Here is a 57,671-nt window from a genome sequence, read left to right as displayed (position 1 = left end):
TAGCCGCCGTGGCCCGGCTCGGCGTAACCGGCGATTTCCAGACCGAATCCCGCCAGCGCCACCTGCCGGCGCGGGGTGCCGAGCACGCGCAGCCGGCGCGCGCCCAGATCGGCCAGGATCTGCGCGCCGACGCCGTTGCGCCGCCACTGCGCCGGGCCTTCCACGGCCGCCTGCGCTTCACCGCGCAGGCGCGCCAGCAGCCCGTCCGGTTCGGCGACGGCGCTGAGCACCACCACGATGCCGCTGGCCGAGGCCGCGATCGCCGCCAGCGCCTGCGACAGCGAGATGCCCAGATCCTCGCGCTCGACGCGCAAAAGGTCGGTCAGCCCGTTCTCGACGTGCACCCGCACCAGCGTCTCGCCGCTGGCGGCCGGATCGCCGTGCACGAAGGCAAAGTGCAGCGCGCCGTCGATCAGGTCGCGGTAGCTGGCCAGGGTGAAGCGGCCGGCGTCGGTCTGCACCTCGCGCAGGTCCACCCGCTCGATGCCGCGCTCGGTGCGCAGCCGATACTGGATGAGGTCGGCGATGGTGCCGATCTTCAGGCCGTGCTCGCGCGCGAACACTTCCAGCTGCGGGCGGCGCGCCATGGTGCCGTCGGCGTTGAGGATTTCCACGATCACGCCGGCCGGCTCCAGCCCCGCCAGGCGCGCCAGATCGACCGCGGCCTCGGTATGGCCGGCGCGGCGCAGCACGCCGCCGGGCTGGGCGATCAGCGGGAACACGTGGCCGGGCTGGTGGAGGTCGTCCGCGTCCGCCTCGGCGCGCACCGCGGTCTGGATGGTGTGGGCGCGATCGGCCGCGGAAATGCCGGTGGTGACGCCCTGCGCGGCCTCGATCGACACCGTGAACGCGGTGCGGAACTGCGAGCGGTTCTCGCGCGCCATCAGCGGCAGCCCGAGCCGCTCGCAGCGCCCGCGCGTCATCGGCAGGCACACCAGTCCGCGTCCGTGGGTCACCATGAAGTTGATGTCCTCCGGCCGCACCAGACTCGCCGCCATCACCAGGTCGCCCTCGTTCTCGCGGTCCTCGTCATCGACGACGACCACCATGCGCCCGGCGCGGATGTCTTCGACCAGTTCGGGAATCGTCGCAAAGCTCATGCCGGCGTCTCCTGCGCGAACAGGCGCTCGGCATAGCGCGCCATCAGGTCCACCTCGATGTTCACCGCGTCGCCCGTCATGCGCCGCGAGAAGGTGGTGGCCGCCTGCGTGTGCGGAATCAGGTTGACCTCGAATTCGTCGCCATCCACCGCGTTCACCGTGAGGCTGACGCCGTCCAGGCAGACCGAACCCTTGCGCGCGATGTAGCGCGCCAGCCCCGAAGGCACGCGGAAGCACCAGCGCTGCGAACGCGCATCCGATTCGGTGCCGATCACCTCGGCCATCCCGTCCACGTGCCCGGTCACCAGATGCCCGCCCAGGCGATCAGCCAGGCGCAGCGCCTTCTCCAGGTTCACCGCATCGCCCTCGCCCGCATCGCCCAGGGTGGTCAGGCCCAGGGTTTCATTGGAGACATCGGCGGAAAAACCATGCGCCGAAGGCTCCAGCGCGGTCAGGCAGACGCCCGCAACCGCGATGCTGTCGCCGGGGGAAACATCGGAAAGATCGAGCGAACCTGCGTCGATGTGCAAGCGCACGTCGCCGCCGCGCGGCTCGATGCGCGCGATGTGGCCGATGGCCTGGATGATGCCGGTAAACATGGTCGTTCTCCGCAATGCGAAAAACGCCGTCAAGGCCTGCGCCGCGCCGGAATCGGACGCGGGCTGTCTTCTTTCATCCGGACTGTGACCGTCGGCTCCGGCATCGGACCGGATCTGCTGACCTTGCGCCTGGCGCAAGCGCTCGCGGGCTCGTCGCTGCGCGACCTACCGCCGGTGGGGACTTCCACCCCGCCCTGAAGACGTTCCCCGCACGCGGTGCGGGGCCGTGAATGATAGCGGATGCGGCGGATCGGGGCTGAACGGGGCTGCACGCCGTGGCAGTGCCTCAAGGCCCGCACCGCACCGCACCGCACCCGCACCGCATCCTGCTGCGAGGCGGCCGACCTCCGGTTATCATGCGCGGTCGTCCGCAGGCCAGGGGTTCTCCGGACACGGCCGCCCGTGCGCGGGCAACACCGGATCGCGACCGCGATCCTTGATCGGATATCGGGGAAGAGGAATGAAAGCAAGGTATTTGCGCGGCCTGCTGGCCGTGATGGCGATGGCATTGCCGCTGGCGGCGATGGCGCAGCAGGCGGGGAGCGGCGCGGTATCGCTGGCCGGCCCGGGCGCGGGGGCGTCGGAGGACTTCGATACGCTGGCCTCGGCACACAACACGACATCGTCGCTGCTGCCCGCGGGCTGGTATTTCCTGGAAACGGGCAACAGCAGCGCCAACAACACCTATTTGGTCGACGATGGCAGTTCGCCTTCCGGCAACACCTTCAGCTACGGCAGCGAGGGCTCCAGCGAACGCGCCCTCGGCGCGCTGGGTTCGGGCAGCGTCGTCACCACGCTGGGCGCGCAGCTGCGCAACGACAGCGGTGCGACGGTCACCGAGCTGGCCGTTGGTTTCCACGTCGAACAGTGGCGGCTGGGCGACCTCAACAGTGCCGATCGGCTGAGCTTTGCCTACAGCACCGACGCCACCGCGCTCAATACCGGCAACTGGACCGCTCTGGCGGCGCTGGACGCGATCTCGCCAGTCACCACGGGCACGTCCGGCCAGAAGCTCGACGGAAACCTCGCGGCCAACCGCGCGCCGGTATCGGGCACGATTTCCGGCCTGAGCCTCGCGCCGAACGCGGTGCTGTGGGTGCGCTGGGCCGACGCCAACGACCTGGGCGTGGACGACGCGCTCGCCATCGACGATCTCGTCTTCGGCACCCCGATCGACGTGCCACCGACCCTGGTGTCGAGCACCCCGGCGCACAACGCCACCGACTTCCCGGTCAACGCCGCGCTCTCGCTGAGCTTCTCCGAGCCGGTGGACGTCAGCGGCACCTGGTTCGAAATCCAGTGCACCAGCACCGGCTACCGCACCCCCTCCAACGTCCTGGTCAGCGGCGGTCCGACGCAGTATTTCCTGACCCCGGCGACGATCTTCGCCGTGGGCGAGAGCTGCGACCTGAGCTTCGACACCGACTTCATCGTCGATCGAGGTGCCAATGGCTACACCCTGACCGATCCGGGCACGATCCACTTCACGACGGTCGCGCCGCCGCCCAACGTCCTGCCGACCGTGGCCGGCACGGTGCCGACGCACGGTGCCAGCAACTTCCCCTCGGCCGGCGACCTCAAGGTGACCTTCAGCGAGCCGGTCGTCGCGGACGCTGGGGCGTTCAGCCTCGCCTGCGCCGCCTCCACCGGCATCGTGCTGACCCCGACCACCAGCGACGGCGGGGTGAACTTCAGCATCGACACCGGCACCGCGCTGGTGGCCGGCGACGCGTGCAGCTTCACCATCCACGCCGCCGCCATCATGGATCTGGACGGCGGCGCGATGGCGGCCGACGTCATCATCGACTTCACCGTGCTGGATATCGGCAACGTCGGTGCCTACTACGAGAACGTCAACCTGGCCTCGCCGCAGATGCTGCGCTGCTCGCTGCACGAAACCATCAAGGGCCACACGAAGTACCCCTACAGCGGCGGCACCACCAACACCTGGACGATCCTGGAAGTCGCGCAGGAAGACCCGGCCAACTCCAATCGCATCATCGACGTGTACCGCAACCGCTCCTACGCCAAGGGCAGCGACCGCGCCGGCACCGGTTCCGGCCTCACCTACAACCGCGAGCACTCCTGGCCCAACTCGCTGGGCTTTGGCAACAGCGACCTTGCCGCCTACACCGACACCCACATGCTGTGGCTGTCCGATACCGACCAGAACTCGGCGCGCGGCAACATGCCTTACGCCAACTGCCCCGCGTCGAGCGGCTGCCTGGAACTCGGCACCGAGATCAACGGAGGCGTCGGCGGACCCGGCCAGTCGAACTGGTACAAGGGGCCGAACGGCAACACCGGCTCGTTCCAGACCTGGAACCACCGCAAGGGCGAAATGGCACGCGCCATGTTCTACATGGCGATCCGCTACGAGGGCATCGCGTCCGAAGATGGCCACGACGGCGACACGCCGGACCTGGAGCTGACCGACAACCGCAGCCAGATCGTGATCACCTCCAACACCGCGGCCAAGGCCTACATGGGCCTGCTCAGCGACCTTCTGGCCTGGCACGCGGACGACCTGCCCGACGTCGAAGAAGTCATCCGCAACGGCGTGATCCAGAGCTTCCAGAACAACCGCAACCCGTTCGTGGACCACCCCGAGTGGGTGACGCCGGCGCTGTTCGCCTCCACCCAGCCGGCGACCTGCGCGCTCAACCTCAACGCCCCGGCCGCCAATGACGACAGCTATGCGGTGGCGCAGGGCGGCACGCTCAGCGTCGCAGCCGCCAGCGGCGTGCTGGTCAACGACAGCGACGCCGAGGGCGCACCGCTTTCGGCGCAGGTTGCGACCGCGCCCAGCCACGGCAGCCTCGCCCTGGTCGCCAACGGCGGCTTCACCTACACCCCGCAGGCGAGCTTCTGCGGCAGCGACAGCTTCAGCTACCGCGCCTCCGACGGCACCCGCGTATCGACGCCGGCCACGGTGACGGTCGCTGTCGGCAGCAGCTGCGCCGGCGGGTTCACCGTCACGGCGACCTCCGGCGGCAACGGCACGATCACGCCTGCCTCCCAGACGGTGACCTCCGGCGGCACCGCCAGCTTCACGGTCACGCCGGCGACCGGCTACCTGGTCGCCAGCGTGGCGGGCGACACCTGCACCGTCACCGGATCGGGCACCAGCTACAGCGCGGCCAACATCCAGGCCAACTGCGCGGTAACTGCGACCTTTGCGATCATTCCACCTGACGCGATCTTCGCCGACGGCTTCGAGAACTGATCCCGAATGCCTGACACGCAGCGGCCCGGAGCAATCCGGGCCGTTGTCGTTTCCGCCGTGGGATCCAGCCGTCGCGCCCGCTCCCGGACGCCGCTGCGCGATGTGCCCGATGCGTTCGATTCGGCCGGAATCCCGTCGTGCAAACCAACGCCGCCAGCGAAACCAGAGCCCGTTTCGGCAGGTTCGATGCTCGCATCGCAGTGGTGGTGCCGCATCCGCTCATCCGGCAGCGCCGGGAATCCTCTCCACGCCGTGGATGCGGCCATCCCGGATCAGCCAGGTACGTCCGTTCGGGGTGGTGGTGACGTACATCGCCTTGCCCGCCATGCGGCTGATGTAGACGTGCAGTTCGTTCGGCAACAGGCCGCGGTCCTCGGCAAACAGCATCGCGTCCGAGCCCTTTTTGTTCTGCACGATGACGCACTCGGAGGCCAGCGCTTGCACCTGCGTCACGGCGTCGCCGGACGCTGAAAGCTCGATGCGATAGCTGCCGCCCAGAACGTACACGTCCGCGAACGCGGCACGCGGCAATACATAGGCGTGCCAGCCATCATCCGCCGGCAGCACCAGCGTTTCCACTTCGTTGGAACACGTGGTGCGCTGCACCTCCCGCGCCGTGCGACCAATGGCGTGCTGCATCGCCAGATCCGCGCTCAGGGGCTCGGCGTCGATCGCCTCCAGCGCCTCGCGAATCCTGCCGGAACGATCCACCGCCGCCCGATACAACCCCACCGGCGCACCGTCCCGGGTGCCGACATAGGTGATCCGGACAACATCCGGCTGCACGTCTGCCACCCAGCCCTGCACGCGCCCGTCGCGCCGGAAGGCGCGAGACCGCTCGCCCTCCTTTGCCGCCGCCTGCACCGCGCGGTCGATCTGATACAGCGATGTGCCCAACTCCTCCGCCGTGCGCAGCCAGGCCTCGTCCTGCGCCTGCGCGGGCACGAACATCGGCGGGAGCGCCAGAGCTGCAACCGCCACGATTCGGATACGCCAGGCCATGTCGTCCTTCCTTCCACGTCGGTGATGCCGGCCAATATTGCATCGCAGCATTACGGCCGTATCTCAATTCGCGTCATGAAAAGGTCACGGAAGCCGGGCCGCTTCGTGTGGCCGTCCGCGACGGCGGCGAGGTAACCTACCCGTCACGAAGCCATCCTGCCTGCGTCCATGTGGGCATCGTCCGCCGCGACCGCGCGGCCCGCCCCCGGACAAGACGCCATGGCACCATCGCAGATCGGAACGCTGAGCCGCTGGATCGAGGAGCGCGGCTTCGGCTTCATCACGCCCAAGGCGGGCGGTGAAGACGTGTTCGTACACATCTCGGCGCTGCCGCGCGGCTCGCGACCGGAAATTGGCACGACGGTTTCCTTCGAGATGGAAACGGCCCCCGACGGCCGCCGGCGCGCCGTCCGGGTACGTCTGCCCCAGACGCTGGCCCTCGAACCTGTCGAACGGCACCGTCCGTCGTCACGGCCTCACACCGAGCACCATTCACCGCGCCCCGCACACGCACCGCGCTCGCATGACGCACGGCCGCGCCGCCAAAAGAGCTCTCTGCCGCGCCGCGCGCTGGTGCTGGCGATCGCGGCGACGGCTGCCTACGCCGGTGCGGCGTGGTTCCAGGAGCGCAACGCATTCGCGCCGCCTGCGGCGGAGCGCGCGGCGACGCGGCCGCAATCCAGCCGCGAGCCGGCACAGGCCGCAGCCTCGCCGTTCCAGTGCGACGGCCGTATCCACTGCAGCCAGATGCGCTCGTGCGACGAGGCGAAGTTCTTCATTCGCAACTGTCCGGGCACGCAGATGGACGGGGACCGTGACGGCGTGCCCTGCGAAAGCCAATGGTGCTCGGGGTGGTAAGCCGCGTGACGGACAAACATCGCGATCCGCCCGGGCCGGATGCCTCAGCCCTCGCGACCAGGCCGCCAGCCTTCACCGCGACGGTGATGCCACGCGGATCGTCCTGAGGCCCGACCGCCGGCACCGAAACCCAGTTCGACCAGCCGCAGCGCGCCGTCGCCGCCCTGCTCCACCAGGGTGCTGGCGCGGGTGCCGTAGTCGGTGCCGGCGATGAAGATCGGCGACAGCTGGCGCTCGCGCTCCAGACCGAAGCCGGTGTCGGGAAGCTGCGCGTCGGGAGCCGGTTCCGGATCGCGCAGCAGGGCCAGCAGGTCGTCGTCGCCCGCGCCGTGCGCGAGCGCGTCGGCCACCGCCGCGCGGATGCGGCGCATCTTCGGCCAGTCGCGGTCGATCGGGCCGTTGCTGATCGCGTGCAGGCCCGGCTCCAGACCACGCACGGTGCGGGTGGTGCCATCGAAGGCGAAAGCCCCTGCGGCGTCGCCGAGTACGAGGTTGAAGGGCGCGTAATCGTCGATGTGCCCACGCAGTGCGTCCAGCCACGATGCGGCGTCCTCGCCACCGCGCACGAAGCGGCTCACCAGCTCCCCGCGCGAGCGCGGTGCCGGCTGCGGCAGTCCGTTGCGCAGGTTGGTGACGGCGGCGAAGCGCCCGTCGCCACGAACCGCCAGCCAGCTCCCGCCGGCCACGAGGTCGCGTCCGCCGACCACACCCGGATCATCCTCCCAGGGCGCGGCCGGAGCGGCCGCGCGCGCGTGGAATTCGTCGCGGTTGGCCAGGAGCAGCATGCGGCTGCCCGGCCGCGCCGCGATGCCGACCAGGATCAGGCACACGGCGCGATTCGCTGGTTGGCGGACGGGCGCGGGTTCATCCCAGCAGCAGCGCGTTCATGCGACGCACGAAGGCGGCCGGATCGTCCAGCGCCGCGCCTTCGGCAAGCTGCGCCTGTTCAAAAAGCAGCAGCCCCAGGTCGTCGCGCCTGGCCGGGTCGGTTTCGGTGTCGTAGCGCTGCAGCAGCGGGTGCGCGGGATTGATTTCCAGCGCGGGCTTGCCTGCAGGCACGTCGTGGCCGGCGGCCTTGAGCAGGCGCTGCATGTGCAGGCCCATGTCGTGTTCGCCCATCACCAGGCAGGCGGGCGAATCGGTCAGGCGCTGCGACACCCGCACTTCGCTCACCCGCTCACCCAGCGAGGCGGCGAGCTTGCCGACCACGCCCTCGGCGGCCTTGGCGATCGCTTCCTGCTGTTCCGTGCCCGCACCGCCCTCGCCCAATTCGGCACGGCCCAGCGCGCCTTTGGCGACGTTGCGCAGCTTCCTGCCCTCGTACTCGGCAAGGTAGCCGATGGCCCATTCGTCGATGCGCTCGTGCAGCAGCAGCACTTCCACGCCATGCGCAGCCAGCCCTTCCAGCTGCGGGCTGTGGCGCACGGCGTTCCAGCCGTCGGCGCTGAGGTAGTTGATCGTCTCCTGCCCCGGCTTCATGCGGGTGAGGTAGTCATCGAGCGACACCAGGGTGTCGCGCTCGCCGCTGTGGGTGGAAGCGAAGCGCAGCAGTTTGGCGATGCGCGCGCTGTTGGACGGGTCTTCGGCAAGGCCCTCCTTGAGGACCGCACCGAACGCGCGCCAGAAGTCGGCGTACTTTTCCGGCTCATCGCGCGCGGTCTTTTCCAGAAGGTCCAATACGCGACGGGTCAGCGCGCTCCTGAGCTTCTCGACCTGGCGGCTGCCCTGCAGGATCTCGCGGCTGACGTTGAGCGGAAGATCGTCCGAATCGACCACGCCGCGCACGAAGCGCAGGTAGTTGGGCAGCATGTCCTCGGCGGCGTCCATGATGAAGACGCGCTTGATGTAGAGCTTCAGGCCCTTGCGCGCATCGCGCTCGAAGCCGAAATCGAACGGCGCGCGCGCCGGGATGAACAGGAGCGAGGTGAAGTTCTGGTTGCCTTCGACCCGATTGTGGCTCCACGCCAGCGCGTCGCCGAAGTCATGGCTGACGTGCTTGTAGAAAGCCTGGTATTCCTCGTCGGAAATTTCAGCCTTGGGCCGGGTCCACAGCGCCGCCGCCTGGTTGACGGGCTCGAACTCGGCGGTGGGCTGTCCGTCCTTTTCCACCGGCATGCGGATCGGAAAACCGATGTGGTCCGAATAGGTGCGCACCAGCGAGCGCAGGGTCCAGCCGTCGAGGAACTCGTCCTCGCCCTCCTTGAGGTGGAGCACGATGGTGGTGCCGCGCTCGGCCTGGCTCGCCGGGGCGAGCGTGAAGCGCCCGTCGCCCGAGGATTCCCAGGTGAAGGACTCGTCGCTGCCGGCGCGGCGGCTGGTGACCGTGACCCTGTCGGCCACGATGAAGGCGGCGTAGAAACCCACGCCGAACTGGCCGATGAGCTGGGCGTCGGCCTTCTGCGCCTCACCCAGCGCCTCCAGGAACTGGCGCGTGCCCGAGCGTGCGATGGTGCCTAGGTTGTCGATCAGCTCCTGCCGCGACATGCCGATGCCGCTGTCGGCAACGGTCAGGGTGCGCGCGTCCTTGTCGAAGGACAGGTCGATGCGCAGTTCCGGCTGGTCGCCGTAGAGCTCGGGCGCCTTGAGCGCCTCGAAGCGCAGCTTGTCGCAGGCGTCCGATGCGTTGGACACCAGCTCGCGCAGGAAAATGTTCTTGTTGGAGTACAGCGAATGGACGACCAGTCGCAGCACCTGCTGCACGTCGGACTGGAACTCGAAACTTTGGGCGTCGGTGGTCATGGGGCTCATTCCGGAAGATCAGGCGGATTGCCTGCAGATGGGCCTGGCGACGCGGATTTTCAAGGTGTCGGAAACGCCGACGGCCGCTTGCGCGGCCGTCGCGTGAGCCCTGTGCGGCCCGGTGCTGCGGTTGAAGCGGATCAGTTGGCCTTGGCGTTCGCGCTCAGGTCTTCCTTGATGCGCGCGGCCTTGCCCTGCAGGTCGCGCAGGTAGTAGAGCTTGGCAGCGCGAACCGCGCCACGGCGCTTGACCTCGACCGAGTCGATCGCCGGCGAATGGGTCTGGAACACGCGCTCCACGCCGGTGCCGTGCGAAATCTTGCGCACCGTGAAGGCCGAGTTCAGGCCGCGGTTGCGCTTGGCGATCACCACGCCTTCATAGGCCTGGATGCGCTCGCGGTTGCCTTCCTTCACCTTGACGTTGACGATGACGGTATCGCCCGGGCCGAACGTCGGCAGTTGGCGCTGGGCCTGCTCGGCCTCGAATTCCTGGATGAGCTTGCTGGTCATGATGGCACCGACCCGACGTGCGGGACTGATTGAGTGGGTTGAATCGGAAACGCGCCCGGGAAACCGGGACGTGCCGGCACAGGAACGCCGGCTGCCGCATGGGCAGTCGCGCATTGTAGCGACGAACCGGGGCGCATGACAAGTTGCGCGCTGCGGCCGCCTTCGCGGTCTGCGCCGGCGCCCCCCAACGCCCGCAAATGACGCGAAAAATCACCATGAAATCAATATTTTGGACAATACAATCCGCGCGGGAACATGCTGGGACAGTCACGCGACGCAGGACCTGCCGCCATCCGTCCGCGCCGTGCCCAACACGCATCGACCAAGGTCTAAGCCCGTGAATGGCAAGAGATTGCCGGGAACGCGCTACCCTTGACCGTGACCCTTCAGCCCGTTCGCAAGTCAAGGAAAGGTGCACCCATGAACCAGGAACGCGTCCATACCGCTTCGCCCGACTTCATCGCCCAGGCCAACATCAAGCCGGACGATTACCGACGAATGTACCGCGAGTCGATCGAGAACCCGGATGCGTTCTGGACGAACGTTGCCAAGCGGCTCGACTGGTATCGCTTTCCGACCGATATCCGCGATGTCTCCTACCGGCCCGACGATCTGCACGTGCGCTGGTATCAGGACGGCCGGATCAACGCCTCGGTGAACTGCCTGGATCGCCACCTGGCCGCGCGCGGTGACAAGACCGCGATCATCTGGGAAGGCGACGACCCGTCCAAGTCCGAACGCATCAGCTACCGCGACCTGCACGCCCGGGTCTGCCGCCTCGCCAACGCGCTGCGCAACCTCGGCGTGAAAAAGGGCGACTTCGTGGTGATCTACCTGCCAATGATTCCGGAAGCGGCGGTCGCGATGCTGGCCTGTGCGCGCATCGGCGCGCCGCACTGCGTGGTTTTCGGCGGTTTCTCGCCCGATTCGCTCGGCACCCGCATCGCCGACTGCAGCCCCAAGGTGATCATCACCGCCGACGAGGGCCTGCGCGGCGGCCGTCCGGTGGCGCTCAAGGCCAACGTGGACAAGGCGCTGCAGCGCCCGGATACCCACACGGTCGAAACCGTGGTGGTGGTGCGCCACACTGGCAACCCGGTGAACATGCAGTCGCCGCGCGACCGCTGGTACGACACCCTGGTCGAAGGCCAGCCGGCCGTCTGCGAGCCGGAAGTGATGGACGCCGAGGATCCGCTCTTCATCCTGCACACCTCCGGCTCCACCGGAAAGCCCAAGGGCGTGCTGCACACCACCGGCGGCTATCTGGTACACACCTCCTTCACCCACGAGGTGATTTTCGACCTCAAGGAAGACGACGTGTACTGGTGCACCGCGGACGTGGGCTGGGTCACCGGCCACAGCTACATCGTCTACGGGCCGCTCGCCAACGGCGCTACCACGGTGATCTTCGAGGGCGTGCCGAACTATCCGGACTTCAGCCGCTTCTGGCAGGTCGTCGACAAACACCAGGTCACCATCTTCTACACCGCGCCCACCGCGATCCGCGCGCTGATGCGCGAAGGCGAGGCACCGGTGGCGAAGACCTCGCGTGCCAGCCTGCGGCTCCTGGGCAGCGTCGGCGAACCGATCAATCCGGAGGCCTGGGAGTGGTACCACCGCGTGGTGGGCGAGGGCCGCTGTCCGATCGTGGACACCTGGTGGCAGACCGAGAACGGCGGCATCCTCATTTCCGCCATCCCCGGCGCGATTCCGCAGAAGCCCGGCTCGGCGACCCTGCCGTTCTTCGGCGTCGAGCCGGCCATCGTGGACAACGAGGGCAAGGTGCTGGAAGGCGTCGCCGAGGGCAACCTCGTGATCCTCAGCTCCTGGCCCGGCCAGTTCCGCACGGTCTACGGTGACCCCAAGCGCTACAAGGACTACTTCACCACCTACCCCGGCACCTATTTCAGCGGCGACGGCTGCCGGCGCGATGCCGACGGCTACTACTGGATCACCGGCCGGGTGGACGATGTGATCAACGTGTCGGGCCACCGCATGGGCACGGCGGAAGTGGAAAGCGCGCTGGTGGCGCACCCGAGGGTGGCCGAGGCCGCCGTGGTCGGCTTCCCGCACGATATCAAGGGCCAGGGCATCTACGCCTACGTCACCCTCAACGCCGGCGAGCAGCCGAGCGAGGAACTGCGCCGCGAACTCGTGGCCTGGGTGCGCAAGGAAATCGGCCCGATCGCCACGCCCGACCACCTGCAGTGGGCCGCGGCGATGCCCAAGACGCGCTCGGGCAAGATCATGCGCCGCATCCTGCGCAAGATCGCGGAAAACGCGCCCGAGCAGCTCGGCGACACCACCACCCTGGCCGACCCCAGTGTGGTCCAAACGCTGGTCAACGAACGCCTGGTCAGGTGAGGCCGCGGGACGCGGGAAAGGGAATGCAGGAATCACGGCGCGGCGCGCGGTGCCGCCGGCTCCCGCGATTCCCGCATTCCCGATCCCCCACGCCGCTCCGGTGAACTTCCTTGCCCACTTCCTGTTGGCCGATCAGGGCGATCTCGCCCTGGTCGGAGCCTTCCTGGGTGACTTCGTGAAAGGTCCGATCAGGGGATTCACGCCGGAAGTGGCGATCGAGATCCGCGTGCACCGGCGCATCGATGCCTGCTGCGATACGCACCCGGTCATGCAGGCCGCGCTTGCCTGCTTTGCTCCCGAACGCCGGCGCTTCGCCGGCATCGCCATGGACGTGTTCCACGACCACGTGCTTGCGCGCGACTGGCACCGGCACGCCAGCGAGCCGCTGGCGGACTTCACCGCCCGGGTCTACCGGGCGCTGGACGAGCACGCCGACCTCCTGCCCGAACCCGCACGCCGCATAGCCTCGCGCATGGCGCAGCAGGACTGGCTTGGCGCGTATGCGCACGTCGACGGCATGCCTCGCGCGCTCGCGGGCATCGGGCGGCGCCTGTCGCGCGGCGGCGAGCGGCTGGAGGCCTGCGCGATCGACCTGGCGCGCCATTACGACCGCCTGTCGGAAGGTTTCGCGCCGCTGTTCGCGGATCTGGACCAGCTTGCCAGGGACACGCGGCGGCACATTCTTGCGCCTCCCGGATAGGTAATCGGGGCGATTCGCCAGTACGATGCGCCCCGTCCGCTGCCTGTGCGCAGGGAACTTCGGGGACCACGTTGAAGAAGGCCGGCAGATGAACGGAACCCTCGTCCGCTTGCGAACCAACAGGCGTCGATCCTGCGCCACCACGCATCCGGCGGCACGCGCATGACGCTGGACATCGTGCTGGTGCTCGCAGTCACCATCGGTGCAATCACACTGTTCGCCACCGAGAAGCTGCGCATGGACGTGGTGGCGATCTTCCTGGTCGCCACGCTCACCTTGCTGGGCCTGATCACGCCGTCGCAGGCACTCAGCGGCTTCAGCAACCAGGCCACGATCACCGTGGCGGCGATGTTCGTGCTGGCGGCCGGGCTGCGCAGCAGCGGCGCACTCTCGGGCGTGGGCCGCATGCTCACCCGGGTGAAATCACCCACGGCCTTCCTGCTGCTGCTGTTCGCGGCGCTTGCCATCGTCTCTCCGTTCGTGAACAACACCGCCGTGGTCGCAGTGTTCATGCCGATCGTGCTCACCGCCAGCGCGCGCGTCGGACTGCCCGCCTCCAAGGCGCTGATTCCGCTTTCCTACATGTCGCAGATCGCGGGCGTGTGTACCCTGGTGGGCACCTCGTCGAACCTGCTGGTCGACGCCATCGCGCGCGACCTCGGGCACCCGGGATTCACCATGTTCGAGTTCACCGCGCTGGGCGCGGTGTGCTTCGCGGCCGGCGGCATCTACCTGCTCACTTTCGGGCGCTGGCTGCTGCCCGATACCCGCCAACCCGAGCTGGACGAGGAGTTCGAGCCGGGGAAATACATTACCGAACTGCGCGTCATGCCGGGTTCGGCGCTGCTCGGCACCTCGGTGGAAGAGGCGCGGCTGGCGGCGCGCTTCGATGTCTTCGTGCTCGAACTTCTGCGCGACGGCAAGAAGCTGTGGTCGCCGCGCTCGCAGACCCTTCAGACCGGCGACATCCTGCTCGCACGCGGCGACTGGGCGCGCCTGGACGCGCTCCGAAAGGAGGCCGGGCTCGCGATCGAGGCCGAGCACAAGTTCAAGGACCGGCAGCTGCGCAAGGACGCCAATCTGGTCATCTCCGAGGTCATGATCGCGCCCAATTCGCGCCTGGAAGGCCTCGACATGGAGGCGGTGGACCGGATCTGGCAGCACAACGTGACGGTGCTTGCGATCCAGCGGCGCGGACAGGTGCTGCGCGAGAAGATCAAGGACGTGGCCTTCAGCGTGGGCGACATCCTCTTGATGATCGTGCCGGAAAACGAGATGCACATGCTGCGCCGGGACAAGAACGTGATCGTCCTGTCCAAGCGCGGTGCCGCGCGCCCCAGCGGCTGGCGCGCGCCTTTCGCGCTGGCCACGATGGCGCTGGTGATCATCGTTTCCGCGCTCGGCTGGATGCCGATCGCGCTGACCTCCCTGGTCGGCGCCGCCGTCATGGTGACGGCCGGCTGCCTGGGCGGCGACGATGCCTACGAGGCCGTGGACTGGCGCATCATCATCGTGCTGGCGTGCCTGCTGCCGCTGGGCGTCGCGATGAGCCAGAGCGGCGCCGCCGAGTTCCTGGTGCGCCATCTCATCGGTCTGGTCGAACCCTATGGGCCCTGGGTCGTGCTGGCGATGCTGTATCTGGCCGTCCTGATGCTGTCCGAAGTGATGAGCCACGCCGCCGCCGCGGTGCTCCTGACACCGATCGCCATGTCGACCGCGCACCTCATGGGCGTGGACGCCACGCCGTTCCTCATCGCCGTGACCTTTGCCGCCGGCACCAGCTTCGCCACCCCGGTGGGCTACCAGACCAACACCATGGTCTACAACGCCGGCGGCTACCGCTTCGTGGACTTCATGAAGGTCGGCCTGCCGCTGAACCTGATCTTCTGGGTCATCGGGATCATCATGATCCCGAAGCTGTGGCCGTTCTGATCGAGCTTCGCCAATCCGGCACGCATCCGGCGGGTCAGGCCGGCAGCCCGTAGCTGCGCAGCAGGGCAGCGGGATCCGGTTCGCGGCCGCGGAAGGCGATGAAGCTCTCCAGCGCCGGGCGCGAGCCGCCCACGGCAAGGATCTCCCGGCGGTAGCGCGCGCCGGTATCCGCGTCGAACAGATCGCTGTCCTCGAACGCCGAGAACGCATCGGCCGCCAGCACCTCGGCCCACAGATAGCTGTAGTAGCCGGCGGCATAGCCCCCGGCGAAGATGTGGCTGAACGCGTGCGGGAAACGCGCCCAGGCCGGCGGGCGGATCACTGCGACCTCGTCGCGGACCTCCTCCAGCAACTCCATCACGCGGGCACCGCGCGCCGGGTCGTATTCCAGATGCAGACGGAAGTCGAACAGCGCGAACTCGAGCTGGCGAACCAGGAACATCCCGGCCTGGAAGTGGCGCGCGGCCAGCATCTTGTCGAGCAGCGCCTGGGGTAGCGGCTCACCGGTCTGCCAGTGGCGCGCAAACAGATCGAGCGACTCGCGGTGCCAGGCGTAGTTCTCCAGGAACTGGCTGGGCAACTCCACCGCGTCCCATTCCACACCTTCGATGCCGGCCACCGAGGGCAAGTCGACCTCGGTCAGCATGTGGTGCAGGCCATGGCCAAACTCGTGGAACAAGGTGACCACATCGTCGTGGGTGAGCAGCGAGGGCATGCCGCCCGCGGGCGGTGCGAAGTTGCACACCAGATAGGCTACCGGCAGCTGGACGCCGTCCCCGCGGCGCATGCGGCTGCGGCATACGTCCATCCAGGCACCGCCGCGCTTTCCGGCGCGTGCGTACAGGTCCAGATAGAAGCCGGCGAGCGGGCGGTCGTCGGCATCCAGGATGTCGAAGAAGCGCACCTCCGGATGCCAGACGTCCACGCCTTCGCGCCGCACGAGCCTCAGGCCGAACAGGCGCGAGGCCACCTCGAACAAGCCGGCAATCGCCGCCTCGGCGGGGAACCAGGGTTTGAGATCCTCTTCGGTGAAGGCAAAGCGGCTCTGGCGCAGCTTCTCGCTGGCATAGGCAATGTCCCAGGGTTCAAGCGCCTCGATGCCCAGCGTCTCGCGCGCGAACCGCGCCAGCGTCTCGCGCTCGCTTTCGGCCACGGGCCGCGCGCGGCGTGCAAGATCGTGCAGGAAACCCAGCACCCGCTCGGGGGTGCCGGCCATCTTGTCGGCCAGCGACACCTCGGCCGCATTGGCGAAACCCAGCAGCCGTGCGGCCTCGTGGCGCAGGGCGAGAATCTGCCCGATGCGCGCGCTGTTGTCGTGGGCTCCAGCTTGCGGACCCTGGTCGGAGGCCCGGGTCTGGTAGGCCGTCCAGACGACCTCGCGCAGCGCGCGATCATCGGCAAAGGTCAGGAGCGCGGTCACCACCGGCCCCTTGAGTGTGGCGAGGTGGCCGCTCGTCCCGGCATCGGCCGCCGCCTGCGCCAGGAGCGCGCGCGCCGACTCCGGCAGGCCCGCCAGTTCCGCATCGGAAACCGGCCGCGTCCAAGCGTCGGTGGCATCGAGCACCGCGCTGCCGAACTGGGTGGTCAGCCGCGAAAGTTCCGTCTGGATCTGCGCGAATCGCTTGCGACCCTCGCTCTCCAACGCCACGCCCGAGAGTCGGAAGCCGCGCAGACTGTCTTCCACCACGGTGCGGCTGGCCCGATCGAGCGCGTTGAAAGCCGGCGCCTCGCGCACCGCCTTCACCGCCTCGTAAAGGTCACGGTTCTGGCCCAGCCAGGTGGCGTGCTCGGTGAGCTTTTCCAGCGCCTCCTCGTAGGCTTCGCGCAGCTCGGGCGAATCCTTCACGCCGTGCAAGTGGGAGACGGGCGAGAACGCGCGGCCCAGGCGCTCTTCCTGCGCCTCCAGCGGCTGCATGAGGGCCTCGAAGTTGCGTGCACCGGCGTCCGCGACGAGCCGCTCGACCACCTGGCGATACCCGTCCAGCAGCGTGTCGACGGCCGGTGCCACGTCGGCGGCGGAAATACGGGAAAAAGGCGGCAGGTCGCCGGCGGAGAGAAGGGGATTGGCGGTGTTTTCCATCGCCACGACATGGAGCGCACGCCGCGGGTTTTCAAGCGCGGGCCGGTGTCCTCCCCCGACCCGACGCCTTCAGCGCCAGATCACCGGCGTCGGAGCCGGGAAGTAGACGGTGCCCGAGACGCCCAGCTGGCCACGTGTGTTCGCGCCCCAGCAATACGCCCGTCCCTGCGCGTCCAGCGCACAGGCATGCTGGCCGCCCGCGGCAATGGCGCGCGCGCCGGAGCCCATGCCCGATACCGGCGCCGGCTGCGCATGATTCGTCCAGGCGTCGTCACCCAGCCCGAGCCGGCCGTCCCAGCCATTTCCCCAGCACCAGGCCGACCCTCCGCTCGTCAGCGCGCAGGTGAAATCGGTCCCGGCCGAGATCTGTTCCACGGCGTCGGGAAGGCCCCGCACGGCGACCGGTTCGTCCCGCGACTGCCCCGGGATGGTGTCCCCATCGCCCAGCTGACCGTAGAAGCCGTCGCCCCAGCACCAGGCCATACCGCTCACCAGGGCGCAGGTGTGCGTCTGGCCCGCGGTGATCTGCTCCGCACCACCCGGCAGGCCCTGCACGACGGCGGGAGTCGGGCGCTGCATCCTGTCGCCGATTCCCAGCTGGCCGAACCCGTTGCCGCCCCAGCAGCGCACCTCGCCGCCCGTGATGAGGGCGCAGGCGTGGCTGCCGCCGGCTCCGATGGCACGCGCGCCCTGGGTGATCCCGGCGACGGTCACCGGGCGATTGCTTCCGGCGGATGATCCGCCGCTGCCGAGCTGCCCGGAGTCGTTGGCGCCCCAGCAGCGGATCGCGCCCACGCCGGTGATGGCGCAGCTGTGCGCCGGGCCGGCCGCCACCGCACGCACGTTCGACCCCAGACCCGAAACCTCGACCGGCGTTTCGCGGCTGACGAAGCTTCCGTCCCCGAGCTGGCCCCGATCGTTCCCTCCCCAACACCAGACGCGGCCGGACTCGCTGGCCGCGCAGGCGTGGGAATCGCCCGCCGCGACCGCACGCATCGGGCCGGGCAGTCCTTCCACGCGCTCCGGCCAGGACACCCTGGCCGATCCGGTAATCCCGGACTCGACCCAGCGGTTTCTGCCCCAGCACCACACCTCGCCCGCGGCATCCAGACCGCAGCTGTACCCGCTTCCGGCGCTGATCTGGCGAATTCCGTCGCGCAACCGGACGAAGTTCGCAGTGACCTGGCGTGCGCCCGCCATCACCAGATCGCAGCTGTCCTTCCAACCGTCGCACGCACCCGACCAGCTGACGAAGGCCGAGTCCGGCGCGTCGCTCACCGCCGCCAGGGTCAGCGGGGAACCGACGGTGCGCGAGACAACGCAGGTCGAACCGCAGTCGATTCCCTCGGGCTCGCTGATCACCAGGCCCGCACCGTCGCCGGCGATCGTGACCTCCAATGGATATTCGGCCTCGTCGATGCTCAGGGTGACCGGAAGCGAACGGGGACCACCCGAACAGGCGACGTAGAACCCGCGGTCACCCGCCGCCCATGCGTGCAGCGTGGTGCTGGTCCACTCTCCCTGCGCCAGCTCGCCGCGGGGAATGCGGAAGATGCCCACGTCGTCCGGACTGCGGCGGATATGGCAGGTGGCGTTCGCCGGCACCTCGCGCAGGACCCAGCCAAAGCGCACCGGGATGCCCGATCCGCGCACGATGTGTTTCTGCACGACGCCCGTCGCGCTGTCCAAGCGGAGCATCGCGCGCGGCCCCGGATCGGGCACCGTGCTCCAGTCCACGGCCACCGGTTCGCGCCGGCTGTTGCGGTCGCCGGCGCCGAGCTGCCCGGTTTCGCCATCGCCCCAGCAGTAGGCCGCACCCTCGGCGGACACCGCGCAGCTGTGGCGGCTGCCGTTCGCCACGCTGCGCATCGCCGGCAGGCCGGGCACCGCGAGCGGCTGCGGGCTGAATGCACCGGAGGGTCTGGCCAGCTGGCCCTGGCGGTTGCTCCCCCAGCACCAGACCTTGCCGTCGCTGAACACCGCGCAGGAATGATTGCCGCCGGCGGCAAGATCCAGGGCATCGAGCGGCAGGTCGCCGACCGGCCACCGCGGCATTTCGAGCGAGGGGGCGCCCGACTGCCCGAGCTGGCCGTCCAGGTTGTTGCCCCAGCACCGCACCGCGCCGGCGCCGTCCAGGGCGCAGCTGTGCTGTTCGCCGGTCGAGATCGCACGCACGCCGCTGGCCAGGCCGGTCACCGCGACCGGGGTGTGGCGATCGCCGGCCACCGCCAGCTGCCACTCCCCGTCGCCAAGCTGGCCGTTGCCCCCTCGACCCCAGCATTTCACCGCACCGGTTTCGGTCAGCGCGCAGACGTGGCCACCGCCCGCCGCCAGCGCGCGTACGGGCTCGGAAATACCCTGCACGGCGCCAGGCGCACGATGATCCTCGAGCGTGCCGTCACCGAGCTGGCCCCAGGGATTGCGCCCCCAGCAGACCACGCCGGATTCACCCGCCGCGCAGGTGAAGTTGCCGCCCGCGGCCACGGCGGTCACGCCCTGCTGAAGGCCGCTGACCGGCACCGCGACATCGCGGTTCACCGTGGTGCCATCGCCCAGGCGGCCGCCGGCGTTGGCGCCCCAGCAGTACACCCCGCCATCGCGAATCAGGACACAGGCATGGTCGTCACCGACGCTCAGTGCGGTGGCTGCGCCGGGCAGGCCGCGCACTGCGACCGGCGTTACGCGCAGGGTGCGGCTGCCGTCGCCGAGCTGGCCGGACGCGTTCCAGCCCCAGCACCAGACGCCGCCGCCCTCGTCCAGCGCACAGGTGTGGCGCGTGCCGGCATCGACCGTGCGCAAGAGCGGCCCGGTGTTGATGGTTGCACCCGTGGCTGGCAACGTCATCAAGAAGCACGCCAAGACAAGAATCAATCCGAATCCGATGCACGACACCTGCAGCCCATCGGCCGGTCGCGCGTCCCTGACAAGAAACTCGTCCATGGGGAAACTCCTCAAAAGCCCACCGGCGCCCGCCCCCTCGGTCACCCCTGTCTGTTTGCCGCTGCGCAAATGCGCTAGCGTTCACGGCATGCTACACCGCACTCCGCCACCGCCGCCAACCGACAGCCCGCAGGCGCGCCTGCGCTGCTTTCTTGCGGGCCTGTCGCTGTTTTCCGATCTGCCCGAGGCCACGCTCGATGAGCTGGCCGCGCGGGCCGAGAGCATCGCGCTGGCAGGCGGCATGACCCTGCTCGAACAGGGCACGGCGTCCGACGCCTTCCTGGTGCTGCGCTGGGGGCGACTGGCGGCATGGCGCACCGGCGACGACGGACAGGCCCGGCGCCTCGGACAGATCAGCCCGGGCGAGTGCGTCGGAGAGGTCGGGCTAATCCTCGACCAGCCGCGCACCGCCACCGTATTCGCGCTGCGCGACAGCGAGCTGGTGCGCTGGCCGCGCAGCGAATTCGAACAGCTCATCGCGCACCATCCCGCGGCCATGCTGCGGCTCACGCGCGAGGCGTTGAAGCGCTATGCCGCGACCGCGCATCGCCCGGCCGAGGTGCGCTGCATCGCCGTGCTTCCGGGAACGCCGGGCGTGGATGCCGTCGCGTTCGCCCGCCGCCTGGCGCGCGCCCTGCCCTGGCTGGGCAAGGTGCGAGTGGTGGAGGCCGACGAGGCGCGCAGCCGCAGCGGCGGATGGTTTTCGCGGATGGAGCAGGAGGCGCACGGACTGGTCTACGTGGGCGACGACGACCCGGCCTGGCGCGAGCGCTGCGTGCGCCAGAGCGACGCGGTGCTGATGCTGGCCGACACCGACGACAAGCCCGACCACGCGCTGCCCACCCCGCGCGCGCTGTCACCGCACCTGCCGCTGCACCTGGTGCTGCTGCGCCGCGATGTCCCTGCCGCAGGCAGCACGCATGCCTGGCTGGAGGCGTTTCCCGGTCGCGCCATGCACCACCATGTCATCGACGACAATGACCTCGCGCGCTGCGCCCGGCTGCTGGGCGGGCGCGCGACCGGGCTGGTGCTCTCCGGCGGCGGCGCGCGCGGCTTCGCCCACATCGGCGCGATCCGCGCGCTGCGCGAGCACCGCATCCAGGCCGATTACATCGGCGGATGCAGCGCCGGTGCCGTGGTCGGTGCCGGAATCGCGGCGGGCTGGGACGAGGCCCACCTGGTGCGCGCGATGCGCACCGCCTTCGTCGACCATGATCCGCTCTCGGACCGCACCCTGCCGCTGGTGGCGATGTCGAGCGGTCGCCGCGTTTCCCGCGCGCTGCGCGCCATGTACGGCGAGCACCGCATCGAGGACCTGCGCATTCCTTTCTTCTGCGTATCGACCGACCTCACCGGCGGCAAGCTGCACGTGCACGATCGCGGCTCGCTGTGGATCGCGCTGCGCGCCGGCAGCGCGCTGCCCGGTCTGGTGCCGCCGGTGTTCCACGACCATCGGGTGCTGGTGGATGGCGGCGTCATCGACAACCTGCCGGTGGACGAGATGCAACACCGGCTGAGCGGGGCCATCGTGGCGGTGGACGTGGGCGGCAGCTACCGGCTGGAAACCACGCTGGAGGAAACCGCCCTGCCGTCCTCCTGGCTGGAGTTCCTGCGCCAGTGGCGGCAGAAGAAGTACCCCGGCATCGGGCGCATCCTGTGGCGCGCCGCCATGGTGAACTCCGACGCGAACGCGGCGCGCCAGCGCAAGCTCTCCAGCCTGCTGCTGCGCCCGCCGCTGGCCGGCATCGATCTGCTGGACTGGAAGAAGTTCGACCAGGCGGTGGAACTGGGCTACCGCGACACCCTGCGCCACTTCCAGACCCACCCCGCGGCGCTCGCCGCCCACGCCGAACAGGTCGAAAAGGCTTGAACGACCGCTGAACCGGGCGCCCGCCGGCGTCAGATTTTCCCGCCATCCGCCGTACTCCCCTGCAAGAGCCGCCGCAAGCCATGGACCGCCTCGGGGCGAGTGCTAGGATGATGGACGGGCGGCGAACCGGAACAGACAGTCGAGGCGAGCATGAAGACGCACCTGGGGCATTACGAGATCGAATCGGAGATCGGCCGCGGCGGCATGGGCGTGGTGTACCGCGCCTTCGAGCCGGCGCTCAACCGCCATGTGGCGATCAAGGAGCTTTCGCCCTCGCTCGCGCACGATCCGCAGCTGGTCGAACGCTTCCTGCGCGAGGCGCGCTCGATGGCGGCCCTGTCGGACCCGCACATCATCCAGATCTACTACATCGGAACCGACGAGGCGACCTCGCAGCCGTTCTTCGCGATGGAATTCGTCGAGGGCGAGTCGCTCTCGGCCATCCTCAAGCGCGACGGCAAGATCGGCGTGGAGAACACCCTGCGCATCCTGCACCAGACCGCGCAGGGCCTGGCCACCGCGCACGACCGCGGCGTGATCCACCGCGACATCAAGCCCGGCAACCTGATGCTCAGCGACCGCGGCCAGGTCAAGATCGCCGACTTCGGCATCGCGCTGGCCACCAAGGACGTCTCGAAGAAGCTCACCACCACCGGCGAGTTCGTCGGCACGCCCGGCTACCTCTCGCCGGAAGTGTGCCTGGGCAAGCCGATCGACCAGCGCTCGGACATCTTTTCGCTCGGCATCGTGATGTTCGAGATGCTCAGCGGGCGCACCCCGTTCAGCGATGAAAGCCCGCTGGGCCTGATGCTGGAAGTGGTCAAGGCCGAGATTCCGAACATCCAGGAGCTCAATGGCGAGGTCGACGCCCAGACCGCGGCGATTCTTGTACGCATGGTCGCCAAGGAGCCCGAGCAGCGCTTCCAGAGCTGCCATGACCTGGCGGCGGCGCTCGAGGCGCATCCGCTGATGGCGCGCGGCGGCACCGTCAAGCTCGCGCGTCCGGCCCTCGTCCCCGATGCCGCGACCGTCATCGGCACGCCCGCGCCCAGGTCCACCGCGCGCAAGGTGACGCCTCCGCCGGTGGTCCGCTCGGGCGCAACGCCGGCGCAGTCCGCTCCGGCAATTCCCGTACGCGCGACCACGCCCAGCGCGCAGGCCCGGCCCTCGGTGCTGGAGCGTCCGGTGCCGCAGCGCAGCTCGGCCTGGATCCCGCTCGCGATCGCCGCCGTGCTGGTGCTGTCGGTCGCCGGCGGCGCGTTCGCCTTCCGCGGCCAGATCGTGGATTTCATGCGCGGCTTCGGCGACGGCTTCGCCGGACGCACGGAAGGCGCCTACGATGCGGGCCGCAACACCGGCAAGGCCAGCAACCCGATCGGCACCAGTCTGGCGGCCGATGCCGCGCCCACGTCATCCGATGAGGCCGCGGCGAACGCCTCCGCCGCATTGGCCGCCGAGGCTGCAGCGGTGGCGGCGGCTGACCCGAAGATGCCCGCCCAGGTCGTACTCCAGGATCAGGCCGCCACCGCCTCGACCGTGATCGAAGTGGAAGCCGTACCGGCACCCATGGCGACCGCCAGCGCTGCGCCGGCGGTCTTGGCGACGGTCCCGGCTACTGCGGCATCCGTCGCCGCGACACCTTCTCCGGGGGAAGGCGGGACAACCACCGTGCCGGCGACAGCCGCGCCCGTCGCGCCCAAGACGCAAACCGTGGCCAGCGCGGCACCGCGCCCGGTGGCACCACCCGTCCCGCAGCGCGTGGCGGTGATCGCGCTGGGCGATTCGGCCATTTCCGGCCCGGCGCGCAGCCGCATCGAAAACCGCCTTGCCGCCGCCGGCTTCGACCTGGTCGACGCCGAGGTGCTCGGCGTGGGCGGCAGCGACCTCGCCAGCGCGCTGAACGCACTGCGCCGTTCGGCCACCGTGGCCGTGGTGGTGCGCGCCGAGCCGGTCGGCTCGCAGCAGCTCAGCTACTACGGCCGGACCTCGGAGCTTTACACCGCCACCCTCACCGTGCGCGCCTACCGCACCTCGGACCGCAGCTCGATCGGCGGCGGCCTCAGCGAAAAGGTGCAGTTCACCACGCTCAACGCCGACAGCCAGGCCGAGTCCGCGCTGTCGGGCAAGCTCGGTGGCCTCATCTCGAGCCTCGCGCCCTACCGCAAGCGCGGCTGACGGTCCGCAGCAGAGATTACCCCGCCCCGCCCTGGCCTCGCCGGGCGGGGCTTTTTCGTGGGGCATCCAGAACCTGCAACCCGTCGCGCCGCGGCGCGAGGCGGGTCATCGCAAGCGCGCCCTCGAGCCGCCCGCGGTCCTCAGGGAAAACTCTCGCAGCCGCGTGCGATTTCACCCGCCTGCGATTCACCGCCTTCGGCCGGCGCCATCCCGTTCGACGCCTGCGCCCGCCAGCGCGCGGCCTCGCGATCGGCCCACCGCTCCGCCTCCGCCCGCTCGTCAGCTCCCATGGACGCAAGGCTGCGGGCAAGCACGCCGCCCACCGCCGGGCCCACCTCGTCCTCCCCGAATACGCGGGTCATCAGCAGCGCGTAGCGCGCGAACCGCCTGCGGTCGGGCATGGACAGGCGGGGCGTCTCCTCGCCGCCGGGAATCCACGCCGGGCTGTGAAGCATGATCATGCCTTCCAGCGCCAGCGGGTTGGCCTGCCGGACGCCCTCTTCGAGAGCGGCGCGCCCGTGGTCCGACAGGAACTGCGGGTAGATGAATCCGGTGCTGCCGCCAAGGCCGCCCGGCGAACCAAAATGTCGCGGCATCCTGGCGATGCTGCCGTCCTGTCGCGACATCACGAGCAGCACCTTCTGCGCCGAGCTCATGCGGCTGAAGGCGCGTTCGGCGAAGGCGTCCGCGTCGGGAAAGCGCGCCGGGTCGGCGCCTTCACACCACGACGCCAGGGCGCGGGTTTGCTCCAGCGCGTTGGCGATCGACAGCACGGCCATGTCTTCGCTGATCCGGGGCGCCTCCCCACGCTCCAGATGCGCCTGCATCTGTTCGGCGCGGCGCAGGCGCTGTTCGACCATCCGGCAGCGCCGCGTCCCGACGAACAGGCGGCACGCCGCGTCCGGATCACCTGCCTGCGCGAGCCGCTCCAGCGCATCCATCTGTTCGACCAGCGGCAGCGCGGCTTCCGGCATGGGTAGCGGCGGGCGCACCGCAGTCGGATCAACGGAGCGATCGATGCTCACCCCTGCCAACGGTATGTCCTGTCCAGGCGCGGGTTCGTCCATTGGCCGCCCTCCTGGCGGACACCGGATTCTGCACCGTCTTGGCGCCCCTTCCCTCCCTCAGAACCGTCGAACACGCTGAAAAGAAGGCCGGCCAACGCAAGCGCGCCAGCGAGCAATGCGGCCTGCCGCCGGAACTTGATGGCGTTACGCGTACGCATTCCAGTCACCCCGGCTTGGCCACCATCAGCCAGAACACCGCCACCAGGCCCGCGAACGCCGGCCAGCCCAGCGCGAACCACAGACGCATCAGGCGATGGTAGGACGGCGGAAGCGGCGCGCCGGCGGCGTCCGCGGCCTCGGCCAGGGCGCGCAGCCGATACTGGATCCAGACCACCGGCAGCCAGCACGCGCCGGCCAGCGCGTAGAGCCCGAGCGAGAGCCGGATCCACGATGCGCCCCAGGAAAGCCCCATCAGGTGCAGGAGCCAGAAGCCGGTCAGCGGCTGGACGATGATGGCCGGAGTGGTGAACAGCCAGTCGGCCAGCACCACGTGGCGCGCCGTGACCGCGATCGCCGCCACCTCGCCGCGCCGGTACGCCATCCACTGGAAGAAGGCCGTGCCCAGCCCGGTGCCGAACAGCACCGTGGAGGAGAGGATGTGCAACGTCTTGACGAGCAGGAACTCCACTACTGCCGCTCCGCCCCCGCCGCGGCGATCGCGATGGCGACCAGGACCACGATGTTCTTCAGAAGCCCCCCGAACGGGTCCAGCCAGACGCCCGGCAGCAGCGCGCCGATGCAGACGGTGTAGCCGACCACGAGCGCGGCCATCGCGACCAGCGGGCGGCGCGGGCGGCGCGCGAGAAGGAGCCACAGACCCAGCGCGACGTCGGCAAGGCTTCCGCCCAGCGCGAGCGGACCGGCCCAGGATTGCGGCAGCCCGCCGGCTTCGAACAGCGACTCCACCGCCGCCACGGGCGTCATCAGGCCGACCGCGCCCGAGGCGAGAAAGGTGAGCGCCAGCGCCGCGTGCAGGAGCGGCCGCAGGAACACGGTTCGCGCCTGCCAGCGGTCCGCGCTGCTGGCCGCGCCGCGCGCAAGCGCCACTTCCAGTGGCGCGGGGTTCCACCCCAGCACCGCCCGGCTATGCGACAGCGACGCATCCGAAACCACGCTGCCGCGCTCCAGCATGCGCCACATCGTCATGCCCAGCGGCCCGCGCCCGAACGCTTCGCCCAGCCGCGCGCCGAGCCGCGCCAGCGCGCGCGGAACCGCAATGAATCGCGCCTCGCCCATTCCCAGCCAGCGCCGCCACAGGCCGAGGTAGCGGCGCAGCGTGATCGCCTCCGGGCCGCCCAGCTCCAGGCGCTGGCCGGCCGCCTCGGGACGCTCCAGCGCGGCGAGCACCGCGGCTGCCAGATCCTCGGCATCCAGCGGCTGCAGCCGCGCCTCGCCGCGCCCGGGAAGCGGGATCAGCGGCAGCGCCGCGAGCCCGCGCAGCAGCGTGGTGCCGCCGTAGGAACCGCGCGTGGAATAGACCACCGAGGGGCGCAGCACCACCGCGTCGATGCCGCTGCGCAGGATGGCTTCGTCGCCCCGGTGCTTGGAGGCGACAAACTCGGCGTCGCGCGGATCGCCCAGCGCGGATACCTGCACCAGGCGGCGTACGCCGGCGTCCCGGCAGGCCTGCGCCAGCGCCAGCGGCACCGTCGCGTGGACCCGCTCGAAGTCGCCCGCGCGCGCTTCCCGCAGGATGCCGGCGCAGTTGACCACCGCGTCGATCCCGGCCAGCCGCGGGCGCCACGCCGCGGCATCGACGTCGCGCGTGAAGTCGCAGGCCACCGAGTCCATGCCGGGCATGGCGGCGCGCGAACCGCGCACCGCGGCCACCGGCACGTGTCCGGCGCGCAGCAGCGCCGCCACGACGTGCATGCCGATGAAGCCATAGGCGCCGGTGATCAGCACCCGCACCGACGCGCTCCGGGAAACTCCGCCGAATGGCGCGGCGCGGGGCGCGGACCGGGCCTCCGGCTCACTCCCGCGCCTCCCGGTCGCGCAGCGCGGACTCCAGCCTGTCGAGGGTCGTCTTGGCGCGCGGCGAGACTTCCGGCATCTCGTCCAGGGCCCGCCTGGCGCGCGCCAGCGCGGCGCGCGCCGGCGCGGGCTCGCCGCGCGCGAGATGCGCCTGGGCCAGGGCGGCCTGGGCGAGCACCTTGATGTCGCTGCGGGTGTCCTCCAGCCGTTCGGCCATCGCCACGGCTTCTTCCGCCGCGGCCAGCGCCTTGTCCAGGTTGCCCGCTCCCAGCGCCATGCCCACCAGGTTGGTCAACCCGAAGGCGACCATCGGGTGATCGCCGCGATAGGTGCGCCGGCGCAGCTCGACCGACTCGCGCGCCAGCTCCAGCGCCTCCTCGCGCCGCCCCATGTCGGACAGCAGCAGCGCGCGGTTGTTGAGCTGGATGGCCATTTCCCGGGTGGCCTCGGGATACTCCGTCCGCAGGATGTCGTAGGCGCGCCGGTACAGCGCATCGGCCTCCTCGCGCCGATCCAGTCCGTGCAGGATCTGCGCCTGGTTGGTCAGCAGGCTGCTGTATTCATCCCGGGGAATCTCCACGCCGCCCTGCTCGATCGCGGCCAGCGCGGCGGCCACGTGCGGCTCGGCCTGCGCGTATTCCTCCCGCTCCATGTAGAGGTACCCGAGATTGTTGCTCGCCCGCACGAAAAACGGGGTGTCGCGCTGGCCGCTGCGGCGAACGCCGGCCAGCACCTCTTCCAGCAGCGTCGCGGCCTCGCTGTAGCGGCCCTGATCCACCCGCAGCAGCGCGAGGCTGTCGGAGATCTGCCAGGCCAGCAGGCTGGACGGGCCGAAGGCGATCTTCGCCTCGGCAAGCGCCGCCTCCAGCTGCCTGCCGGCGGCTTCGAGCCGGTTGAGGTTGAGCAGGTTGTTGCCCAGCGCGTGGCGCAGGCCGGCGGCGATCTCCGGTCGCTGCGCGAAGCGCGCATCGATCCTCGCGCCCGCGGCTTCCAGCACGTCGCCCAGGCCCACCTCGCTGCCGGCGTGATCGACGCTCGACTCGGTCAGGACTTCCATCAGGAAGGCGTTGATCTCCTGCGCGTCGGCCGCGGCCAGCCGCGCGCGGTGCGCCTGCACCAGGGCCGTGGCGCCGGCGCCCAGGATCAGCAGCAGCGCGACCGCCGCCGTCGCGGTGGCGGCGCGATGGCGCCCCACGAACTTGCGCATCCGGTAGCCGAGCGAATCGGGCTGCGCCAGCACCGGCTGGCCCGCCAGATAGCGGCGAAGGTCGTCCGCCAGCTCCTGCGCCGAGCCGTAGCGCCGCCCGGGTTCCTTGTGCAGCGCCTTGGCGACGATGCGCTCCAGATCCGGCGCGATCTGGCGCGGCATCTCGAGATACCCGGGCGACGCGTCATCATCACGCAGCGCGCGCGAGACGCTGGGCGGCTCGGTGGTGCAGATCGCACGCTCCAGTTCCGCCGGCGTGAGCGAATCGGTCTGGTAGGGGCGCTTTCCGGCCAGCATCTGGTAGAGCATCACGCCGAGCGAATAGACGTCCGAACGGGTGGTGAGCGGGCGTCGGCGCAGCTGCTCGGGGCTGGCGTAGGCCGGCGTCATCGCGCCCAGCAGGGTGGCCTGGGTTTCATCTTCCGGCGCGCCCTGGGCGCGCACCGGATCGAGCAGCTTGGCGATGCCGAAATCCAGCAGGTGCGGCGTGCCGCCGGCGTCGACCAGCACGTTGCCCGGCTTGAGATCGCGATGCACGATCAGGTGGCGGTGCGCCTCCTGCACCGCCTCGCAGACCTGGCAGAAGAGGCGGATGCGGTCGGCCAGCTCCAGCCGCTGCTCGCGGCAATGGCGCATCAGGTCGACGCCGTCGATGTAGTCCATCACCAGGTACGGCAGGCCGGCGTCGGTCTGGCCGCCGTCGATGATGCGCACGATGTTGGGATGCTGGAGCTGGGCGAGGATGGCGCGCTCCTCCTCGAAGTGCGCCAGCACGCCGCGCTGCCAGTCCGCATCGACGAACGGATGGATCGGCTGCACCAGCTTGATCGCCACGCGCTGCTCGAACAGCCCGTCGTCACGCGAGGCCAGGAACACCGCGCCCATGCCGCCGGCGCCGATCGGACGCTCGATGCGGTAGACCCCGATGCGCTCGTCCGGCTGCGGCAGGCCCGGGTGTACGCGCGCCGAGGGGCTGGGCGCGGTATCGAAAAGATCCGCCGCGCGCGCCTGCACCGACAGCAGGGAACGCACCCGCCGCGCCAGCGCCGGCGGCAGCGAAAGCGCGGCGAGCGCGGCCTCCTGTTCGCGCTCCGGAAGGTCGAGGAGCTGATCGAGCACCTCGAGCGCGCGACGCTCGTCGCCGTCCTCGCCCAGCACCTGCGTGACCGTCACGGCCCGCTCTCCCCGCCGCCGGCGCCGGAACGCTCCGCACCGAGCGCATCGAACAGCCAGACGCGCGCCGCCTGCCAGTGCCGCTTCACCGTGGCCGGGGAGATCTCCATGACCTCGGCGGTTTCCTCGATCGACAATCCGCCGTAGAAGCGCAGCTCCACCACGCGCGCCTTGTCCGGCGCCAGCGCCTCCAGCCGCTGCAGCGCCTGCTCCAGCGCCAGCGCGTCCAGCGCGCCCTCCTGCGCCGGAAGGTTGGTGAACAGCGTCACGCGCTGGCCGCCGTCGCGCTTTTCCGCCTGGTGCCTGCGCGCGTGGTCGATCAGGATCTCGCGCATCAGCCGCGCGGCCACGCCGATGAAGTGCGCGCGATCGCGCCAGTCGATGCGCTCGAGCGCTGCCAGACGCTGGTAGGCCTCGCTCACCAGGGCGGTCGGCTGCAGAGTGTGGTCGGCGCGCTCGCGGCCGAACTGGCGCGCGGCCAAGCCGCGCAGCTCGCCGTAAAGCAGGGCCACGAGGCGATCGCGGGCCTCCAGGCTGCCGGCCCGCCAGTCGTGCAGAAGTTGGGTTGCCTCGCCGGCCATGACGGGCAATCTACCGCAGCGACGCGAAAACGTCAGGCGCGCGGCATCAGCGGTCGCGTGAAAGGCCCGCCGCCTCCAGCTCGCGCAGATACGCGGCCCAGTTGGCCTCCCGGTCGCGGCCCAGCTCGCGCAGCGTTTCCCAGCTGTAGATGCCGCTGGCGTGGCCGTCGGAAAAGCGCAGCAGCACGGCGTAGTTGCCGATCGGCTCGATCCCGACGATGCCGACCTGGCGACGCCCGCCGAGCAGCACTTTCTGCCCCGGCCCGTGGCCCTGCAGTTCGGCCGAGGGCGAATGCACGCGCAGGTACTCGGCCGGCAGGTCGAAGCGCGTGCCGTCATCGAACGCGACCTCCAGCGTGCGGGCGGCACGGTGCAGCACGAGGTCGGTGGGGCGAGGCGTGCTCACAGGATGTAGCGGCTCAGGTCCTGATCCTGCACCAGCCCGCCGAGGGTGCGATCCACGTAGGCGGCGTCGATCGTGACCGATTCGCCGTCGCGGTCCGGCGCTTCATACGAAAGCGTGTCGAGCAGCCGCTCCAGCACCGTGTGCAGGCGGCGCGCGCCGATGTTTTCGGTGGTCTCGTTGACGGTGAAGGCGATGTCGGCGAGGCGGTCGACGGCATCGGCGGTGAACTCGATCCTCAGCCCCTCGGTGCCCAGCAGCGCCTGGTACTGGCGGGTGAGCGCGCTGTGCGGCTCGGTCAGGATGCGGCGGAAATCGTCACGCGACAGCGAGCTCAGCTCGACCCGGATCGGGAAGCGGCCCTGCAGCTCGGGGATGAGGTCCGAGGGCTTGGCCACATGGAAGGCACCCGAGGCGATGAAGAGGATGTGGTCGGTCTTGACCGCGCCGTACTTGGTGCTGACGGTGGAGCCCTCCACCAGCGGCAGGAGGTCGCGCTGCACGCCCTCGCGCGAGACGTCAGCGCCGTAGCCTTCCGAACGCTTGGCGACCTTGTCGATCTCATCGATGAAGACGATGCCGTTCTGCTCGGCGGCTTCGATCGCCTGCTCGCGGATCTCGTCCTCGTTGACCAGGCGCGCGGCCTCTTCCTCGATCAGCAACGGGCGCGCGGCGGAAATCTTCAGGCTGCGCTTCTGGGTCTTGACGCCAGAAAGCTGGGAGAACATCTGACGCAGCTGCTGGCCCATCTCCTCCATGCCCGGCGGAGCCATGATGTCCACGCCCACGTTGACGGCCGTCTCCAGCTCGATCTCGCGTTCGTCGAGCTTGCCCTCGCGCAGCTGCTTGCGGAACTTCTGCCGGGTATCGCCCTGCGCGGACTCGTCCTGCGGCCAGCCGGCCGAATCGCTGCGGCGCGGCAGGAGCGCATCCAGGATACGCTCCTCGGCGCGGTCTTCGGCCTGATTGCGCACCCGCGTCTTGGCCTGCTCGCGCTGCATCTTGACCGCGGTATCGACCAGGTCGCGCACGATCTGCTCGACGTCCTTTCCGACGTAGCCTACCTCGGTGAAGCGCGTGGCCTCCACCTTCACGAACGGCGCGTTCGCCAGCGTCGCAAGTCGGCGCGCAATCTCGGTCTTGCCGACACCCGTGGGGCCGATCATCAGGATGTTCTTGGGCGTCACTTCGCGGCGCAGATCCGGATCGAGCTGCATCCGCCGCCAGCGGTTGCGCAGCGCGATGGCCACCGCGCGCTTGGCGGCGTTCTGGCCGACGATCCAGCGGTCCAGCTCATTGACGATTTCGCGTGGGGTCATGGTGTTTGCGAGGATTGAGGATTGGGGATCGGGGATTTGGAAGAGCGGGGGTCGGTCGGAACGGGGTTTAGCCAATCCCGAATCCCGAATCCCCAATCACAGCTCCTCGATCGTCCGATTGTGGTTGGTGTAGATGCAGATGTCGCCGGCGATCTTGAGCGCCTGCTCGACGATCTGGCGCGGGTCCAGGTCGGTGTTTTCGATCAGGGCGCGGGCAGCGGCCTGGGCGAAGGGGCCACCCGAGCCGATGGCGATCAGGCCATCTTCGGGTTCGAGCACGTCGCCGTTGCCGGAAATCAGCAGCGAGGCCTCCTTGTCGACCACCGCGAGCATGGCTTCGAGCCGGCCCAGGCGGCGATCCGTGCGCCAGTCCTTGGCCATTTCCACCGCCGCGCGCACCAGCTGGCCGCCGTGCTTTTCCAACTTGGCTTCGAACAGCTCGAACAGAGTGAAGGCATCGGCCGTGGCACCGGCAAAGCCCGCCAGCACCTTGCCGTTCGCCAGCCGGCGCACCTTGCGCGCGTTGGCCTTGACCACGGTGTTGCCGAGCGTGACCTGCCCATCGCCGCCGATCACGACGCGATCACCGCGGCGCACCGAAACGATGGTGGTGGCGTGGAAGGTATCGGTCTGGCTCACGGTCGGTATTCCCGAGGATCGAAGGCTCTGGATATGCGGCCTGCGCGGCGCAAATCAACCGTCCTCGCTGCGGCTGCGGCGACGCGCCCGCGGATGCGCGTCGTCGTACACCCGCGCCAGGTGCTGGAAATCCAGGTGGGTGTAGATCTGGGTGGTGGCGATGTCGGCGTGGCCGAGGAGTTCCTGCACCGCGCGCAGGTCGCCGGAGGATTCCAGCACGTGGCTGGCGCAGGAATGGCGGAACAGGTGCGGATACACGCGCTTGTCGATGCCCTGGCGCTGCGCGACGGCCTTGATGCGCCGGCCCACGAGGGCTTCGCCGATCGCCCCGCCGCGCGCGCCCTTGAACACCGGCTGCGCCGGCGTGGCGGCACCGAGCGCGCGCAGCGCCGAAAGCGCCTCGCGCGCCTTGCTGCCGACCGGTACATCGCGGCTGCGGCCGCCTTTGCCGCGCACCCGCACCAGGCCCTCTTCCAGTTGAAGATCTCCCCAGCGCAGGCCGCACAGCTCGGCGCGGCGCAGGCCGGAGGAATAGAGCAGTTCCAGCATGGCGCGATCGCGCACGTCCTCGGGCGTCAGGGTGGGGAAATCGAGCAGCCGGCTCATTTCGTCGGCATCGAGCACCTGCGGCAGCTTGCGCGGCGCGCGCGGCGCGCGCAGGTCGGCCGCGGGGCTCGCCGCAAGTCCGCCTTCGCGCAGGAGGTGGCCGAAGAAGCCGCGGCACGAGGACAGGAGCCGCTGCACGCTGGTGGCGGAAAGGCCGCGGCGGTGCTCGGCGGCGATGAAGCCGCGCATCTGTTCGGGATCCAGCGCGCGCCACTGCGCAAGGCCGCGCCGGCGCGCGAATCCGACCAGGCGCGCGAGGTCGCGGCGGTAGCCGGCGAGGGTGTGCGGCGAATAGCCGCGCTCCACCCGCAGGCCATCCAGATACGTCAGCACGGGGGCGGCGAGCGCGTCCGCCACGGCGAACGTGTCGTCCGGATCGCGCTCGCCTGCCGTGGCCATCGCCAGCCTCCGCCGCTCAGGCGTCGTAGCGCGACAGCGCCGCCGCCAGGGCTTCGGCCATCAGGCGCAGGAACAGCGTGCCCATGCCCGGATAGAAGCGGTTGGCATCGCTGCTTCCGACCGCGAGCAGGCCGTGCCGGCCCAGCGGAAGCAGGGCGGTCGACTGCACCTTGCCGGCGTCATCGCCGAACAGCACGCCCATCTTCGGCGGCTGCAGACGTCCGCACAGCGGCTCCTCGCCGGCCAGGAAATCGGCAAACGGCGCGAGCGCCGCATCTCCGGGTGCCAGCACGCGCCACCAGGGGCTTTCCGGAACGCCATCGCGCGAACCCACGAGCACCACCCGTACCCACTCGCTGCTGAAATCCTCGCGCAGCGTGGCCACCAGCGTGGCCAGCGTCTCGGGCAGGCTGCGCGCGCGCAGCAGCGCCAGGGTGAGCTGGTGGGTGCGCACCGTCAGGCGCTCGTTCTCGTTGGCGATGCCGTAGAGCTCGAGCAGACGCCGGTTGAGCTCGCGGTTCTTCTCGCGCAGTGCGTCCAGCTGATAGCTCGCCAGCGAGGTGGTGCGCCCGTCCTCGCGCGGCACGTCCATCGCCAGGGCGACATCCGGGTACTGCGAGAAGAAGGCGGGATGCTCGCGCAGCCAGGCGGCCACGTCGCCGGCGGCGAGCTCGCGTCGTGCGGAATCACTCATGTCAGGAACTCTCCCTCGAAGACAAACTCGGCCGGCCCGGCCAGGTGGATGGCGTACCCCGGGCCGGGCCACCGGACGTGCAGCACGCCGCCGGGCAGGTGCACCGCGACGCGCTCGCCCACGCGGCCGCGTCGCGCCAGCACCGCCACCGCGGCGCAGGCTCCCGAACCGCAGGCCAGCGTTTCACCCACGCCGCGCTCGTACACGCGCAGGTGGATGGTGTCGACATCGAGCACCTGGGCGAAGCCCACGTTGCAACTGTCGGAAAAGGCCGGATCGTCCTGCAACACGCGCCCGATGCGCTCGACCGGCGCGACGGCGACCTCGGGCACTTCGATCACGACGTGCGGGTTGCCCATCGAGACCGCGCCGACTTCGACCGCTTCATCGCCGAATCTGAAGACGTAGCGATCCGCTTCCGGCCGGGAAAGGCCGACGGCGGCTGGCGCGAAATCGGGAATCCCCATGTCGATGCCGATGCCTTCGCCTTCGATCCGCGCCGCGACGCGCCCGCCCGGGCCATCGAGCGAAAATCCGTCGGCGCGGGCCGCCTCCTCGCGCAGCAGCCACGCCGCCACGCAGCGCGCGCCGTTGCCGCACTGGCCGGCACGGCTGCCGTCCGCGTTGAAGATGGCGTAGCCCGCCACGGCACCGGGATCGCGCGGCGGATCGATGGTGATGAGCTGGTCGAAACCGATCCCGCGATGCCGATCGGCGAGGCGCGCCACGCGCGCCGGCGGCAGATCCACCGGGCCGGCGCGCCGGTCGACGATGGCGAAGTCGTTGCCGGCACCATGCATCTTGGAAAAACGCAGTGGCACAGGCCGCGGGATCACGACGAAAGCGACGTGGCCGATCCGGTCGGTCGCACGAGGTCGCCCTTGTTGCCACAGGCGCACGCGGCGAGGACCAGGAGGCACAGCAGGAGGATGCGCGGGATGATTTTCATGGTGCCAGTATAATCGCGTCATTCCACACCCGGGCCTGCCATGTCGCCGTCCCTGTTCGTCCTGATCCCGGCACTCGCCTGCGCGATCTTCGCGCTGATCTTCATTGCCGGCGCGTGGCGGCGCAGGCACCGGCGCGCGGCGCTGGGTGCGGGCGTGCGGGTGCTGCTGGCATTGGGCTTTGGCCTGGCCGCGCTGGGGCTCATCGGCCTGGGCCTTTCGATCCGGCACTATCTGGCGCTGGAGGGCGAAGTGACGGTGGCCGAGCTTGCGTTCAGCGAAATCGCGCCGCAGCGCTTCCAGGCGCGCATCACCACGGCCGATGGCCGCGAGCAGCGCGTCGAGCTGGCCGGCGACGAATGGCAGCTCGACGCCAGGGTGCTCTCCTGGAAACTGCCGGCGGTGCTCGCCGGCGCGCCGCCGCTGTACCGCGTGGAGCGGGTTTCAGGGCGCTATCGCGATATCACGCAAGAGCGCGAGGCCCAGCGCAGCGTTCATGCGCTCGATGCCGGTACCCTGCCCGACCTCTGGGCGCTCAAGGGACAGTTCCCGCGCTGGCTGCCCTTCGTCGATGCCCACCATGGCAGCGCGGCCTACCTGCCGATGCGCGACGGCGCGCGCTTCACCGTCACCCTGGGCGGGCGCGGCGGCCTGGTGGCGAGGCCATCGGACGACGCCACACGCCGCCTGATCCAGGATTCCGGCTGGTGATCCACAACCACCCCGGGCACCGTTTCCCCGACGGCAACACCCATCGCGCTATGCTGCGGCCTTTCCTCCCGATCATCGCCATGCCGCTCCGATCTGCCCTGCGCCCTCCGACACGGGCCCGCCTCGTGCCCGGCCCGGATTCGAACCGGTAGCCCGCGTGCCCTCTGCGCCTGCGCCCACGCGGCACCGCCGCCGTTTCACCCCGACCCAGCTCTGGGGCGGGCTGTTGGCGATGGCCACGGCGATCAGCCTGCTGCTTTTCCTGGACCGCTACCTGGGCCGCCTGGCGAACGATCGCGCCGGCGAGTGGCTGCGCGTCCTGATCGAGGAGTCCACCGGCACGTTCACTGCGGCGCTGCTGGTGCCGGTGATGGTGTGGGCGGTGCGGCGCTGGCCGCCGTTCGGCGCGCGCTGGAAAACCCATCTGCCGCTGCAACTGCTGATCGCCATGGCGGTCGGATTCGTCCACACCACGACAACCTACCTGCTGCGCGACCTGCTCATCGCCAGTCCGGGGGTTCTCGGTGCAGGCAACTATGCGCTGTCGCCCAACCGCTACCTGCTGGCGCTGCCGACCGGGCTGATCGTGTACGCGGTGGTCGCCGCACTGACCACGGTGATCGACCGCTACCGCGGCGCGCGCAACCGCGAGCTGGAGGCCGTCGAACTGCGCGCCGAGCTCACCCAGGCCCAGCTGCTGGCGCTGCAGCGTCAGCTCGAACCGAACTTCATGTTCAACACCCTGCGCACGATCACGCAGCTGGTGTACGCCAATCCCAAGGCGGCCGAGGAAATGATCGCGCGCATGACCGCGCTGCTGAAGCACTCCCTCGCCAGCGACGCCTCGCACGAAACCACGCTGGCCAACGAACTGCGCGTGCTCGATCTCTACCTCGACATCATGCGGCTGCGCTACGCCGAGCGCCTGTTCGTGCAGGTGGACGCCCCGCCCGAACTGGCGCGCGCCATTCTGCCGCGATTCCTGCTGCAGCCGCTGGTGGAAAACGCCCTGCGCCACGGCGACGACCCCGCCATGACCCTGGTCGCCGTGCGGGTGATCGTGCGATCCGAAGGCGACAGCCTGATCATCCGGGTGCGCGACCACAGCCGCTGCGACGACCAGTCCCCGCAAAGCGTCGGCGTGGTCAACGCAGCCGCGCGCATCGCACAGCTCTACGGACCCGGCTACGGGCTTTCCAGCGAGCGCACCGACGAAGGCATCGAAGTGACGGTGCGCCTGCCGCTGCGTATGGACGCGGCGTGATCGCACGCCCGCAAGGCCGCCACGGGCATCCCGAAGTTTCCTGAAACCTCCGTCCACCGCCGGCGCGTGTCCGGTTTCCGCACCCGGCTCCGTAACAGACACCAAGCCGGCACTGTCCGCAGCAGCGCCTCCGGCCTCCATGCGCCATCCTGGCCGCACACCCACCCCGACCGAGGAACGACCCATGCACCATTCCACCGCTCCGCACACCCGCCTCCGCCGCACGCCTTTGCTGGGCGCACTGCTCTCCCTCGCCCTGATCGCCGTGTGCCCGGCCGTTCTGGCCAATGAAATCGAACCTGGGCTGTGGGAGTTCCGCACGAAGATGGACTCGCCCGATGGTTCCAGCCCCGTTGCCGCGCAGATGGCACAAATGCAGGAGCAGCTCAAGAACCTGCCGCCTGAGGTTCGCAAGATGATGGAGCAGCAGATGGCGGGGGCCGGCGTCGCTCTCGGCACCGGCGGGGAAGGCATGTCCTTTCGCGTGTGCATTACCCCGGAAGACGCCAAGGCCGGCCCGATCCGCGAAGGGCAGCAGGAAGGGGAATGCGTCTACTCGCGCGTGCAGCAGAAGGGCAATACCTGGAGCGGGCGGGTAACCTGCAGCGAGCCGCAGATGCAGGGCGACTTCACCACCACCCTGCACAGCCCCAGCCACCACACCACCGAGGCGCGGATGCAAGGCCAGTCGATCGGCACGATGACGATGCAAACCGAATCCAGACGCCTCGGGAACGACTGCGGCAAACTGTCGCGACGCGGGCGCTGATCGGGCGGACGACGAGGCGGCACGCTGCCGTGCCGCCGGATCGGGGTCAGCCTGGACCGACCCCGAAGCCGTCGGCGAAGATCGCATCGCCGAGCGGAGTCTGCGAATCACGGCAGGCCTGGCCGCCGGCGCTGAGGCGGATGTTGTCCACCGCCCAGCCGGCCGCATTGACCGACGCATCCGACTGGAGCCGGAAGCGAAGACGGAAGGCGCTGCCGCCGGCCGCCGCGGGCAGTTCGATCCGGTTCGCCTGCCAGGCGGTGCGGCCGCTGCAGCTGTAGACCTCGGTCCAGCTGCCGCCGCCGTTGCTGCTGTACTCGACCCGGCCAACGTCGTAATTGGCCTCGGTGGCACAGCGGTCCTCGAACTCCAGCACCGCGTCGGCGTAGCCGGACAGGTCCAGGTTAGCCGCCAGCGTCAGCGAGGCGCTGGCATTGTTCGGGTAGCCGGGCGTGTGCCAGGCCATGTCGGCGTGGCCGCCGATGCCGGTCCCGATCACCCAGGGCGACTGCGCGCTCCAGTTCGCGCCGCCCTGCTCCACGTCGTCGAAAAGGCGCTCGCACACGGACAGCAAGGCAAAGTCGCGCACCTGCTGCTGCCCGCCGGCCAGCGCCACGCCGTGGAGCTCTTCGGCAAGATGGCCCGGCGCGCTGACGCGCACGTCCACCGTGCCGGCGCGCATGGTGCGCAGATAGCTGCCGTCGGCGGCACTGGACTGCGCGACGCGCTCCTCGTCGGTCACCGGATTGCGCACAGTGACACTGGCAGCCAGCGGCGCACCGTCCACCAGCGCCGTCACGGTACCGGCGAGCGCGGCGATCTGCGCGGCGGGCGCGACATCCACCAGGGCCGCATCCGGCGTTCCGGCGCGCCCCTGACTGTCGGTGCCCTGCACGAACACCAGATAGCGACCGTCGGCCAGTCCCGCGGTCGGCAGCGAACCGGTCGCCGTCTCCTGGGTGGCGTTGAACGCGCCGTCCGCGGCGGCCAGCGGAATGGCGGCTGCGCCGCTCGCCCAGGGCGGCGTGCCGACATAGGCCGCCGCCGAGGCAATCGGATAGGTGGCCTGGGTACCGTTGGACTGGTTGAAGCGGCCGCTGTGCAGTGACGCGCTCAGGCGGATCGGGTCGCCTTCGGCCACGAGTTCCGGCGATGCCGTCACCGCCAGCGTGTCCGGCCCGTAGGGCAGCCGGTACGGCGCATGGGCCGCGCGCGCGGCGTAGCGCAGCGCGGCGAGGTTGATCGGATAGGTGCTCGATTCGAAGCTGGCGCAGCCCTCGAAGAAGGCGGTGCCCAGCTCGATGGTGTAGGACGGCGCGCCCAGCAGGCCGTAGAAGGTGTCGTCCGTGGTGCCGTCGGTCGGATACAGCTCCACCGCCGCCTGCGGGGTGTAGCCGTTGAACCAGGCCATGCGCCGGCCGAGCGTGCGCAGCGCGGCGTCGTTCGGCGCGGCGGTGTAGACATCGCCCCAGGACCACAGCACCAGCTTCGAATAGCTGTGCACGTCGAAAAAGAGGCCACGATAGTCGTCCGGCGCAGGCGTCGTGGTGTCGTCCGGCCGGCGGTCCTGCAGCACGCCGCCCGAATACACCCCGCCCGCGCCGCGCGTGCCGGCGACGTAGGTCACCAGGTTCACGGTCTCCGGCTCCGACATCGGAGTCGGGCCGCGATAGGTTTCGGCGCATGCATTGCCGCTCGAACCCTGCCCACCGGTGGTGTTCCAGTGGAAGGGAAAGTTGCGGTTGAGGTCGATGCCGTAGGTGGTGCTGCCGCACGAGCCGTTGGTGTTGTTGGTGTTCTTGCGCCAGGACAGCCCGGTCTCGGCTTTCTTGCGGCCGTCCGGATTGGCCATGAGGATCAGGTGGAAATCGACGTGATCGAGCAGCCAGGTGGCCTGCGGATCGATCCCGTAGCCCGTCGCCAGCCATTCGGCGAAGCGGGTGAGCAGCTCCGCCGGGGTGTACTCGCGCGCGTGGATCGAACCGTAGGCGACGAAGGCCGGGCGCTGCGGATCGGATGCGAGGGTGTCGAAGTTGGTCAGGCGCAGCACGCGCATTTCGTGGCCGTTCGCCGGGTTCCGGCTCTTCTCCCAGCTCGGGCCGATGCCGCCGACGGCGGCGAGTTGCGGATAAGCGAGCGCGAGGTCGTCCATGGTCTGGTAGGCACCCTCCACCGTGCGGTAGCAGGCGAAGCCCGGAATCGACGGATAGCCGCCAGCGCTGAGCGTGCGGGTGCCGGCCGCGAGCGCGACATCCATCGACTTCCGGAAATCGCGCAGCTGCGCGGTGCCGGCCAGATCGATGCCCACGGTGAGCCCGGCGGCCTCGAGCATCGCGATGCCGGCCTCATCCACATCCACCCGCAGCAGCTGGCGCTCGGCGTCGATCTGGGCATGCTGCAGCTGCGCGGTGGCGCGGTGCAGCGCGGCGCGGTCCGGCCAGTGCGCCTCGACCATCCATTCTTCGGCGCTGGCGCTCGAAAAGACCACGCACGCAACAGCCGCCATGGCGGCAAAGGCGAGGGTGCGCATTGATGTTTCCCCGAAACGAAAGGCGCGATGGTACTCGCGTGCTTCGGTCAATGATGCCCGTTTTCAGATGTTCTTGACCAGGATCAGCCGGCCGGTTCCATCCGCCGATACCCGATGGCCTCGGCCAGGTGCGCGGTGCCGATGGCGTCGGTGCCGGCGAGGTCGGCGATGGTGCGCGCCACGCGCAGGATGCGCTGGCTGGCGCGCGCGGAAAGATGCAGCTGGTCGATGGCGCGTTCGAGCAGGAGGCGATCGTTCGGGCTGAGCGCGCAGTCGCGATCGGTCCGTGCCTGCGGCAATGCGGCATTGGCCATTCCGGCGCGCTGCAGCTGGCGCGCGCGGGCGGCTTCGACACGGGCGCGCACGCGGGCGCTGGTCTCCCCGCGCGGTGCCTCGGGACGCAGATCGGCCGCCGGCACGCGCGGCACTTCGATCTGGATGTCGATGCGGTCCAGCAGCGGCCCGGAAATGCGCGCGCGGTAGCGGGCGACCTGCTCGCGGCTGCAGTGGCAGCGCCCGTTCGGATCGCCCGCCCAGCCGCAGGGGCAGGGATTCATCGCGGCGACGAACTGGAAGCGCGCGGGAAACTCGGCCTGGCGTGCGGCGCGCGAAATCACGATGCGGCCGGATTCCAGCGGCTCGCGCAGCACTTCGAGGGTGCGCCGCTCCCATTCGGGCAGCTCGTCCAGGAACAGCACGCCGCGATGCGCCAGGCTGATCTCGCCGGGGCGCAGCGACGCCGCGCCGCCGCCGCCAACCAGGGCGACGGCGGTGGCGGTGTGGTGCGGCGCGCGAAATGCGGGGCGTCGCCAGTTCGCAAGGTCCGGCCGCTGCCCGGCGAGCGAGGCGATGGCGGCGCATTCCAGCGCATCCGCGTCGCTGATCGAAGGCAGGAGCGTCGGCAGGCGCTGCGCCAGCATCGACTTGCCGCTTCCCGGCGGGCCGATCATCAAGAGGTTGTGGCCACCGGCGGCGGCGACTTCCAGCGCGCGGCGCGCCTGCGGCTGGCCGCGCACGTCGGAAAGATCGGGAAGCGAGGCATCCACTTCGGCGACGGCGGTTTCCGGCAGCGGCCCGGGCAGTTCGCGCCCGGTCTGCAGCAGCGCGCACACTTCCAGCAGGGTGCGGGCGAAGCGCGCGCCCGAGTGCTGCGCGAGCGAGGCTTCGGCGCGGTTTTCCAGCGGCAGGATGATCTGCCGGCCGGCCTGGGCGGCGGCCAGCACGGCGGGCAGCGCGCCTTCGACCGGACGCAATTCGCCGGTCAGCGCCAGCTCGCCGTGGAACTCCCAGTCGCGCAGCGCCTCGCGCGGCAGCTGGCCGGAAGCGGCGAGGATGCCCAGCGCGATCGGAAGATCGAAGCGGCTGCCGTCCTTGGGAACGTCCGCCGGTGCCAGGTTGATGGTGATGCGCCGCTGCGGCAGTTCGAGCTGCGAACAGGCCAGCGCGGCGCGCACGCGGTCGCGGCTTTCCTTCACCGCCGCATCGGGCAGACCGACGATCGACACCGCCGGCAGGCCGCCGGCGATATGCACCTCCACCCGCACTTCCGGTGCCTGCACGCCGGTCTGGGCACGGCTGTGGACCAGCGCAAGGCTCACGGTGCCGGCTCCGCGGCGGCCGGATACAGCAGCGCGCCGTCGCCGCGCGCCACGACGCCGGGCGTCAGCTCCGCGGGCTTTACCGCACCCTCGCCCAGGAGGTGGAACACCGCGCAGCCTGCGGCCATCAGGTAATCGGCGATGATACGGCGGTGGCAGCGCCACCACACCGCCTCGGCGCACATGACCGCGGCCGGATGGCCGCCCTCCCACGCCATCAGCTCGGCCAGGCCGGCGCGGAAGGCCGGCGTGGTGGCGTAGTCGGCATAGTTGTGGAAGCTGCGGTTCTCCCACCAGGCATTGGCCTCCGGAGCCACACCGACAGCGCGCGAGCGCCGCCCGCCGAGCGCGGGAAAGTGCCGGTAGGCACGCCCGCGTGCGGCGAGTGCCGCGCCCAGCGCCTCGCCATCGAACTGCGGCATCGCGCGCGAGTGCGCAAAGGCGCGCACGTCGGCCACGCCGCGCACGCCGGAATCCTCCAGCAGGCCGATGAAGGCTTCGATGCTGCGGTTGGAGTGTCCGAGGGTGTAGAAAGTGGGCGTCATGTGGCCAGGTCCGGTGGAATCGGGTGGAGGCGGCAATGGAACGTGCGTTCAAGGTGGATGACTGGGTGCAGTGGAACTCGGAGGCGGGCCGGGTGCATGGTCGCATCGTGGCGGTGCACGAGGCGGAATTCCTGGTGCACGGCTATCGCCACCACGCCACGCCGGAAAACCCCCAGTACGCCATCCTCAACCCGCGCACCGGGCACGTCGCCTACCATCGCCCGCAGGTGCTGGTGCGGATTCCGCCGCCGGACTGAGTCCGCATCAGGCGGAGGGGGTTGCCTCCAGGCTGTCGCGCATCGCGATGGCGTATTCCAGCGCTTCCAGCCGGGCGCGGGTGCGCAGCAGCAGCGCGCGCTGCACCTCGAACTCTTCGCGCGTGACAAGCTCAAGCCGCTGCAGGCCCGCCTGCAGCGCGGCGCGGAAGGTCTTTTCGAGATCGGCGCGCGCATCGGCAAGGCTGGGTGGCAAGAGCGCGCCCAGGCGCTGCGCGAGGTCATCGGCCAACTGCAGGTTCACCATGATCGGGACTCCGGAAGGGTTTACCGCATCCTGTCACGCGCCCGGCATTGCCGCCGTCGGAGGACGCACTAGAATCGCCTAGGAAAAATCCTAGCCCGAAGGAAGGGAGCAGCACTCATGAAAATGGTGATGGCCATCATCAAGCCATTCAAACTCGACGACGTGCGCGAGGCCCTGTCCGAAGCGGGCGTCACCGGCATCACGGTCACCGAGGTCAAGGGCTTCGGCCGCCAGAAGGGGCACACCGAGCTGTATCGCGGCGCGGAGTACGTGGTCGACTTCCTGCCCAAGGTGAAGATCGAGGTGGCGGTCACCGAGGATCAGCTGGAACGGGTGATCGACGCCATCCAGCGCTCGGCCAACAGCGGCAAGATCGGCGACGGCAAGATCTTCGTCTCCGCGCTCGAACAGGTGATCCGCATCCGCACCGGGGAACTGGACGCCGACGCGCTGTAACGCTCCAATGCAGCCGCGACGGGTCACGTACCGGCGCGACTGGCGTCATCTCCGTTACCCTCACCGCGCCGGGGAGAACGCGCATGGCTTGGGTGGTTTTCGCATTCATCGCGGGCGTGCTGGTGTGGGTGGCCATCGCGTTCAACCGGCTGGTGCGCCTGCGCAACCAGGTGCGCACGGCCTGGGCCGATATCGACGTGCAGCTCCACCGCCGGCACGACCTGGTACCCAACCTGGTGGCTGCGGTGCGGGCCTATGCCGGACACGAACAGGCGACGCTGGAATCCGTCGCGCAGGCGCGCAGCCGCGCGATGAGCGCGACCACGCCGACCCCGCAAGGGCGCGCGGAAACCGAGCTGGAAGCCGGCATCGGCCGCCTGCTGGCGCTGCGCGAGTCCTACCCCGAGCTCAAGGCCAGCGGGAATTTCGCGCAGCTGCAGCGCGATCTGGTCGCGGTCGAGGACCAGCTCCAGTACGCCCGCCGCTTCTACAACGGCGCGGTGCGCGACTACAACGACGCCATCCAGCGCGTCCCCGATGTCCTCATTGCCCGTGTTTTTTCGTTCTTGCCAGGTGAGTTCTTCCAGGCGGAAGCCCCCACCCGAACGGCACCGGAGGTACAGCTGTGATGCGTTTTGCCCGATCCATCGGCCACTTGGCCGTCGTCCTGCTCCTGCTGGCCGCCAGTGCGGGGGCCGTCGCGCAGGAGCGCATCCTCGACTACCGCATCGAGGTGGCCATCCAGCCCGATGCCAGTCTGGAGGTGACGGAAAACATCACCGTGCGCGCCGAAGGCAGTCAGATCCGGCGCGGCATCTACCGCGATTTCCCCACCCGCTACCGCGACCGCGCCGGCAACCGGGTCGTCGTGGCGCTGGACGTGCTGGGCGTGGAGCGCGACGGCCGGCCCGAGCCGTGGTTCACCGAGAACCTCTCCAACGGGGTGCGGATCAACACCGGCAACGACGACTTCCTGCCGGTGCCCGCCGACATCCGCTTCACCCTGCGCTATCGCACCACGCGCCAGATCGGCTTCTTCGCCGAGCACGACGAGCTCTACTGGAACGCCATCGGCACCGGCTGGGCGTTCCCCATTGACGCGGCCCAGGTGGAGGTGCGCCTGCCCGAGCCGGTGCCGATGGCGCAGATGAGCGCCGAGGGCTACACCGGCCCGCAGGGCGCGAAGGGGCAGGACTACACCGCCACCCTCGTCGAGCCGGGCCTCGCGCGCTGGCACCTGACCGCACCGCTGGCTCCGCAGGAAGGCTTCACCATCGTGCTCGGCTTTCCCAAGGGCCTGCTGCCCGAACCCACCCGTGCCGAGCGCGCGGGCTGGCTGCTGCGCGACAACCTCGGCGTGCTGATCGCGCTGCTCGGGCTGATCGCGCTGTGGTACTACTGCATCACGCGCTGGTGGCGGATCGGCCGCGATCCGCGCGCCGGCGTCGTCATCGCGCGCTACGACCCGCCCGCCGGGCGCTCGCCTTCGGAACTGCGCTTCCTGGAGCGCAAGTGCGCCTACGACGTACGCTGCTTCACCGGCGACCTCCTGCTGCTTGCGGTGCATGGCAAGCTGCGGTTGCACCGCGACAGCGCGCTGGATCGCCTATCCGACAAGCTCGACGCCACCGGAGCGCCGGCAGGCGTCAAGCGGTTCGTGGGCCGGCTGCTGTCGGGACGCGACATCTGGACGGCCACGCGCACCCACGGCGGTCCCGGCGGCGAGTCGCCCGTCATCGCCGCCACCCTGCTCGCCAACCTGCTGCCGCAGCCCGGGTCGAACATCGAATTCGACGAGAAGAATCGCACCGCGCTGATGGCCGCCAAGGACCACCATACCAAGGCGCTGAAAAGGCACATCGACGACCGCTACTACAAGCAAAACCTCGGCACCTGGGGCCGCGCCCTGCTGATCGCCCTGACGTTCGCCGTGACCGCGCTCGCGCTGTCGGGCGGCTCCGGCATTCCGGTCATCCTCCTGACCGGTGTCGTGATGCTGGCGAGCCTGATCGCCTTCGGAATCCTGATCGCGGCCCCCACCGCCGAGGGCCGCCGCCTGCTGGACGAGATCGAGGGCCTGCGCACCTATCTGCGCGTGGCCGAGCGCGACGAGCTGAAGAACCTGCCCGGCCCCGATGCGCCACCCGCGCTCGATGCCGATCGCTATGAGCGCCTCCTGCCCTACGCCGTGGCGCTGGATGTCGAAGAAGCCTGGACGCGCAAGTTCACCCTCGCCGTCGGTGCCGCCGCGGCGGCGGCCACGACCGGAGCGATCAGCTGGTACAGCGGCGGCTCCTTCTCCAACCTGGACAGCATGGTCTCATCCATCGGCGGCAGCCTCACCAACTCCATCGCCTCGGCGTCCACGCCACCGGGCAGCTCTTCGGGCGGCGGCGGTGGTGGTTCCTCGGGCGGCGGTGGTGGCGGTGGCGGTGGCGGCGGACGCTGAATCGACCCGCGTCGTCCCCGGCCAAGCCTCCGGTTGAAGACAGGAACCCGTCGAGGCCCGGAATGCCGCCGCGCCGAACGAACGGCGCGCGGAAAGGGGGCGCTACTCGCGCGGTTCGCGCAGGAATCGCGCGATGGGCGGCGTGGGTTCCCGGTGCACGAATTCCGAGGCGATGTCCACATAGCCGCGCACCAGCGCGACCTCGCCGGCACGGCGGTTGAGCGTGTCGCGCAGGTTGGGATCGGCACCGGCGGCGAGCAGGCGGCGCACCGCGCGCCCCATGCCGTGCAGGGCCGCCAGGTGCAACGGCCCGAAGCCGCGCCGCTCGCGCGCGCCCAGCCCCACGCCGTACCGCAGCAGCACATCGAGCTGGGCCAGGATCACGTCTTCCCGGTACGCGGTGCCCGGCTCGAAGCTGGCACCGAGCAGCAGCAGGAGCGGGGTTTCCCCGACGCCATTGACCGCATCGGCGTCGGCACCGGCAGCGAGCAGCGACTCCCAGATCACGCTGACCGCTTCGGCGTCGCGCGCGCCGAAGCCGAACTGCGCCAGCGCGTGCAGAACGGTGCCGCCGTGCGCATCCGCGGCCTGGACGTCGACGTCGTGCGCCAGCAGGGCGACGATCGCCTGCCCCTGCCCGAGCGCGGCGGCGATCATCAGCGGCGTGATGCCGCCGGGCAGGCGCTGTTCGACCGAGACGCCGCTTTCCACCAGCGCCCAGACCACCTCGATCTGGCGCGCGGTCAAGGCCACGCTCAGGCAGGTCGCGCCGGAATTGGCGGTGAGATCGGGATTGGCCCCGCGCGCCAGCAGGTCGCGGACGAGATCGACGTGGCCACCGCCGCAGGCGCGCAGCATCGCGGTGCAGCCCTGGGCATCGGTGGCATTCAGATCCAGGCCCAGATCCAGCAGCCGCGACACGCCCGCCGCATCGCCCACCTGCGCGGCGGCGACCAGGTCGCTGCCCCGAAGCCTGCGGCGCGGCAGCCGCCACTGCGACCAGTCCAGCCAGCGCACCAGGTGACCGTGGCCCAGCGCGAGCGCCAGGCCGTGCGCGGTCTGCCCATCCGGGCCGCGGGTGGAGGGCTGTGCGCCGTGCGCGACCAGCCGCCGCACCGCCCATTCGCTGTCGAGCTGGCAGGCCTGCAGGAGCGCGGTGGCACCGTGCAGGTCGCGCGCTTCCGGATCGACGCCCAACGCCAGAAGCTGGTCGAACAGGCGTCGCCAGCCCAGTCGGAGCACCTGCTGCAGCGGCGGCGTGCCGCCGCTGTCCGCGCCGAAGGGATCGGCACCGCGGGAAAGCAGGAGCAGGGCCACATCTTCACCGTCGGGGCGATCGCGGGCATCCAGCAAGGCCGCGTTGAGGTAGCGCGCCAGCGTGCCGCGCCCGCTCGGCGAGGACCCACGTTCCAGCAGGGCCACGAGGCCGGCAGTAGCCGCCGGCCCCAGCGCGAGGAGGCGGGACATCAACGGCATGCCTTCCTCATCGGTGGCATCCGGGTCCAGCTGCGCCGCCAGCACCCGCGACGCGCCGCGTCCGAGGCGCGGCGCGAGATCGAGGAACAACGCGGCGCGTTCGGAACCGGAAGCCGTCGCCAACGGCAGCAACTGCCTCGCCGTATCGAAGTTCTCCCGCTCCAGCGCCAGGCGCAGGCGCGTCAGCGGCGGCGCATCGACCAGTTCTTCGTCGGTTTCCGCCAGGCAGGCGGGCAGCACATAGCCCGGATCGAGCAGGGCCACGTGCGCCCAGCGCCCGGCAGCGACCGCGTAGTCGATCGCGCGCCGCCCATCGGCCGCCGGCCGCTGCGGATCGACGCCCAGCGCGAGCAGGGCCTTGACCGTCGCGGTATCGCACGCCGTCGCATGGCAGGCAATCGCCAGCGCGTTGCGCCCGCTGTGATCGCAGGCCCCCGGATCGACCCCGTGATCGGCCAGGCACTCCACGCAGGCCAGCGAACCCGACCGCGCCGCTTCCAGCAGCGGCGTGACGCCTTGGCCATCGGCGATGTCGGCGTGCGCACCGGCGGCCAGCAGCGCAGCGGCAATGCGATGGTTGTTGCGCAGGCAGGCGGCGTGCAGCGCGGTGCGCCCGAGGCGATCGCGGGCATCGACCTGGGCGCGATGGCGAAGCAGCAGCTGCAGCATCGCCGGATCGTCGTCCTCGCGCGTCGCCGCCAGCACCACGGCCGGATCGCCACCGCGCGGCTCGACGGCGGCGCGGCGCTCGATCAGGTAGCGCGCCACGTCGAGATTGCCCAGCGCGGCCGCCACGCCCAGCGGGCTGGCACCCTGCGCATCGAGGACATCCAGCGGTGCCCCGGCATCCAGCAGCAGGGCGGCAATGGCCGGATCCGCGGCGCGCGCGGCCGCGTGCAGCGCCGTCTGGCCCGTGTCGTCGATCGGTCGCGGATCGGCACCGTTGGTCAACAGCATCTGCACCGCATCGGGCCGGCCGTGGTAGCTGTCGCGCACGGCGGCCATCAGCGGCGTCAACCCGGCGTGGGCGAGGTTGAGATCGACGCCGGCACCAATCAAGGCGCGCAGCAGGCGCAGGTCGCCGAGGACGGCCGCGAGCATCGGAAGGGTGCGCTGGTCGCGCGCATCCGCGGCAGGAAGCGACCAGGGATCTCCACCCATGTCCAGCAGCCGCAGCGCCTCGGCCACCTGGCCGGCGCGCGCTGCCTCGTAGAGCGCGGCGTTCACGCCCGGGCCGGGCGTGTAGGTGCGCGCCGCGACCGGGGCCGCGGCGGCCTCGGCCAGCCGATCGGCCAGTGCGCCCTGCGCGCGCGCCAGCTGCCGGCGGGACGCCGACAGCGCCAGCAGCGCCAGCAGCGGTGCCAGGATCAGCGCGTGGGCGACCACGCCGCTCCGGAAGATCGCCACCGAGGGCCACAGCGCCGGCAAGGCCAGAGCCAGGGCACAGAGCGCCAACAGCACGAGGCTCCCTGCCGCGATCCAGCCGGCTGCGCCGCCACGGGTCGCTTCGCCCGCATGATCATGCGGGATGCCCAGCAGCGTATCCCGGGACTGCATCAGTGCCTGCGCCGGCAGCGCCGCGCGCTGCCAGGCCAGCACCAGGGCTACACCCACCACCAGGCCGAAGGCCAAGGCCGAGGCAAGATCACCGCCCTGCGCCAGCCGTGCGGCCGGCCAGGCCAGCGCCGCACCCAGCACCGCCAGCGCGAGCCAGCTTCGCCACAGGCCACCGCGCAGCTGCGCTGAAAACACCGCAGCGAAAGACGGAAGGTCGGATGTCGCGAACCAAGCTGCCGCAGCGATCAGATAGAGCGGCACGGCCAGCGTCGGCGCCAAGGTCAGGGCCAGGTGCGGATGCAGCAGCGGCAGCAGGGCCAGCGCCACGGCCGGCAGGAACCCGACCAGGCGCCACCCCAGGGCGCGCGGCTCCTCGCGTGCGGCCATCGTGTTCATGGACCGCGCGCCTCCATCGGCGGCGGCAGCTGCAGGTAGCAGCCGCGCGTGCGCAGCGCCTCGATCACCATCACCGCATCGGCGCGCGCCAGCCGACGCTCCGGCGTCAGCTCGAGCTCCATCACCGGCTCCAGCGCGCCGAGGCGCAGCCGCAGCGCTTCGGGCAGCGCGTCGAAACCGTCCTTCTCGGAGAGATAAACGTAGGTATCGGGGCGCAAGCGGCTTCTGTAGACGTGGCAGCGCATGGGAAGCAACGTTTCCGGCGAGGGGCCGGTCGCAGCATAGCCGGTCGGCACCGCTGGAGCGACGCGCCGCGTCACTCGCCCGCCATCAGCGCCTCGATCGCATCCGGATCGCGCGGTACCCCGTCGCTGAGCACTTTCGCTCCCTGCCGCGTAACCACCACATCGTCCTCGATGCGGATGCCGATGCCGCGCCACTTCGCCGCAACCCCCGGCGCATCGGGCGCAATGTAGAGGCCCGGCTCGATGGTGAACGCCATGTCCGGCTCCAGCACGCGGAACTCGCCGTCGATGCGGTACTCGCCCACGTCGTGCACATCCAGACCCAGCCAATGGCCGGTCTTGTGCATGAAGAAACGCCGGCAAGCCTGCTCCTTGAGGCACTGCCGCAGCGTGCCCTTGAGGAGCCCGAGGCGCAGCAGCCCCTCGGTCACGACATGCGTCGCCGCATCGTGCATGGCCGCCCAGGAGGCACCCGGCTGGACCACGTCGAGGGCGGCGCGATTGGCCGCCAGCACGACGTCATAGAGCGCACGCTGCGCCGGGCTGAAGCGCCCGTTCACCGGGAAGGTGCGGGTGATGTCCGAGGCATAGCCCTGCAGCTCGGCCCCGGCATCGATCAGAAGCAGGTCGCCATCGGCCAGCAGCGCGCGGTTGGCGCGGTAGTGCAGCACGCAGGCATTGGCACCGCCGCCCACGATCGGTTCATACGAGGGCACGGCACCGTGCCGGCGGAAGCGATACAGCAGTTCGGCCTCGATCTCGTACTCGAAGCGACCCGGCCGCGTGGCGCGCATCGCATCCACGTGCGCCAGCGCCGCGATGCGCGCGGACTCGGCCATCAGCCGGCGCTCACCGGGACTCTTGAACAGCCGCAGGTCGTGCAGCAGGTGTCCCAGTTCCTGGAACTCGTGCGGCGACTGCGCGCCCTGGCGGGCCATCGCGCGCACCCGCTTGACCCAGCCGATCAGGGTCAGGTCGAACTCGGTGTCGCGGCCGAAATGGTAGTAGACCCGGGTCCGCCCCTCGATCAGCCGGGGCAGGATCTCGTCCATGTCCGTATACGGGTAGGCATCGTCGATGCCGAGCGATTCGACCGCCCCTTCCGGCCCCAAACGCGCGCCGTCCCAGGCCTCACGCTCCGGATCGCGTTCGCGGCAGAACAGCAGCGTCTCGCCGGCGGCGCGACCGGGCACCAGCGCCAGCACCGCCTCCGGTTCTTCGAAGCCGGTCAGGTACCAGAAGTCGCTGTCCTGGCGATAGGGATGGTGGGAATCGTTGCTGCGCACCCGCAGCGGCGCGGCGGGCAGGATCAGGATGGCCTCGGGACCGGCCATGCGCATGAGCTGGCGACGGCGGCGCGCAAACTCCGCAGGCGCGATCGCGGGTGCGCTCGCGACCATGCTCAGTGCAGCCGCGTTCCGCGCCCGGGCGCGGAGCGTGCATCGCCGTGGATCAGCAGCACCGCGACCCGCACGAACTCCGTGATCTCGACCAGCGCGTCCTCGTCCTGCTCGCCCTCGTCGACCGAGAAGGCGGCGATGCCGGTGAGATCATCGAAGGCCTCCTGCGCCTCGGGCGAAAGCGCGGGGCGTTCGGGCACCAGGGCCAGCCCGGAGAGGAAGCCGCGGCACCAATCGAACAGCGCATCGATGCGCTCGCCCAGCGGTGCCGATTCCTCGGGCAGCAGCAGGTCGAAGCCGAACTCGCCGTCGTCCAGCGCCTCGCGGGTACCTTCGAAGAGGTCGTTCAGATCCGGATCGGCGGCTACCCGGCGGGCATCCGCCTCGAGCTGCAGCGGCGCAAGCCAATCGGAGGCCGTCAGCGGTCCACCCGCGGCCAGATAGCCGGCCAGGAGCCCCTGCAATTCGGAGGCATCGATGCCGATGCCGCAGCGCACCAGCGCCGCATCGACGCGCTCGAAACCGGGAATGCGCGTGGCGGCCATCAGCGCGGGAACGGGAGCCGGGACAGGCGCATGGCGCGCCTCACCACACCACTTCGGCCATCGAGCAGTTCAGCCCGGAGCCGATGCCCAGCAGCGCGATGCGGCTGCCCTTCTTGAGCCGCCCCATTTCCTTGAGCTTGGAAAGCACGATCGGCACCGAGGCCGGACCGATGTTGCCGTACTCGGAAAAGATCGTGAACACCTTCTTGGGATCGATGCCGATGGCCTTCACCAGCGCGTTGGTGTGGACCTGGCTGACCTGGTGGATCACGAACTCGTCGAGCTCGTCGGCCACCCAGCCCAGCGCCTGCCGCGCGGCCTGGTAAGTCTTGGTGGCGAGCTTGACCCCTTCCACCATCAGCATGCGGGTGTCGGTCACCATGCGATCGAGATTGCCGCGGCACAGCGTGTTCCATTCCGTCGCGGCGCGCGATACGCCGCCCTTGTACTGCGGCGCATCCGGTGCCAGATCGCGGCGCGCCAGCACCATTGCCACCGAGCCGCTGCCCAGCGTCAGGGTCGCCAGTTCCTGGCGGAACTGCTCGTCCGTGACATCGGGGGCCAGCAGGCGCTCGATGGTCTTTTCATACGCGAGGTTCGCGGACTCGCCGTCCACGATCAGCGCGTACTCGATCTCGCCACACTCGATCATCCGGCTGGCGATATCCATGCCGTTGAGGAAGGCGAGGCAGGCGTTGGCCACGTCGAAGTTCTGGCAGGTATCCGCCAGCCCGAGGTTTCCGGCAACGATGCTGGCCGTGGACGGCTCCAGGTACTCGCGGCTGACCGAGGTGCTCACCAGCAGGCCGATCTTCTCGCGCGGCACGTCCAGCTCGGCAAGCGCCTTTTCCGCCGCCAGCGTGGCGGCATCGGAGACCTCGACGCCCTCGGCCCAGAAGCGGCGCGCGTGGATGCCGGCGACATCGCCCAGCACATCGACGCGGATACCCAGGCGATCCAGCATCGGGCGCAGGCGCTCGTTGACCTCCGCGGAGGTGAGCCGGCATGGGGCATCGATATGCGCGAGGCTGGCAATGGAAACATTCTGGAACACGGCAATCCTGTCTGGAAACGCGGCAACAAAGCCGCCGAACGCTACAGTGATCGAAAGAACGCCGCAAGCCGGAGACCTGCCGCGAGAATCACGCGGCCTCCTGCGTCCATCACACTGGAGTGTTCCGAACCCATCCCACGCCAGGCACGGAAGCATTCATCCGGTACCCGGCCTGGTCTGGCCTGAGTCGACGCCCGCAGCGCGGCTTCCTCACTGCGCTCCATCGCGGCACATCGCTTGTCGGCGCTCGCGCGTACCTGCGCGTGCCAAGACGAAATTATCGCACGGGATGGCCCGAAGCGGTGCGACCGGCGGCCCATTCCTGCCGGCCTGAAGCACGTCACTGTGCCGGCGGATCGGGCGACGCGGGCCGGCGCGGCGGAAACGGGATGACGTCGGCACCCGCCCCATGTCCCGTGGGCGCCTCCGGACGCACCCAGAGCACCGGCACACCCTCGGGCGGCGGCGGCTCATACATGCCGCGCTCCTCGGCCGCCAGCGCCTCCTCCAGCGCGTCCGCCTCGTGCTCGTCATCCTCCCAGCTGTAGCGTTTGCCCGCCGGCGCGGGATCGAGGCGAAAGAAAAGCACGGCGGCCAAAGCACCGAAGAACGCGCCGCCCATATGCGCTTCCCACGACACCTCCGGCTCGCCCGGGAGAATGGTCAGCAGCATGCCCCCGTAAAGAAAGAACGCGATCATCGCCGCCGCGATCGCGGGCCGGTCGCGGCGCAGCGCGCCGGCAATGAACAGGAAGAACATCAGCCCGTGGCTCAGGCCGCTCGCGCCCAGGTGGTAGGACAGCCGCCCGATGATCCACACCACCAGGCCCGAACCCAGCCACACCAGCAGGATCGAGCGCAGCGCCGCGCGCGGATAGATCGACAGCATCAGCGTCCCCAGCACCAGCAGCGGCAGGGTGTTGTTGATCAGATGCCCCACCGACCCATGCAGCAGCGGCGCGGTCAGGATGCCGACCAGCCCGGTGGCGGCCTTCGGGAAGATGCCAAGCGCCGAGAACGATACGCCCAGCCAGGTTTCGACCAGCTTGATCCACCACAGCACGGTAATGAAGCCGGCGCTGAGCAGCAGCGCGCGCAGGAAGCGCCCTCGATCCAGCCGCGTCTGTTCGTGCGGATCGGGCAACGGCTGGTTGAGTGGCACATCCATCGTGCGCGGTTCCGGAGGGACAAGTCCCCTGTCTGTGGTCGCGCGACGGGAATTGCAAGGCTGCGCTGCTGCGCGCCGCGCCCGTTCGGGCGACGGCAGCGGTGCCGAGGCCTCAGTCGACTTCCTTGTTTTTCGGCGGGAACAGGACGCTGGCCACCATCGATGTACCGATCGCCAGCGCCACCACGACCAGCGCCGCGCCAATCGGGATATGCCAGAAATGCATGATCAGCATCTTCACGCCGATGAAGATCAATACCGTCGCCAGGCCGTAGGCGAGCAGGTGGAACTTGTCGGCCATGCCCGCCAGCACGAAGAACAGCGCGCGCAGCCCGAGCACCGCGAACACGTTGGAAGTGAGCACGATGAACGGGTCATCGGTGATGGCAAAGATCGCGGGGATCGAATCCACCGCGAAAATCACGTCGGTGATGCCGATCATCATCACCACGACAAAGAGCGGGGTGAACCAGCGCGTGCCGTTCTCGCGGATCACGAAGCGCGTGCCGTGGTATTCGGATGTCACCGCCAGACGCTTGCGGATCCAGGTCAGCGCCGGATTGCTGCCGATGTCCGGCTCATCGCCCACGCCCCAGAGCATTTTCACCCCGGTGAACACCAGGAACGCGCCGAAGATGTACAGCACCCAGTCGAACTTCTGGATCAGCGCCGCGCCGATGAAGATCATCACCGTGCGCAGCAGGATCGCCCCGATGATTCCGTAAATCAGCGCCCGCTGCTGCTGTACGGGCGGCACCGCGAAGTACCCGAACACCATCAGGAACACGAAGATGTTGTCGACCGCCAGCGCCTTCTCCACCAGATAGCCGGTAAAGAACTGCAGCGCGATATGTTTGGCCTGCTCGTCACCCAGCGGCCCGCGCAGATACCACCACAGCCCGACGTTGAACAACAGCGCCAGCGCGATCCATGCCGCGCTCCATTTCAGCGCCTCGCTCGTGGCGACCTTGTGCGGTCCCTTGCTGCGCAGCACGAACAGGTCCGCCGCCAGGGCGATGATGACGATGACGGTGAAGGCGACCCACATTAAGGGCGTGCCGATGGTGTGCATCCGTGGTCTCCAGAAAGCGAAAGCCCCGACCGCAAGGCGGTCGGGGCCCGAATTCCGGACACACCTCCGCCGTCGCCGGCGAAGGTCTTGCTCGCGTCAGGCCACTGGCCTGCCGCCTGCCGCACCGGGATCGACCTGCGATCCGTCCTGACGACGCGACAGCGAAGAGCTACTCCCCTTCACGCGTTCGGCACCGGGGCGCCAAAGCGGCGTGACTTATGGCACGGGGACCGCGGTCCGTCAAGCCTGCGGGGCCGGAACTGCGCGCCGATTCAAGCCAGCGCCTCCAGCTGCGCGAACGCCAGCACCAGCCATTTCGCGCCCGCCTCCTCGAAGTTGACCTGCACCCGCGCGTGCGCACCGGAACCTTCGGCGTCCATGATCGTGCCTTCACCGAAGCTCGGGTGGCGCACACGCTGACCCAACCCGAACGCCCCATTCGGCACCTCGCCGGCCGCTGCCGCCCGCGCCCCCGGGACGAATGCCGGGCGCACCAGGCTGATGCGTGGACGCACCTCGCGCAGGATCGCGGGCGGCACCTCGCGCAGGAAGCGCGAAGGCACGCCCAGCGTATCGATACCGTGGATGCGCCGCGACTCGGCCCAGGACAGGATGAGGCACTCGCGTGCGCGGGTGATGCCGACGTAGGCGAGGCGTCGCTCCTCCTCCAGCCGGCCGGGTTCCTCCATCGAGCGCTGCGCGGGGAACAAGCCTTCTTCCATCCCGCCCAGGAACACCTGTGGAAACTCCAGCCCCTTGGCCGAATGCAGGGTCATCAGCTGCACGCCGTCCTCCCAGGCTTCGGCCTGGCCTTCGCCGGCCTCCAGCGCCGCATAAGTCAGGAAGGCAATGAGAACATCCGAAGTCGCATCGTCATCGCTGCGCGCAAAACGGCTCGCCACGGTCACCAGCTCGTCGAGGTTGTCGGTACGCGCGTCCATCAGGCCGCGCGACTCGTTGGCGTAATGAGCCCGCAGGCCGGATGCGGCAAGCACGTGGTCGATGCGCGGTGCCAGATCGAGATCCACGGTCTCCTGTGCCAGCGACTGGATGAGTTCAACGAATCCCCGAAGCGCATGGCGCGCGCGCGCCGCCAGCCGCGTACCGTCGATTTCGCGCCTGACAGCATCCCAGAGCGAAATTCCTTCGTCGCGCGCGCGCGCGCGAACCTGCTCGAGCGTGCGCGCCCCGATGCCGCGCGGCGGCGTGTTGACCGCACGTTCGAAAGCCGCATCGTCGGCCCGGTTGGAAAGCAGCCGCAGATAGGCAAGCGTATCCTTGACTTCGGCGCGCTCGAAGAAGCGCACGCCGCCGTAAACGCGATACGGCAGGCCGGCCTGCATCAGCGCTTCCTCGAAAGCGCGCGACTGGGCGTTGGATCGGTAGAGAATGGCGCAATCGGATGCCCGCCCACCGCCGTCGATCCACTCGCGGGCGCGCGCGGCCGCGTAGCGCGCCTCGTCGTTCTCGTCGTGCGCGGCGAACACGTCGATCGGATCTCCATCGGTCCCTTCGGTCCAGAGGCGTTTGCCCAGACGCCCCGGATTGTTCGCAATGACCGCGTTGGCCGCTGCCAGGATATTGGAGGTGGAACGGTAGTTCTGCTCCAGACGAATCATCCGCGCCTGCGGGAAATCGCGCAGGAAATGCTGCACGTTTTCCACCCGCGCCCCGCGCCAGCCGTATATCGACTGGTCATCGTCCCCCACCACCAGGACCGAGCCGGTGTCGCCGGCGAGCACGCGGACGAAGGCGTACTGCAGGGCGTTGGTATCCTGGAACTCGTCGATCAGGATCGTGCCGAAGCGCTGTCGGTAATGCCCCAGCAGCCCGGGTTCACGCAGCAGCAGCTCGTGGCTGCGCAACAGGAGTTCGGCGAAGTCCACCAGCCCGGCACGCTGGCACACCTCCTCGTAGGCCCGGTAGATCGAAAGGAATGCATCCGTGCCCGGATGCCCGCCCTGGATGGCGTCGGCACGTTTGCCCTCGTCCTTGTGCGCATTGATGAACCAGGCGGCCTGGCGTGGCGGATAGCGGCGGTCATCCAGGCCGAGGTCCGCAATCACCCGCTTCACCAGCCGCAGCTGGTCATCGGCGTCGAGGATCTGGAAGGTCTCCGGCAGCTGCGCTTCCTGCCAGTGCTGCCGCAGCAGGCGGTGGGCGATGCCGTGGAAGGTGCCGATCCACATGCCGCGTGTCCCATCCGGCATGAGCGCCTCGCAGCGCAGCCGCATCTCGCGCGCGGCCTTGTTCGTGAAGGTGACCGCGAGCACGCCCCAGGGCGGCACCCCGACTACCTGCGTCTGCCAGGCGATGCGATGGACAAGCACGCGCGTCTTTCCCGATCCAGCGCCGGCAAGGACGAGAAGGTGGCGATCAGTGGCCGTTACAGCCTCGCGCTGGGCGGCGTTGAGCCCGTCGAGCAGGTGGGAAACATCCATCGCATGATTGTAGTGGCTCGCAGCGTGGCGCACGCATCGGCAGCCACGCCGCTGCCGCATGCGCCCCGTAGCGCGCGCAAAGAAAAACCCCGCAGCGTGAGCTGCGGGGTTTTGGCACAAGGCCCTGGCGATGACCTACTCTCGCATGCGCGAAGCACACTACCATCGGCGCGGCTGCGTTTCACTTCCGAGTTCGGGATGGGATCGGGTGGTGCCACAGCGCTATGTTCACCAGGGAGAGGGTGGAGGGTCGCGGTCAGCTATTGAAGTCCGGGCAAGGATGCCCGGGCTCATGCGGAAGGATCCGCCGCTGTCGCGCTCACGCTCTCATGGGGATGGGACGTAACAAGGTTTGGTGATGTCTCGATGT

General features: G+C 69.7%; 45 protein-coding genes, 1 rRNA gene, 3 pseudogenes and 1 riboswitch (1 of these 50 running past the window's edge). Of the genes and pseudogenes, 16 read left to right on the top strand and 33 right to left on the bottom strand.

Annotation, left to right across the window (positions count from 1 at the left end; genetic code table 11):
* Together ribB and WB794_RS08325 are read right to left on the bottom strand one after the other, a co-directional pair.
* On the bottom strand, positions 1-1,100 hold the 5' portion of the coding sequence (ribB, locus tag WB794_RS08330; protein WP_337335389.1) for a 3,4-dihydroxy-2-butanone-4-phosphate synthase. 1 nt of this gene lie to the left of the window's left edge; the window shows 1,100 of its 1,101 coding nt (coding positions 1-1,100); its start codon is at positions 1,098-1,100; the stop codon is cut by the window's left edge — 2 of its three bases fall inside, at positions 1-2.
* The gene (locus WB794_RS08325; RefSeq protein ID WP_337335388.1) at positions 1,097-1,699 is read right to left on the bottom strand and encodes a riboflavin synthase; all 603 of its coding nucleotides are present in this window, start codon (positions 1,697-1,699) and stop codon (positions 1,097-1,099) included. The genes ribB and WB794_RS08325 overlap by 4 nt, the downstream gene beginning before the upstream one ends.
* Before the next feature lie 61 nt (positions 1,700-1,760).
* Positions 1,761-1,905: riboswitch (FMN riboswitch) on the bottom strand.
* Between the two features lie 254 nt (positions 1,906-2,159).
* Here WB794_RS08325 and WB794_RS13525 point away from each other — a divergent pair.
* From WB794_RS13525 to WB794_RS08305, 3 genes and pseudogenes are all read left to right on the top strand, one after another.
* Positions 2,160-4,361 (top strand): annotated as a pseudogene (locus tag WB794_RS13525) (endonuclease); the annotation flags it as partial.
* Between the two features lie 18 nt (positions 4,362-4,379).
* A pseudogene (locus WB794_RS08310) lies at positions 4,380-4,634 on the top strand (Ig-like domain-containing protein); the annotation flags it as partial.
* Entirely contained in the window at positions 4,632-4,925 is a 294-nt protein-coding gene (locus tag WB794_RS08305) for an InlB B-repeat-containing protein (protein ID WP_337335420.1), read from the top strand. The pseudogene WB794_RS08310 and the gene WB794_RS08305, both read left to right, overlap by 3 nt.
* A gap of 219 nt (positions 4,926-5,144) precedes the next feature.
* Here the strand turns inward: WB794_RS08305 and WB794_RS08300 are convergent, their stop codons facing one another.
* On the bottom strand, positions 5,145-5,927 hold the full coding sequence (locus WB794_RS08300) for a hypothetical protein (RefSeq protein WP_337335387.1): 783 nt from the start codon (positions 5,925-5,927) through the stop codon (positions 5,145-5,147).
* Between the two features lie 219 nt (positions 5,928-6,146).
* Between WB794_RS08300 and WB794_RS08295 the strand changes: the two genes are divergently transcribed.
* Positions 6,147-6,785, top strand: a complete 639-nt coding sequence (locus WB794_RS08295; RefSeq protein ID WP_337335386.1) for a cold shock domain-containing protein — start codon at positions 6,147-6,149, stop codon at positions 6,783-6,785.
* A gap of 44 nt (positions 6,786-6,829) precedes the next feature.
* Here the strand turns inward: WB794_RS08295 and WB794_RS08290 are convergent, their stop codons facing one another.
* The 3 genes from WB794_RS08290 to rplS form a co-directional block, all read right to left on the bottom strand.
* Positions 6,830-7,615, bottom strand: coding sequence for an NRDE family protein (locus WB794_RS08290; protein ID WP_337335385.1), 786 nt, complete (start codon positions 7,613-7,615; stop codon positions 6,830-6,832).
* A 34-nt stretch (positions 7,616-7,649) separates the two neighbouring features.
* Positions 7,650-9,524, bottom strand: a complete 1,875-nt coding sequence (gene htpG / locus WB794_RS08285) for a molecular chaperone HtpG (RefSeq protein ID WP_337335384.1) — start codon at positions 9,522-9,524, stop codon at positions 7,650-7,652.
* Between the two features lie 140 nt (positions 9,525-9,664).
* Positions 9,665-10,033: a 50S ribosomal protein L19 gene (rplS, locus tag WB794_RS08280; RefSeq protein WP_337335383.1), complete on the bottom strand. Its 369-nt coding sequence runs from the start codon at positions 10,031-10,033 to the stop codon at positions 9,665-9,667.
* Between the two features lie 420 nt (positions 10,034-10,453).
* Here rplS and acs point away from each other — a divergent pair.
* The 3 genes and pseudogenes from acs to WB794_RS08265 form a co-directional block, all read left to right on the top strand.
* Positions 10,454-12,373: pseudogene (gene acs, locus WB794_RS08275) on the top strand (acetate--CoA ligase); the annotation flags it as partial.
* Between the two features lie 124 nt (positions 12,374-12,497).
* Positions 12,498-13,097, top strand: coding sequence for an acyl carrier protein phosphodiesterase (locus WB794_RS08270; protein WP_337335381.1), 600 nt, complete (start codon positions 12,498-12,500; stop codon positions 13,095-13,097).
* Positions 13,098-13,259: 162 nt separating this feature from the next.
* A complete protein-coding gene (locus WB794_RS08265; protein ID WP_337335380.1) occupies positions 13,260-15,029 on the top strand; it encodes an SLC13 family permease in 1,770 nt (589 codons plus the stop codon).
* Between the two features lie 34 nt (positions 15,030-15,063).
* Here the strand turns inward: WB794_RS08265 and WB794_RS08260 are convergent, their stop codons facing one another.
* Both WB794_RS08260 and WB794_RS08255 read right to left on the bottom strand, forming a co-directional pair.
* The gene (locus WB794_RS08260; RefSeq protein ID WP_337335379.1) at positions 15,064-17,109 is read right to left on the bottom strand and encodes a M3 family metallopeptidase; all 2,046 of its coding nucleotides are present in this window, start codon (positions 17,107-17,109) and stop codon (positions 15,064-15,066) included.
* Between the two features lie 69 nt (positions 17,110-17,178).
* The gene (locus tag WB794_RS08255) at positions 17,179-20,049 is read right to left on the bottom strand and encodes an RCC1 domain-containing protein (protein ID WP_337335378.1); all 2,871 of its coding nucleotides are present in this window, start codon (positions 20,047-20,049) and stop codon (positions 17,179-17,181) included.
* Between the two features lie 88 nt (positions 20,050-20,137).
* On the opposite strand from WB794_RS08255, the gene WB794_RS08250 reads away from it, so the two are divergent.
* Together WB794_RS08250 and WB794_RS08245 are read left to right on the top strand one after the other, a co-directional pair.
* Complete coding sequence (locus tag WB794_RS08250) at positions 20,138-21,919, top strand: patatin-like phospholipase family protein (protein ID WP_337335377.1); 1,782 nt, start codon at positions 20,138-20,140, stop codon at positions 21,917-21,919.
* A 150-nt stretch (positions 21,920-22,069) separates the two neighbouring features.
* Complete coding sequence (locus WB794_RS08245; RefSeq protein ID WP_337335376.1) at positions 22,070-24,094, top strand: serine/threonine-protein kinase; 2,025 nt, start codon at positions 22,070-22,072, stop codon at positions 24,092-24,094.
* Between the two features lie 140 nt (positions 24,095-24,234).
* Here WB794_RS08245 and WB794_RS08240 read toward each other — a convergent pair whose 3' ends face one another.
* From WB794_RS08240 to lptM, 12 genes are all read right to left on the bottom strand, one after another.
* A complete protein-coding gene (locus tag WB794_RS08240; RefSeq protein ID WP_337335375.1) occupies positions 24,235-25,161 on the bottom strand; it encodes a hypothetical protein in 927 nt (308 codons plus the stop codon).
* Positions 25,162-25,324: 163 nt separating this feature from the next.
* Positions 25,325-25,789, bottom strand: coding sequence for a DUF2269 family protein (locus WB794_RS08235; RefSeq protein WP_337335374.1), 465 nt, complete (start codon positions 25,787-25,789; stop codon positions 25,325-25,327).
* A complete protein-coding gene (locus WB794_RS08230) occupies positions 25,789-27,072 on the bottom strand; it encodes an NAD(P)H-binding protein (protein ID WP_337335373.1) in 1,284 nt (427 codons plus the stop codon). Before WB794_RS08230 ends, WB794_RS08235 begins: the two co-directional genes overlap by 1 nt.
* Positions 27,073-27,133: 61 nt before the next feature.
* Positions 27,134-29,515 carry a protein kinase domain-containing protein gene (locus tag WB794_RS08225; RefSeq protein ID WP_337335372.1) on the bottom strand — a complete coding sequence of 794 codons (2,382 nt, stop codon included), beginning with the start codon at positions 29,513-29,515 and terminating at the stop codon, positions 27,134-27,136.
* On the bottom strand, positions 29,512-30,096 hold the full coding sequence (locus tag WB794_RS08220) for a sigma-70 family RNA polymerase sigma factor (protein ID WP_337335371.1): 585 nt from the start codon (positions 30,094-30,096) through the stop codon (positions 29,512-29,514). Before WB794_RS08220 ends, WB794_RS08225 begins: the two co-directional genes overlap by 4 nt.
* Positions 30,097-30,142: 46 nt before the next feature.
* Positions 30,143-30,502, bottom strand: coding sequence for a gamma-butyrobetaine hydroxylase family protein (locus tag WB794_RS08215; RefSeq protein WP_337335370.1), 360 nt, complete (start codon positions 30,500-30,502; stop codon positions 30,143-30,145).
* Positions 30,499-31,818: an ATP-dependent protease ATPase subunit HslU gene (gene hslU / locus WB794_RS08210; RefSeq protein ID WP_337335369.1), complete on the bottom strand. Its 1,320-nt coding sequence runs from the start codon at positions 31,816-31,818 to the stop codon at positions 30,499-30,501. The genes WB794_RS08215 and hslU overlap by 4 nt, the downstream gene beginning before the upstream one ends.
* Positions 31,819-31,914: 96 nt before the next feature.
* Positions 31,915-32,466, bottom strand: coding sequence for an ATP-dependent protease subunit HslV (gene hslV / locus WB794_RS08205; protein WP_415926670.1), 552 nt, complete (start codon positions 32,464-32,466; stop codon positions 31,915-31,917).
* Positions 32,467-32,511: 45 nt separating this feature from the next.
* Positions 32,512-33,462 carry a tyrosine recombinase XerC gene (locus tag WB794_RS08200; protein ID WP_337335367.1) on the bottom strand — a complete coding sequence of 317 codons (951 nt, stop codon included), beginning with the start codon at positions 33,460-33,462 and terminating at the stop codon, positions 32,512-32,514.
* 16 nt (positions 33,463-33,478) lie between these two features.
* On the bottom strand, positions 33,479-34,156 hold the full coding sequence (locus WB794_RS08195) for a DUF484 family protein (RefSeq protein ID WP_337335366.1): 678 nt from the start codon (positions 34,154-34,156) through the stop codon (positions 33,479-33,481).
* Positions 34,153-34,956, bottom strand: coding sequence for a diaminopimelate epimerase (gene dapF, locus WB794_RS08190; protein ID WP_337335419.1), 804 nt, complete (start codon positions 34,954-34,956; stop codon positions 34,153-34,155). The genes WB794_RS08195 and dapF overlap by 4 nt, the downstream gene beginning before the upstream one ends.
* Positions 34,957-34,988: 32 nt before the next feature.
* Positions 34,989-35,105: an LPS translocon maturation chaperone LptM gene (lptM, locus tag WB794_RS13520; RefSeq protein ID WP_415926669.1), complete on the bottom strand. Its 117-nt coding sequence runs from the start codon at positions 35,103-35,105 to the stop codon at positions 34,989-34,991.
* A 40-nt stretch (positions 35,106-35,145) separates the two neighbouring features.
* Between lptM and WB794_RS08185 the strand changes: the two genes are divergently transcribed.
* The 3 genes from WB794_RS08185 to WB794_RS08175 all read left to right on the top strand — a co-directional run bounded on the left by WB794_RS08185 (position 35,146) and on the right by WB794_RS08175 (position 37,847).
* Positions 35,146-35,814 carry a hypothetical protein gene (locus WB794_RS08185; protein ID WP_337335365.1) on the top strand — a complete coding sequence of 223 codons (669 nt, stop codon included), beginning with the start codon at positions 35,146-35,148 and terminating at the stop codon, positions 35,812-35,814.
* A 157-nt stretch (positions 35,815-35,971) separates the two neighbouring features.
* Positions 35,972-37,078, top strand: coding sequence for a sensor histidine kinase (locus tag WB794_RS08180; protein WP_337335364.1), 1,107 nt, complete (start codon positions 35,972-35,974; stop codon positions 37,076-37,078).
* A 184-nt stretch (positions 37,079-37,262) separates the two neighbouring features.
* A complete protein-coding gene (locus tag WB794_RS08175) occupies positions 37,263-37,847 on the top strand; it encodes a DUF3617 domain-containing protein (RefSeq protein WP_337335363.1) in 585 nt (194 codons plus the stop codon).
* Between the two features lie 46 nt (positions 37,848-37,893).
* Here the strand turns inward: WB794_RS08175 and WB794_RS08170 are convergent, their stop codons facing one another.
* The 3 genes from WB794_RS08170 to WB794_RS08160 all read right to left on the bottom strand — a co-directional run bounded on the left by WB794_RS08170 (position 37,894) and on the right by WB794_RS08160 (position 42,520).
* Positions 37,894-40,377 carry a M14 family zinc carboxypeptidase gene (locus WB794_RS08170; protein WP_337335362.1) on the bottom strand — a complete coding sequence of 828 codons (2,484 nt, stop codon included), beginning with the start codon at positions 40,375-40,377 and terminating at the stop codon, positions 37,894-37,896.
* A gap of 83 nt (positions 40,378-40,460) precedes the next feature.
* Entirely contained in the window at positions 40,461-41,975 is a 1,515-nt protein-coding gene (locus WB794_RS08165) for a YifB family Mg chelatase-like AAA ATPase (RefSeq protein ID WP_337335361.1), read from the bottom strand.
* A complete protein-coding gene (locus WB794_RS08160; protein WP_337335360.1) occupies positions 41,972-42,520 on the bottom strand; it encodes a DUF488 domain-containing protein in 549 nt (182 codons plus the stop codon). Before WB794_RS08160 ends, WB794_RS08165 begins: the two co-directional genes overlap by 4 nt.
* A 35-nt stretch (positions 42,521-42,555) precedes the next feature.
* On the opposite strand from WB794_RS08160, the gene WB794_RS08155 reads away from it, so the two are divergent.
* Positions 42,556-42,777, top strand: coding sequence for a hypervirulence associated TUDOR domain-containing protein (locus tag WB794_RS08155; RefSeq protein ID WP_337335359.1), 222 nt, complete (start codon positions 42,556-42,558; stop codon positions 42,775-42,777).
* Positions 42,778-42,784: 7 nt separating this feature from the next.
* Here WB794_RS08155 and WB794_RS08150 read toward each other — a convergent pair whose 3' ends face one another.
* On the bottom strand, positions 42,785-43,042 hold the full coding sequence (locus tag WB794_RS08150; protein WP_337335358.1) for an accessory factor UbiK family protein: 258 nt from the start codon (positions 43,040-43,042) through the stop codon (positions 42,785-42,787).
* A 117-nt stretch (positions 43,043-43,159) separates the two neighbouring features.
* Here WB794_RS08150 and glnK point away from each other — a divergent pair, with 117 nt between their 5' ends.
* The 3 genes from glnK to WB794_RS08135 all read left to right on the top strand — a co-directional run bounded on the left by glnK (position 43,160) and on the right by WB794_RS08135 (position 45,947).
* Positions 43,160-43,498, top strand: coding sequence for a P-II family nitrogen regulator (gene glnK, locus WB794_RS08145; RefSeq protein WP_337335357.1), 339 nt, complete (start codon positions 43,160-43,162; stop codon positions 43,496-43,498).
* 83 nt (positions 43,499-43,581) lie between these two features.
* The gene (locus WB794_RS08140) at positions 43,582-44,127 is read left to right on the top strand and encodes a LemA family protein (RefSeq protein WP_337335356.1); all 546 of its coding nucleotides are present in this window, start codon (positions 43,582-43,584) and stop codon (positions 44,125-44,127) included.
* Positions 44,127-45,947 (top strand): DUF2207 domain-containing protein, encoded by a 1,821-nt coding sequence (locus WB794_RS08135; RefSeq protein ID WP_337335355.1) that lies wholly within the window; start codon positions 44,127-44,129, stop codon positions 45,945-45,947. Before WB794_RS08140 ends, WB794_RS08135 begins: the two co-directional genes overlap by 1 nt.
* 102 nt (positions 45,948-46,049) lie before the next feature.
* On the opposite strand, the gene WB794_RS08130 is transcribed toward WB794_RS08135, so the two are convergent.
* From WB794_RS08130 to rrf, 9 genes are all read right to left on the bottom strand, one after another.
* Entirely contained in the window at positions 46,050-49,376 is a 3,327-nt protein-coding gene (locus WB794_RS08130; RefSeq protein WP_337335354.1) for an ankyrin repeat domain-containing protein, read from the bottom strand.
* Positions 49,373-49,621 carry a YcgL domain-containing protein gene (locus WB794_RS08125; RefSeq protein WP_337335418.1) on the bottom strand — a complete coding sequence of 83 codons (249 nt, stop codon included), beginning with the start codon at positions 49,619-49,621 and terminating at the stop codon, positions 49,373-49,375. Before WB794_RS08125 ends, WB794_RS08130 begins: the two co-directional genes overlap by 4 nt.
* A 71-nt stretch (positions 49,622-49,692) precedes the next feature.
* Positions 49,693-51,021 (bottom strand): Xaa-Pro aminopeptidase, encoded by a 1,329-nt coding sequence (pepP, locus tag WB794_RS08120; protein ID WP_337335353.1) that lies wholly within the window; start codon positions 51,019-51,021, stop codon positions 49,693-49,695.
* Positions 51,022-51,023: 2 nt separating this feature from the next.
* Entirely contained in the window at positions 51,024-51,566 is a 543-nt protein-coding gene (locus WB794_RS08115) for a UPF0149 family protein (protein WP_337335352.1), read from the bottom strand.
* A 40-nt stretch (positions 51,567-51,606) separates the two neighbouring features.
* Positions 51,607-52,620 (bottom strand): 3-oxoacyl-ACP synthase III, encoded by a 1,014-nt coding sequence (locus tag WB794_RS08110; protein WP_337335351.1) that lies wholly within the window; start codon positions 52,618-52,620, stop codon positions 51,607-51,609.
* Positions 52,621-52,960: 340 nt separating this feature from the next.
* A complete protein-coding gene (locus WB794_RS08105) occupies positions 52,961-53,788 on the bottom strand; it encodes a rhomboid family intramembrane serine protease (protein ID WP_337335350.1) in 828 nt (275 codons plus the stop codon).
* Between the two features lie 112 nt (positions 53,789-53,900).
* Positions 53,901-54,860: a TerC family protein gene (locus tag WB794_RS08100; protein WP_337335349.1), complete on the bottom strand. Its 960-nt coding sequence runs from the start codon at positions 54,858-54,860 to the stop codon at positions 53,901-53,903.
* Positions 54,861-55,132: 272 nt separating this feature from the next.
* Complete coding sequence (gene uvrD, locus WB794_RS08095; RefSeq protein ID WP_337335348.1) at positions 55,133-57,301, bottom strand: DNA helicase II; 2,169 nt, start codon at positions 57,299-57,301, stop codon at positions 55,133-55,135.
* A 122-nt stretch (positions 57,302-57,423) separates the two neighbouring features.
* Positions 57,424-57,537, bottom strand: a 5S ribosomal RNA gene (gene rrf / locus WB794_RS08090).
* Positions 57,538-57,671 lie beyond the last annotated feature (134 nt).

Origin of the sequence: Denitratimonas tolerans (assembly GCF_037203605.1) — a bacterium.
Lineage (GTDB): Bacteria > Pseudomonadota > Gammaproteobacteria > Xanthomonadales > Xanthomonadaceae > Denitratimonas > Denitratimonas tolerans.
This window is presented reverse-complemented; position numbering and strand designations above follow the sequence as displayed.

Excerpts from the sequence above, each read along its gene's own strand:
- WB794_RS08130 (WP_337335354.1), bottom strand. The coding sequence starts at position 49,376 with ATGAACACGATGGCCGCACGCGAGGAGCCGCGCGCCCTGGGGTGGCGC.
- WB794_RS08325 (WP_337335388.1), bottom strand. The coding sequence starts at position 1,699 with ATGTTTACCGGCATCATCCAGGCCATCGGCCACATCGCGCGCATCGAG.
- uvrD (WP_337335348.1), bottom strand. The coding sequence starts at position 57,301 with ATGGATGTTTCCCACCTGCTCGACGGGCTCAACGCCGCCCAGCGCGAG.
- WB794_RS08170 (WP_337335362.1), bottom strand. The coding sequence starts at position 40,377 with ATGCGCACCCTCGCCTTTGCCGCCATGGCGGCTGTTGCGTGCGTGGTC.
- WB794_RS08150 (WP_337335358.1), bottom strand. The coding sequence starts at position 43,042 with ATGGTGAACCTGCAGTTGGCCGATGACCTCGCGCAGCGCCTGGGCGCG.
- hslU (WP_337335369.1), bottom strand. The coding sequence starts at position 31,818 with ATGACCCCACGCGAAATCGTCAATGAGCTGGACCGCTGGATCGTCGGC.
- WB794_RS08160 (WP_337335360.1), bottom strand. The coding sequence starts at position 42,520 with ATGACGCCCACTTTCTACACCCTCGGACACTCCAACCGCAGCATCGAA.
- WB794_RS08140 (WP_337335356.1), top strand. The coding sequence starts at position 43,582 with ATGGCTTGGGTGGTTTTCGCATTCATCGCGGGCGTGCTGGTGTGGGTG.
- WB794_RS08265 (WP_337335380.1), top strand. The coding sequence starts at position 13,260 with ATGACGCTGGACATCGTGCTGGTGCTCGCAGTCACCATCGGTGCAATC.
- WB794_RS08105 (WP_337335350.1), bottom strand. The coding sequence starts at position 53,788 with ATGGATGTGCCACTCAACCAGCCGTTGCCCGATCCGCACGAACAGACG.
- WB794_RS08260 (WP_337335379.1), bottom strand. The coding sequence starts at position 17,109 with ATGGAAAACACCGCCAATCCCCTTCTCTCCGCCGGCGACCTGCCGCCT.
- dapF (WP_337335419.1), bottom strand. The coding sequence starts at position 34,956 with ATGCATGGTGCCGGCAACGACTTCGCCATCGTCGACCGGCGCGCCGGC.
- WB794_RS08300 (WP_337335387.1), bottom strand. The coding sequence starts at position 5,927 with ATGGCCTGGCGTATCCGAATCGTGGCGGTTGCAGCTCTGGCGCTCCCG.
- WB794_RS08135 (WP_337335355.1), top strand. The coding sequence starts at position 44,127 with ATGCGTTTTGCCCGATCCATCGGCCACTTGGCCGTCGTCCTGCTCCTG.
- WB794_RS08295 (WP_337335386.1), top strand. The coding sequence starts at position 6,147 with ATGGCACCATCGCAGATCGGAACGCTGAGCCGCTGGATCGAGGAGCGC.
- WB794_RS08250 (WP_337335377.1), top strand. The coding sequence starts at position 20,138 with ATGCTACACCGCACTCCGCCACCGCCGCCAACCGACAGCCCGCAGGCG.
- WB794_RS08125 (WP_337335418.1), bottom strand. The coding sequence starts at position 49,621 with ATGCGCTGCCACGTCTACAGAAGCCGCTTGCGCCCCGATACCTACGTT.
- pepP (WP_337335353.1), bottom strand. The coding sequence starts at position 51,021 with ATGGTCGCGAGCGCACCCGCGATCGCGCCTGCGGAGTTTGCGCGCCGC.
- WB794_RS08185 (WP_337335365.1), top strand. The coding sequence starts at position 35,146 with ATGTCGCCGTCCCTGTTCGTCCTGATCCCGGCACTCGCCTGCGCGATC.
- lptM (WP_415926669.1), bottom strand. The coding sequence starts at position 35,105 with ATGAAAATCATCCCGCGCATCCTCCTGCTGTGCCTCCTGGTCCTCGCC.
- WB794_RS08245 (WP_337335376.1), top strand. The coding sequence starts at position 22,070 with ATGAAGACGCACCTGGGGCATTACGAGATCGAATCGGAGATCGGCCGC.
- WB794_RS08195 (WP_337335366.1), bottom strand. The coding sequence starts at position 34,156 with ATGAGTGATTCCGCACGACGCGAGCTCGCCGCCGGCGACGTGGCCGCC.
- WB794_RS08200 (WP_337335367.1), bottom strand. The coding sequence starts at position 33,462 with ATGGCCACGGCAGGCGAGCGCGATCCGGACGACACGTTCGCCGTGGCG.
- WB794_RS08255 (WP_337335378.1), bottom strand. The coding sequence starts at position 20,049 with ATGGACGAGTTTCTTGTCAGGGACGCGCGACCGGCCGATGGGCTGCAG.
- rplS (WP_337335383.1), bottom strand. The coding sequence starts at position 10,033 with ATGACCAGCAAGCTCATCCAGGAATTCGAGGCCGAGCAGGCCCAGCGC.
- WB794_RS08240 (WP_337335375.1), bottom strand. The coding sequence starts at position 25,161 with ATGGACGAACCCGCGCCTGGACAGGACATACCGTTGGCAGGGGTGAGC.
- htpG (WP_337335384.1), bottom strand. The coding sequence starts at position 9,524 with ATGACCACCGACGCCCAAAGTTTCGAGTTCCAGTCCGACGTGCAGCAG.
- WB794_RS08100 (WP_337335349.1), bottom strand. The coding sequence starts at position 54,860 with ATGCACACCATCGGCACGCCCTTAATGTGGGTCGCCTTCACCGTCATC.
- WB794_RS08155 (WP_337335359.1), top strand. The coding sequence starts at position 42,556 with ATGGAACGTGCGTTCAAGGTGGATGACTGGGTGCAGTGGAACTCGGAG.
- WB794_RS08175 (WP_337335363.1), top strand. The coding sequence starts at position 37,263 with ATGCACCATTCCACCGCTCCGCACACCCGCCTCCGCCGCACGCCTTTG.
- glnK (WP_337335357.1), top strand. The coding sequence starts at position 43,160 with ATGAAAATGGTGATGGCCATCATCAAGCCATTCAAACTCGACGACGTG.
- WB794_RS08220 (WP_337335371.1), bottom strand. The coding sequence starts at position 30,096 with ATGGCCGGCGAGGCAACCCAACTTCTGCACGACTGGCGGGCCGGCAGC.
- WB794_RS08115 (WP_337335352.1), bottom strand. The coding sequence starts at position 51,566 with ATGGCCGCCACGCGCATTCCCGGTTTCGAGCGCGTCGATGCGGCGCTG.